Here is a 57,671-nt window from a genome sequence, read left to right on the forward strand (position 1 = left end):
CTTTTTTCGGATTTATTTTGTGAAAAATTAAAAATAAACACAAAAAAAGAGCTGTGGACAAAATGATTTCTCATTTTGTCACAGCCCCTTTTTATTTTTACGTCTTAATTTTTTTACGAATTTACTGCCAGGTAATAAATGAATGACTTTTACGCCTGTATTTTGAATACGTCGAAGCGGGGCAATGCGTACTTTGGTATGAGGTTTCATATCAGCAATAGTGCCGAAATCACCGCGGCAAAGATAAGTCATTTTTATTTTTTCGGGCTTTATGGCCTTGCGCAAAGCCTGAATAATGCTTTCAGGCGAGTTGTTTGGTTCACAAATAAATAAATCTACGGCGATGTAACGCAATGCTGTATAAGCATGAATGGTTATATGGCCTTGCTGCAGAGGGATGAAAATAACAAAATGGTTATCATCGGCAAATTTTGTTATTTTTATATCTAAGGATGTTAAATTTATGGTAGCGAGAGTATCTTGCAAAGCCAGAGATAATAAATCAGCATTTATTATTTTTTCTGTTTTGCAACTATACATATCAATGGCTAGCTGACGTGCTAGAATTTTCACATGAATACTCCTTTTATTCAAGAAAATCTTTTAGTTTTTTGCTGCGACTAGGGTGACGTAATTTGCGTAGGGCTTTAGCTTCAATTTGGCGTATGCGTTCACGAGTTACCCCAAAACTTTGACCGACTTCTTCTAAGGTTCTGGCACGGCCATCATCAAGACCAAAGCGTAAGCGTAAGACTTTTTCTTCGCGTGGAGTAAGTGTCTTTAAGACATCTTCTAATTGTTCTTTCAATAGGACAAAAGAAGCGGCTTCAGCTGGAGCGGGAGCGTCGTGATCTTCGATGAAGTCACCTAGATGCGAATCTTCTTCTTCACCAATTGGTGTTTCCAGGGAAACAGGTTCTTGAGCTATTTTCATTATTTCGCGAACACGTTCAACCGTAACATCCATTTCTTTGGCAATTTCTTCTGGAGCTGGGTCACGGCCTAAGGATTGTAAAAGCTGTCGGGAAACACGAATTAATTTGTTGATTGTTTCAACCATATGAACTGGTATACGAATGGTTCTGGCCTGATCAGCGATTGCTCGTGTAATTGCTTGGCGAATCCACCAGGTAGCATAGGTACTAAATTTATAGCCTTTGTTGTAGTCGAATTTTTCAACGGCTTTTATTAGTCCTAAATTTCCTTCTTGTATTAGATCGAGAAACAGCATGCCGCGGCCGACATATCTTTTAGCAATGCTGACAACAAGTCGCAGGTTGGCTTCAGCTAATCGCTGCTGGGCGGTTACGTCGCCTTGTTCCATGCGTTTAGCTAAGGCAATTTCTTCATCGGCACTAAGCAAAGGAACACGACCAATTTCTTTTAAATACATGCGGACAGGATCGTCAATATTAACGCCTTCCGGGATGCTTAAATCAATATCGTCGTCAGATTTATCATCTTTGGCTGAAGACTTTTTGGAACGACTTTTTTTATCGTCTTCATCGACAAAATTAATTCCTTTTTTGGTAAACTTCTCATATAACTCATCGATTTCATCGGGAGATAAATCAATGTTTTGTAAGGCTTCTAATACTTCACCATAGGTTATTGTTCCGCCCTTTTGTGTTCCTTTAGAAAGCAGCGCCTGAATTAATTCGGCACTTTGTGAGACAGCAGTAGATGCGTCTTTGGTTATTTTCTGCATTTACATGCCTCCTCTCTGATAATGTTGAGGTATAAAATATTTAGTGTAATACTCACTTAACTCCATCCATTTCTTTTCTAATTCGCTGAATCTTTATAAGTTCCTGCTGAAATCTGTCGTCACCACTGCGCTCGAGTTCATCAGCTCTTAAACTATGTTCAAGGTAGCTTTTTTCTAAATGAGCGCGGTGAATGATTTTAAGGTAATCATCGAGAAGCTTTGATTCATTGGTGTTTTTCTTTTCGACTAGGCAGCGGGATAATTCGGTATAACTATCATCACTGAGTTTTTCTGATGCTGTGATATCGTTGATAAAATTATTGTTGTGTATTTGTTCAGTTAAAAATGTTAGAATTTCGCGATGTTGTTTATTTTCAAATTCGTTAATCGGTGTAGTAGCCAAAATATAATCTAAAACATCAGGTTCCTGCCATATTCTGGTTATTATATGCCGACCTGCTTTGATAGCAGCACTGTCACCAGCAGAGTTGATTGTTTGACTGATTTGAAAATTGCTGGGGGCAGATGATTGATTGCTATGTTTACGATATTTTTGCAGTTCATTGCGTAAATCAGTTTCATCAATACCTAAGGTCTGTGATACCTTGACCGCATAGGCATTGGATTCTACTAAATTATCAATTGAAGAAAGTATTGGCAAAATAAATGAAACTGCTTTTAGCTTTCCTTCCAGAGATGTGTAGTCGATATTTTGCATTATATAATGCAGGTGGAAGTCTATAAAACTAACAGCATTATCAATTAATTTGTTAAAAGCGGCAGCATCATGCTTTTGCAAAAATTCATCAGGGTCTTTGCTGCCATCAGGCAGCAATATGACTTTTACTGCAGCGTGCTGCCCTCGGGCAATAGATAAAGCACGCAAGGTAGCATTTTGTCCAGCCGAGTCGCCGTCATAGCAAAAATAAATATTGGAGGTGTACCGCAGTATTTTTTTACATTGTTCAGCAGTAAATGCCGTTCCCAAGGAAGCAACACTATTAGCAATGTTATGACTGGCTAAGGCAATAGCATCCATATATCCTTCGACTATAATGGCATAATCGTATTGACGGATATATTTTTTGCTTTCATTAAGACCAAATAGCAAATTGCGCTTATTAAATAATAGAGTTTCGGGCGAGTTTAGATATTTGGGTTGGCCGTCTTTTATCAAACGTGCACCAAAACCCACGGTTCTGCCTTTTTCATCTTTTATTGGGATAATAATACGTTCGCGAAAACGATCGTAATAACCGCTGGTCTTTTTTTTAACAATTAATCCGACTTGTAATAATAAATTTTCATTGATACCGCGTTTTATAAATGCTGATGATAATTTATCCCAGCCGGGGGGAGCAAAACCCAAGTGAAATAAATTAATAATATCATTATTGATGCCACGCTTTTTCAAATAGAGCAATCCAGGTTTTCCATAACTTGTTTTAGTGAGACAATTGTGGAAAAATGCTTGAGCCATTTCATGAATACGATATAAATTTTTTATATTATTTTCATGTTCGATTTCACGGTCAGACTTTTTCTTTTGGGGAATGGGGATATTAAGGCGTTCAGCCTGAAGTTTGATGGCGTCACCGTAAGAAATATTTTCAACAAGTGATAAAAATTTAAAAACATTTCCGCCAGTGTGACAGCCAAAGCAATAAAAGAATCCCTCATCGGGTACAACAGAAAAAGAAGGGGTTTTTTCCTGATGGAATGGACAACACCCCCAATAATTATGACCGCGTTTTTTTAATGGAACATATGCTGAGATTACTTTTATAATGTCGGATGAAGAATGAACTTTGTTAACAAAGTCATTATAAGTAATATTATCTATCATAAGTTTCACCCGCATATTAATTTTGTTAGATAAAAAACATTTTTTAAAAATCAGTCAGACAGTCATAATTCTATATCTAAATCGAAAATCCTTCAACAATTTTATTTTTATTAAATTTTTATTAAGTTTTTTTGCCTGTTAACAATACAATTCAATAAAACTAGATGATATCCTTTTTTAGAAATAAATTCGTTGTTTTTTTACAGCGGATTTGTTAGGATATACCATATGACATTTATAGGAGGAATTGACTTGAAAGAGAATAGTATATTAGAAAATGTCTTATATGAATTTGAAAAGCTAGCACAAATACCGCGACCATCCGGTCACGAGAAAAAAGTTAGTGACTATATTGCAGAGAGATTAAAAAAACTTGGTCTTAATGTAGTGCAGGACCAATACAATAATATTATTGCCGATAAAAAAGCAGCTGAAGGTTATGAAAATGTCCCAAGAATTTTATTACAGGGACATATGGATATGGTTTGCGTTGCTGATCCTAATATTGAATACAATCCGTTGCAGGATGCTATAAAAATTAAAAATGATGGTAAATATTTAACAGCTGAAGGAACAAGCTTGGGGGCTGATGATGGAATTGGCATTGCCAGCATAATATATTTATTGACACAGAACTTTATACACGGACCATTGCGAATAATTTTTACGGTCGATGAAGAAGATGGCATGACCGGGGCACGTGGTCTTGATAAAAAATACTTGCAGGATATTAAATATGTAATAAACTGTGATTCCGAGGACTATGATGTTGTTACTGTCGGCAGTGCGGGCAGTGTACGCCTCAATTTTAATAAAGAAGCAGAATATGAAGCACCAAAAAATAATAGTGCCTGTCAAATAATTATAAAAAAATTATTGGGAGGTCATTCTGGTACAGAAATAAATCAAAATCGTGGTAATGCCATAAAAACATTAGCCTTTTTCTTGCAACGCCTTCAAGATAAAGCTGTTGATTTTGCTTTGGCCGACATTAAAGGCGGTGTAGCTGACAATGCTATAGCACCTGAAGCGCAGGCCGTAATTGTTGCTGATGATGCTGATATGGCAAAAATACAAACAATTCTGGATGAAGTTAAAGCCGAATTTGTGGAAATGCATGGACATGTGGAAAAAAATGCTGAGTTTATTTTAACAACAGCTGATATGCCGCAGCAGGTCCTTGCGGCAGGCAGTGCCAATGCCTTGATTGCTCTTTTAAATATACTGCACAGCGGTGTATTTGCTATGTCACCCAAAGCAGCAAGACTGCCGGAATTATCGGCTAATATCGGCCGTGTTCGTTTAGAAAATAAAAAAATAAAAGTATCAATATTGGCACGTAGTGCTACTAATGCCAGCTTGGAAAATCTGAAAAACAGTTATCGGGTTTTTGCAAAAGTGGCAGGTTTTGCTATTGAGTTTGCACCGACATCACCAGCTTGGAATGGTAAGCCTGACACTGATTTAGTGCAGCTGGCTGCTGAAGTATTCAAGCAGCAAAATAATAAAGAAATGAAAGTGGAATTTATTCATGGCGGTTTGGAATGCAATTATTTTGCTGATAAAAATCCAGAGTTGATAATAATATCAATTGGTCCGAATAATATTGATATCCATACACCACAGGAAAAATTGCAACTCGATACAATTGTGCCACAGGTATTATTGATGCAGGAAATTATGACAAGATTGGCTAAAGGCGGTAAATAATAATATGGCTGGGATAAAAAAGGAACGAATAAAGGCGATTGAGTATATGCGCGGTATTTCTATGCTGGGAGTTGTTGCTATTCACGTCGGGTCTCAATATATAGTAAATAATCCTACGGCCAATATGAATCTTGTGGCGGTTTATGAAATAATAACCAGATTTTCAGTGCCTATTTTTTTCTTTATTTCGGCCTTTGGCCTTTTTTATAATCTTGACATAAATAAGAAATTTGATTATAGAGCTTTTCTTAAACGGCGGTTTAAGACGGTTTTAGTCCCCTATATAACGTGGTCAATCATATATATATTATTATATGGTATAGCCTATGCTAATATACTGCTGCTGCATCCGGTCCAGCTGGTTTTTGTGCTGTTTTTTGGACTGGCGTGCTATCAGCTGTATTTTATGGTTATTTTATTATGGTTCTATTTATTTATGCCATTATGGATATTTGTTGTGAAACACAGTAATTGTAAGCTGCTTGTTATATTGTTCATACTGCAGATGATCTTTGATTATTATTCTAGTTTTATAATGAACCCATATGGGATAATGAATGCCGCAGTTCGCAATTTGTTGATATATCGCTTGAATTATTGGGTTGCTCATTATGTTTTTATTTTTGTTTTGGGTGGATATCTTGCGGTGCATTTTGATGAATTTAAAATATTTATGAGAAAAAATAGAATGGCAATAATAATGTTTTTTGCAGTTACACTGCTGGGGATGCTAGGCTATTATTATCAATGTTTATTTATAAAAAAATATACACTGCTTGAAGCCATTAATACGGCACACCAATTGTCACCAGCAGGGATTTTTTATACACTGGGTGCTACGATATTTTTATTTAGTGAGTTTTATAATGGAAAATGTCCGACATTGCTGCAAAAATTGTTTGCCGTATTGGGAAAGCATTCTTATTTTGCCTATTTATGTCATCCTGTCTTTATTTCGTTGCTGGCATTTGTTATGACACGCTTTAATATCGTGATGACAGGTGTAAATAGTATAGTATTTTATATTTTAACGATTACATTTACAGTAATTACAGCAAAAATATGCAATGATTTTTCAGAAAAATATTGTTCCTGTATAAATGAAATTACTATAGGTAAGTATCGTCGGAGGTAAATATATCTTGCATTTTATATGAAGGTATGTTATATTAGTCGTACTGTGTGTTATCTAACTTATGAATATTAAGGAGGCGTGTTATAGATGGCAAATGTTTGTGAAATTTGTGGAAAAGGTGAAATGGCAGGTATGAATGTCAGTCATTCTCATTTAAAAACAAAACGTACCTGGAAGCCTAATATCCAACGTGTACGTGCAGTTGTAAACGGTGAAGTAAAACGCATCAATGTTTGCACTCGTTGCCTGCGCACCAGCAGCAAAGTTCAGCGTGCTAACTAATACGCGCTTTTATGGTAAATGAGGCCCTTATCCTATGGATAGGGGTTTTTTCTATGTATAGATGATTTGTTGAGTAGGAGTGATTAAGGGTGTTTTCACCTAAAATAGTAGCAGCTAAGGAAAAAGCTTTAGAAAAATGTCAGGAATACTTTATTAGTCCTGATAAAGCAGCAGAACATAATACGTTAAAGATATTAAATGCCATGCGTCAGGTGAAAGTATCCGATGCTCATTTTAACACATCTACGGGTTATGCTTATGATGATATTGGCCGTGGTAAATTAGAAGAATTATATGCACAAATATTTAAAGGTGAAAAAGCCTTGGTACGTACCCAGTTTGTTTCAGGTACGCATACCTTATCCACTGTATTGTTTGGGATATTACGTCCCGGGGATGAGCTTTTATCGATTATGGGAGCACCATATGATACTATGCGCACAGTTATCGGTCAGGAACATGACAGCTGTGGTTCATTAAAGGAATTCAAAATTAATTATCAGGAAGCACCGCTTAATGCGCAGGGCAAACCTGATTTTACTGAAATAAAAAAACGTATAAATAAAAACACTAAAATGGTGCTTATTCAAAGATCACGTGGTTATAGTATGCGGCCAACCTTAACTGTTGATGAGATCGGCGAAATTTGTACCTTTGTTAAAAAGATTAAGCCGGATTGTATCTGCTTTATTGATAATTGCTATGGTGAGTTTATCGAAGAAAAAGAACCGCTTGAAGTTGGCGCTGATATAATGGGAGGTTCACTTATAAAGAATCCTGGCGGCGGAATTGCTCCGACGGGTGGGTATATTGTTGGTCGGGCTGACTTAGTTGATATGGCATCGTACCGTATGACTTCACCAGGGATGGGGGCAGAGCTTGGCGCTTCTTTGGAAAATAATCGTTTATTATTCCAGGGACTGTTTTTAGCACCGCACGTTGTAGCACAAGCCGTAAAAAGTGCTGTTTTCGCCGCCGCGTTTTTTACAGAGCTTGGCTATCTGGCACTGCCTAAGATTTCAGATAAACGCGGTGATATAATACAGGCGATAGAATTAAAGACACCAGAAAATTTAATTGCCTTTTGCCGTGGTATTCAAAAATATTCGCCGGTTGATTCTTTTGCAGCGCCAGAACCTTGGGATATGCCGGGCTATGAAGACCAAATTATAATGGCAGCGGGTACTTTTGTTCAGGGGGCATCAATAGAGCTTAGTGCCGATGGGCCAATGCGTGCACCATATAGTGTATATATGCAGGGAGCACTTACTTTTGAACATGGCGTTATTGCTGCCATGGGTGCAGCACAGGAATTAGAAAATATTGTAAAATGACAGATAAAAAGCCACTCCTTATAAGTGTTAACGAGGAGTGGTTCTTTTTTGTCTGCAGTTACTTTGACCAAATAAATAAATCTTTATGCTGGTTTATTATATCAGCCATTAACTTTTTGCCGTCGAGATTGGGATGGAGGCCATCCGAGGAATAAATATCAGCTAAATTGCCATTTTTATCATAAAAATAGGGCTCGATATCGATATGATATGGTAAGGTTAAAATGTAACCATTAACTTGAACGAGTTTGTCTTTCCATTTGGGGTCAGTATTAGTATGGAAGGAATTTTTTATGTTCTGTCGGTTAAGAGGCGGAAGGGTAATAAATACAGGGCGAATATTGTTGTCGAGACATTTTTGCCGCAGTTTTTTCAAATTATCAATAATGGTGGGAGCGGCAATTGTTTCATTGCGAATACTATTGGTACCACATAATATTAATAAGTTTTTGGGGGCAAAAGGCAGGACATCTTTATCAAAACGGTCCAAAGCCATTTTGACGGTATCACCGCTTTTAGCAAGATTAACTGTGGGAAAATCTAAATATAATTGATAATTGTATTCTTTATTGGCTGGTGAATATGATAAGTTACCGCCACCGTGAGTAATGCTGTCACCAAATGTTGCTACATCAACGTTGATATCCTTAGGTGATGGGACAATAATCTTTTGGCTGTCCGACCAAAGGCCAATAGGCTGACCAGTACTGGAAAGACCTCTTACGCGCCAGTAATATGTACCCGATTTTATGAGTGCTTCAGTATCATAACATGTGAAAAGACCGTCAACGGTTAATGTTTTTATATGAGATTTATCGATTATAGCAGGGTTGTTATTTAATGGAATATTGGATAATAATTCAATTTCATAGCGGCTGACATTGACCATAGGAAGCCAATGATAAACAGGATACAAGGGCATTGTTTCAGGAGCGATAGCATCATAATTATCAATAAGCGGACTGACTGGATAGGGCTTATTTTTATCAACATATATTGGCTGGGCATGGGAGAAAATGCCAATGGGCCGACCGTAGATATTCAGGGCCCGTACCCGCCAAAATAGTTGAGGGATTTTTTTAAAGGCAGTTAAATCAACCTGATAGCCATGCGTAAATATTTCCTGGGTAGAATAGAGATGATTTTTCTGTGATAAACTGATACCCTCTGGATCATCAGGCGGGCCGGATAATATTTCCAGTTCATAATATACGGCATTAGGAACCGTGTGCCAAATGAGAAATGGTTTATAACTGGCCGGGTTTTTACGATCATAATTAGTGATTGGATGTGGTTTTAAAGGACTGCCTGTAAAAACAGGGTCACCTTTAAATGAGGAGGCCTGGCCGATACTGCCGAATAGGCCAAAAGCTTTAATACGATAATATACGGGAATTAAGGCAGTGGGGGGGGCGAAATCATTATTAAAGGTAAAAGATCTTTTTATTAGCTTATATTGCTCCTTAACGGCAGAATTTTCAGGATTTTTTATAAAAGTATCAATTTCATAATAGCAGGGATAAGGTAATCTTTGCCAGGTTATTTCGTCTTTATTGGCAAAATGTATTTGCCAAGCTAGTTTTTGTAAGGATAAGGGATCCGTTTTTTCGGTTAAAAAAATACAAAGTAAAGTAAAATATAACATTATTATGGAAAAAACTATGATTTTTTTCATTTTGCGACCTCGCAAATTATTTGATTAAAAAAATAATCATTAAAAACATTATATATAAAAGAGCTTACCAGGTAAAGGAGAATTTATTTATAAAACAAAAAAAGCAGAATATTAATATATATAATAAATCAGCAATAAAATACACCAAGTGAGATTATCTTGACGATAAGCGGCTAAGCTTTTATAATAATATTCATGTGTGCAGGGACTATCAAGTAATTATTTCGTTGATAGTCCCCTTTTGGCTTGCTAAATAAATTATATTAATTAAGGATAGTATGCCAAATGATAGAAGAAAAATAAGACAATTATAAATTTTATATAAAAGTAGATTTATCCGCAGGTGCTAATAGGTTATATCAATTAGCTGTTGGATAAAGGAGGACTTTGATGAACGGCTTTTTGGAAAAAATATTAATGGATCCTAGTGTTCAACAATTAATACCATGTTATGACAGTGAAAAAATGCAGTCATATATATATGGTTTATCGGGAGCCCAAAAGCACGCTGTAATGGCAGCGTGTTATACTAAAAATCCCAAAACAGCAGTTATTATTTGTAATAATAATGATGCTGTCAGTGAATGGTTAGCTGATTTAAATGCGATACTGCCCGATGAGGTCTTAATTGCAGAGTTGCCGGCACTTGATATGCTGACGGTTTCAGCTACGGCTAAAAGCACAGAATTGTTGGCAAGACGCATGGAGATTTTGGGGCAGCTTACACAAAATAAACCAATGGTGGTTGTTGCCAGTACAGCAGCTGCCGTACAGAAAAATTTATCACGGACAGATTTTGATAAATTTAGTCTGACATTAAAAATAGATGAGGAGATCGACAGAGAAAAAATATTAGCTGATCTAGTGAGTTTGGGCTATGAAAGCATTGATCAGGTAGAACATGTTGGACAGTTCAGCATGCGGGGCGGCATCGTTGATATTTTCCCATTAAATGCAGTTGACCCTTTTCGTATTGAATTTTTTGATAATACGATTGAGTCAATTAGGGTTTTTGATATAAAATCGCAGCGTTCGGTAAAAAATGTCGGATTATTGACGATAATGCCATTAGCACCAATTGAAGATGGGCAGAGTAGAAGTTTGTTTTTATCATATTTACCAGCAAATGCCGTTGTAATTATCGATGAACCATTGCGGGTTAGAGATGAAATAAAAACAATGGTAAAAGAGATTCCAGAGATAAAAAATAATATTTTTTCCTGGGAAGAGGTACTTACAGCAGCAGCGGAAAAAAATGTAATATATTCCTCATTATTATTGCAGCGTTTGGAAAGTATAGAACTGGATAAAACGATAAGTGTCGTAGTAAAAACAGTGGCGCCTTTTCAGCGGCAGTTGGATTTATTATGCGAGGAATTAAAGAATTGGCTTAAAAGCAAAAAAGATATAATTATATTGATGGATGATGAGCAAAAAGCCGAATATATTCATGATATATTAAATCAGCATAAAGTTTCAGCTAATTTTTCGCGCACGGGAAAATTAACTAAGGGTTTAGTTTGCATAATGACAGGTACTTTGTCCAATGGTTTTGAACTGCCGGAATCCGATTTTGTTTTAATAACAGAAAAAGATATAATGGGCAGGCAGAAAAAACGTTCATCTACTAAGCACAAACAAAGCAATAAGGGTGAGAAAATAACGCATTTTCGCGATATAAATATAGGCGATTATGTTGTGCATATCAATCATGGTATAGGTAAATATCTAGGTGTAAAAACAATAATCGTCAATAATATACATCGTGATTATCTTACGATAAAATACGGTGGTGACGATAAACTGTTTGTGCCGACTGATCAGGTTAATTTACTGCAAAAATATATTGGCAGTGAAGGTGATGTACCGCGTCTTACCAAAATGGATGGCGTTGCTTGGACCAAGGCTAAAAATAAGGCTAAGGAAGCAGTCGAAAAGATTGCCAAGGATTTAGTAAAGCTTTATGCTGAGCGCAAAGATTGTATTGGCTATGCCTTTTCGGCAGACACACCATGGCAACAGGAGTTTGAAGAGGCATTTCCTTATGAGGAAACACCTGACCAGCTGTCAGCCATAAAGGAAATAAAAGCTGATATGGAAAAAGCTAAACCAATGGATAGGCTATTATGCGGTGACGTTGGTTTTGGTAAAACAGAAGTGGCGATACGGGCTGCGTTTAAAGCGGCAATGGATGGGAAACAGGTTGCCGTATTGGTGCCAACTACAGTCTTGGCACAGCAGCATTTCCAGACGTTTAGTAAAAGATTTGAAGGCTTTTTGCCGACAGTTGATGTAATATGCCGCTTTCGCAGTGCTAAAGAGCAAAAAGAAACTTTAACGAAGCTTGCTATTGGCCAGGTTGATATTTTAATAGGAACACACGCCATTTTAAACAACAAAAAGGTGCAGTTTAAGGATTTAGGGCTGCTGATAGTTGATGAAGAACAACGATTTGGTGTTAAGCAAAAGGAAAAAATAAAAAAGATAAGCGCTAATTTAGATGTCTTGACATTGAGCGCAACACCGATTCCCCGTACACTGCATATGTCACTGGTTGGTGCCAGAGATATGAGCATTATTGAAACACCACCGAAGGAACGTTTTTCAATACAAACATATGTCATTGAAAATAATGATGCGATTCTTTGTGATGCTGTGCGCCGGGAAATAAGACGCGGCGGGCAGGTATACTTTATTTATAATCGTGTTGATACTATCGATAAGATGTATTTAAAATTGACAGATATGCTGCCGGAGGCCCGTATAAGATCGGCGCATGGTCAGATGCCTGAAGGGTTGCTGGAAAAGGCTATGATGGATTTTTTTGAAAGCAAATATGATATATTATTGGCAACGAGTATAATTGAAAATGGTCTTGATATTGCTAATGCCAATACAATTATAATTTACGATGCTGACAAATTTGGCCTGTCACAGCTATATCAGATGCGCGGTCGGGTAGGACGCTCAAAAAACATGGCGTTTGCTTATTTTGTTTATCAGCGAGACAAGGTTCTGTCGGAAACAGCAGAAAAAAGACTTAAAGCGATAAAGGATTTTGCTGAATTAGGCTCAGGGTTTAAAATTGCTATGCGTGATTTGGAAATACGCGGTGCCGGTAATTTATTGGGTTCGCAGCAGCATGGACATATTGCCAGCGTCGGTTTTGAAATGTACTGCCGACTGCTGGAAGAAGCCGTTGAGGAATTACGTAGTGGTAAAAAAATAAGCGAGAAAATAGAACCCATAATAGAAATAAAAGTGGATGCGTATATTGATGGAGACTATATAAGTGATGCTATGCATAAAATGGAAATATACCAGAAAATAGCAGCACTGCGCAATGACGAACAGCTGGAAAATTTGCAGGAAGAATTACAGGATCGTTTTGGCAGTATGACTGAGCCGGTGCATCGTTTATTTAAAATAGCGAAAATCAAGAATTATGCTCGTAACTTAGGTATAAAGTCAATTGTAGAAAAAAAAGGACATGTCGATATTACCGTATTTGCCCAGCATAATATAAAAGCTGAAGATATGCTGGAACTACGAAAATATATGGGAAGCTTAATAAAATTTATTCAAGGGCAGGAAAATATTATCAGATTAAAATTAACGCCGAAAAATTTAGAAAATCCGATAGAAATTATTATTCGGACGATAAGGCGTTTAGCAGGAATACAAAGAGAAGAATGAAAAGAGGTAAAAAAATGGGAAGTATAAGCATTGTGGGATTAGGTCCTTCTGATGGAGGTCTAATAACAAGACAAACATGGTCACTGATGGAAGATGCACAGGTATTATATATAAGAACAGAGCATCATCCAGCAGTTGAGGCTGTAAAAAAAGCAGATATTGAATTTAAAACTTATGATGATTTTTATGATAAAGGGGAATCGTTTGACGTTGTTTATGAGCAAATAGCAAACGATATTGTAAAAAAAGCACAAGACGGAATGGATGTTGTTTATGCTGTTCCGGGCAGTCCCCTGGTAGCAGAAAAAACAGTAATGTTAATAAAAAATCTTGCTTATAAAAATAATGTGCCAATAAAAATTTATTCCGGTATGAGTTTTTTAGAATTGATTTATACACAATTAGGTATAGACCCTATAGATGGATTATGTATTCTGGACTCTTTTGATTTAGATAAGAAAAATATTGATAGTTCAGTTGATATGATAATAACGCAACTATACAGTAAACATACGGCTTCAGAGGTTAAATTGACATTGATGGAACATTTTCCTGATGAACATGAAGTAGTGCTTTTATATCATTTAGGGCTGCCTGATGAAAAGATTACACGAGTGTGTCTTTATGAATTGGACAGGCAAAATGACATTGATTATTTGACAAGTCTTTATGTCCCAAGGCATTATGACAAAAAAACAGTCTTTACAATGAAGCCATTATCAGATATAATACATACGCTGAGGTCTCCCGAAGGCTGTCCATGGGATATAATACAAACTCATAAATCATTGCGTCGAAATCTTATTGAAGAAGTTTATGAAGTTATCGAAGCAATTGACTTAAATGATTCTGCGCTTTTGTGCGAAGAATTGGGCGATTTGCTGATGCAAATAGTCTTTCATGCCAGAATGGCAGAAGAGTCAGGTGATTTTTCTATGCAGGATGTAATCAATGGCGTCAGTCAAAAGCTCGTGCATCGTCATCCGCATGTTTTTGGTGAGGTTTCAGTGGAGGATGCTGGTGAAGTACTTTTAAACTGGGAAGCTATTAAACGTCAGGAGAAAAAAGACAGAAAATCAGTACTTGACGGAGTACCGAAAGACCTGCCGGCCTTAATGAGTGCGTATAAACTGCAAAATAAGGCTGCTAAGGTTGGTTTTGATTGGGAGCAAATTGATTCAGTATGGGATAAGCTGGGTGAGGAAATAACCGAACTGAAAATGGCTGTTGCCCGAGACAATAAAACCGCTATTGAAGAAGAGCTGGGCGATGTTTTATTTACCGTGGTGAATTTGTCACGGTTTATGGATGTAGATGCAGAGGTTTCATTAATAAATTCTAATCGTAAATTTTGTCGTCGTTTTTCCTATATCGAAAAACAGCTTAAAAAACAAAATAGGGATTGGCAGGAATTTACTTTAGTACAATTAGATGAGTTATGGAATCAGGCTAAACAACAGGAGTAAATCAGCAAATAATGATGGCTGTTATTGAAAAAGAGTGTTATAATGTTTATTTATGAAAACGGCAAAATACTCTTTTTTATAAAAAAACTATAAATTTTAATAAAATTTATGGATAAAAAAGGTAATACTACAATTTACAGCGAATTGAGAGTATCGTAACAAAATGAAAAAGGAGGCTATATTCGTGAATAAATCCGAATTAGTGGCTAGCGTTGCCGAACAAGCAGGCTTAACCAAAAAAGATGCAGAAAAAGCAGTTAATGCTATTTTTGCTAGTGTGCAAGAAACTTTAGTTAAAGGTGATAAGGTACAAGTTATAGGTTTTGGTACCTTTGAAGTTAGAACTCGTGCTGCTCGTGCAGGCCGCAATCCTCAAACTGGTGAAACTATTCAGATACCAGAATCCAAAAACCCTGTATTTAAAGCAGGCAAAGCATTAAAAGATGCTGTAAACTAATATGATAATTCATTTGCAGAGCTTGTTAATTCAAGCTCTGCATTTTTTTTAGGAGAAATATATGAAAATAGCAGTTATAACGGGAGGAACATCGGGCATAGGGTTGGCTGCAGCTGAGATATTGTTAAAAAACAATTATAAAGTTATAGCTATTGCTCGTGCTGCTGATAAATATAAACAAGCTAGAGCAAAACTCGCTGTTAATAATAAAGAATATATTTTTATACAGGCTGATATAAGCAAATATGCAGACTGTAAAGCAGCTGCTCAAACAATAGAACAAAGGTATGGAAAAATTGATGTACTAATTAATAGTGCCGGGCTGTATCAGGAAAATGCCATTGAAAATGTAAGTGAGCAGGTTTTTGACTACATGATGGCAGTTAATGTTAAAGGAACATATTTTATGTGTCAGCAGATGATACCTTTGCTGAAAAAAAGCACAGCTTCGCCAGCAATAGTTAATATATCGTCGGATGCCGGTATAAACGGCAATTATTTTTGTACATTATATTGTGCCGCTAAAGGGGCTGTTACAGTCTTTAGTAAAGCATTGGCGCTGGAATTGGCAGTGTTTAATATAAGAGTTAATTGTGTTTGCCCTGGTGATGTAGATACACCTTTAACACAGCAGCAATTTGCAGGTAGTGATGATATAAAAAAAGCAACGGAGGAATTATATCCTTTGGGACGTATAGCTGCGGCTGAAGAAGTTGCTGAAGTGATATGTTTTTTAGCATCACCTAAGGCAAGTTTTGTTACGGGAGCTGTTTGGACCGTTGATGGTGGGTTGACATCAAGTTAAGAATTTGCATATAAATACATTCAGTTTTCTTTATTATTTTATTGATTTTATTTACAGACTCAGGTATAATCAAGCTAAAGAGAAGAAAGGCTGGGATTTGAATATATGGAAAAAAATCAAGGCTTGGATAAAGAACAGGCATTGGAAAATGCTTTGAAACAAATAGAACGGGATTTCGGCAAAGGCTCAATAATGAAATTGGGCGAAGCGGCTGCTGATATGAACATTGAAGTCATTCATACAGGCAATCTAGCCCTTGATATCGCTTTGGGGGTAGGCGGACTGCCACGGGGACGTATTATAGAAATTTACGGACCGGAATCTTCGGGGAAAACAACGGTAGCGCTGCATGCAGTGGCAGAGGCACAAAAAATAGGCGGTGTAGCAGCTTTTATTGATGCTGAACATGCACTTGATCCGGTATATGCCAAAAAATTAGGTGTAGATATTGATAATTTATTAATTTCTCAACCAGATAATGGTGAGCAGGCTTTAGATATTGCTGATGCATTAGTGCGCAGCGGTGCTATTGATGTAGTGGTTGTCGATTCAGTAGCAGCTTTAGTGCCAAAAGCTGAAATTGAAGGTGAAATGGGCGATTCACATGTTGGTTTGCAGGCACGGCTTATGTCACAAGCTATGCGTAAATTAACAGGTTATATCAGCCGTTCCAAGACAACAGCTATTTTTATTAATCAAATTCGTGAAAAAGTGGGTGTTATGTTTGGCAGCCCTGAAACTACGACTGGCGGTCGTGCTTTAAAATTTTATTCCACTATTCGGCTTGATGTTCGCAAGATTGATACAATAAAACAAGCTAATGAAGTTGTTGGTAATCGCACTAGGATAAAAGTTGTGAAAAATAAAGTGGCTCCACCGTTTAAACAGGCTGAATTTGATATTATGTATGGTGAAGGCATTTCCCGGGAAGGTAATGTCATTGATTTAGGCGTTAATTTTGAAATTGTTGACAAAAGTGGTACATGGTATTCGTATGAAGGAACACGGCTGGGCCAAGGAAAAGAAAATGCTAAGGTGTTCCTGAAAGAAAATGCAGCACTTTGCCAGGAAATTGAAGATAAAATTCGTATAAAAGTTATGCCGCCAAATGAAACAATAGAAAAAGACAATAAAAAAAACCAGGAAAAAGCAAAAACAGTTGAGGCAAATACTAAGGTAAATGCAAATGATCCTAAAAAGTAACAAATCAGCATTAGAAAAAGCTGTTGATTATTTGTCAATTCGTGATTATTCAGTAAAACAGCTGCGTGATAAATTATATCGCTGTTCTTATGATGAGCAGGAAATAAATGAGGCACTTGAAAAATTAAAGGCAAGACATTATTTAGATGATGCTCAATTATGTGCCAGACAGGCACAAGTGTACTTGCGGGAAGAACGTTATAGTATTAAAGCATTGCAATTTAAATTGCTGGCGAAGGGATTTTCCAGTGAGATTGTTAATAATTGTCTCACTGCTGATTTTACCGAGTACGAAAAAAGAGCAGTTATAAAAATTCTACCCAGTCGTTTAAGAAAAACGACAGACAGGGAAAAAAATATGCAGTATCTTTATCGCAAGGGATTTTCTGTTGCCAGTATTCGATATGGGATAGATAAACTACTGAAAGAGGAATAAAAAGCACAAAGGCAGAAATAATATGCATATTGTTTCTGCCTTTACTTTACCCAAATACTGAACCTGAAAGCAAAGTGTACAGATGTAAATGAAATAAAGCTATGCTGTGATGCGCAGGATAATTATTTAGTAGTTTTTTGAGAGAAAATGTTGACAAATATTAAATAAAAGTACTATTATTTATACAAATCAAATTTACAGAAAAGGAGAATGTAACGTGGCATATTATTTTGAAGAACCAGCGCATACGTTTGGTGAATATCTATTGGTTCCTGGTTATTCATCTGACAAATGTATTCCTGCTAATGTTTCTCTTCAAACCCCGTTGGTAAAATTTAAAAAAGGGGAAGAGCCCAAAATCAAATTAAATGTCCCTATGACATCAGCAATAATGCAGGCTGTATCAAATGATACTATGGCGATAGCTTTGGCTAAAGAGGGCGGCGTATCATTTATATTTGGTTCGCAGTCAATTGAAAGTCAAGCTGAAATGGTTACTAGGGTTAAAAATTATAAATCTGGTTTTGTAAATAGTGATTCCAATATTAAACCAACCACTACTTTAGGGGAGATTTTGGAATTAAAAGATAAAACGGGACATTCTACTATGGCTGTTACTGACGATGGTACTGCTACCGGTAAATTAGTGGGTATTGTCACCAGCCGTGATTATCGTATTACACGCATGACTTTGGATGCGCAGGCTAAGGATTTTATGACGCCTTTTGCCAAATTAATTTATGCTGATGCTGAAACGACAAATTTATCACAGGCAAATGATATGATTTGGGATAATAAACTCAATATGCTGCCATTAATTGATAAAAACCAGCGTCTTCGTTATATGGTATTTCGCAAGGATTATACTGATAACAAAGAAAATAAATTAGAATTAATCGATTGCAAGAAACGTTATGTGGTAGGGGCTGGCATAAATACACGTGATTATGCCCAACGTGTACCGGCGCTGCTTAAGGCTGGCGCTGATGTACTTTGTATTGATTCATCAGAAGGATTTAGTGAATGGCAGAGCATTACATTAAAATACATTCATGAAAACTTTGGCGAAGATATAAAAGTTGGTGCGGGAAATGTTGTTGATGCTGAGGGTTTTCGTTTTTTAGCCGAAGCAGGTGCTGATTTTATTAAGGTTGGTATTGGCGGCGGTTCTATTTGTATTACTCGCGAAACTAAGGGTATTGGACGTGGACAGGCTACTGCAGTAATTGATGTGGCTAGAGCGCGTGACGAATATTTCCGTGAAACGGGAATTTATATTCCTATTTGTTCAGATGGCGGTATCGTACATGATTATCATATGACACTGGCTTTGGCTATGGGATCTGATTTTATGATGCTAGGTCGTTATTTCTCACGTTTTGATGAAAGTCCGACTAATAAAGTGCGCATAAATGGAACATACTATAAAGAATATTGGGGCGAAGGTTCCAATAGAGCACGTAATTGGCAGCGTTATGATATGGGCGGCGATAAGAAATTATCCTTTGAAGAAGGTGTAGACTCTTATGTTCCGTATGCTGGTCCATTGAAAGATAATGTGGGCCTGGCTTTGAGTAAGATGCGCTCGACAATGTGTAACTGCGGTGCTTTATCAATAAAAGAATTTCAGGAAAAGGCTAAATTAACCTTGGTTTCTTCAACGAGTATTGTTGAAGGCGGCTCACATGATGTTATTCTAAAAGATCAATTTTCCCATGAATAATATAATGTAATTATGGTATAATGAAAACAGTCATTGCGGTTAGGCAATGGCTGTTTTTAGTAAACGGGGGATTATTATGAAAATAAATTTAATAAAATATACTAAAGAACCGGAACGAACCGTGGCAATGGCGGCACGGTTATGTTATTCTCCAGTAGGCGCGGCAGAATTAGAAGAAAAAATGACTGACGAACAGGTTGAAAAACTTGTAAAGAAAATTGTCAGCATGGGGCATGCGTCAACGCTGGAACATGTAAGCTTTACTTTTGCCATTGAAGGTATATCAAGAGTGCTTACACATCAATTGGTTCGACATCGCATAGCTTCTTATTCACAGCAGTCACAGCGGTATGTCGCAGAACATGATTTTGAATATATTATGCCAGCCTCAATAGCTAAAAATGAACAGGCTAAAGAAAAATTTACAGCATTGATGGATAGTATAAGAAAAACCTATGATGAATTTTCCGAGATGGGAATTCCTAAAGAGGATGCCCGCTATGTTTTGTCCAATGCCACTGAGACAAAGATAGTAGCTACGTTTAATGCTCGCTCGTTACTGCACTTTTTCTCTTTGCGCTGCTGCAATAGGGCCCAATGGGAAATAAGAGCGATGGCTAATATGATGCTGAAGGAAGTAAAAAAAGTTGCTCCGCTATTATTTAAAAATGCTGGACCGTCCTGTGTCGAAACAGGTGTATGCCACGAAGGGGATATGACCTGTGGTTTGTTTGAACAAATGATAAAATTACGTGAGGAATAAGCAATGAGAAAAACAAATTTTTCCAACAATAAAAATAATAGAAATAACGATAAAATGGGTAAAGTAAGTAATAAATCTGCAAGAAATGGTGCAAGGACAGGCAGATCAAATGAAGAAGAAGTACGTTTCACTGGGAAAAAAAGCAGTACCAGCCGCGGTGAAAATAAATTCCAGGGGAAATCATCTCGCGATAGGGATTATAATAAAAAAGACAAAAATTATAATAAGGACAGAGAATATAAAAAGAAAAATGATTTTGTAATAAAAGAAGCGGCAGAAGAACCAGCTGAGATTTCGCCGGACATATTAATCGGTCGTAATGCTGTACGGGAGGCACTTAAAAATGACCGCACCATAAATAAATTATTGGTGGCAGAAAATGCGCATGGTGGTTCTTTGCAGGAAATAATCGGCATGGCCAGAAAAAATAAAATTATTGTTCAGACAGTAAGTCAAAACAAATTGGATTTATTATCAGCAGGTGGACGCAATCAAGGAATACTCGCATATACTCCGCCAGTTGATTATGCTGAACTTGAGGACGTTTTGGAAAAAGTAAAACAAAGTGGAGAGGTTCCATTTTTTGTTCTGCTTGATGAACTGGAAGATCCGCACAATTTAGGTGCAATTTTACGAACGGCTGATGCTGCTGGTGTTCATGGTATTATAATTTCTAAACGGCGCAGCTGCCCTTTATCTTCAACTGTGGCTAAAACTTCTGCTGGTGCTGTTGAATATGTACCGGTTATGCGCGTTAATAATGTTAATCAGACACTTACTCGTTTGCAAGAGGAAGGATTTTGGGCAGTAGGCGCCGAGGCTGCTGGAGAAACTTTTTATTATGAAGCTGACTTAACAGGTCCATTAGTATTGGTTATAGGCAGTGAAGGTAAGGGAATAAGCAATTTAGTCAGCAAAAATTGTGACTTTTTAGTAAAGATACCGATGCATGGTCGTGTAAATTCGCTTAATGCTTCCAATGCAGCTGCTATTATGATGTATGAGGCTGTAAAGCAGCGTACTAAATAAGGAGAGTATGATGTATGCGAAAAGCTCCGTGGGCACATCTTATTGTTGATGGATATAATGTAATAAATTGTTGGACGGAATTAGCACGAATGGCATTTGATTTGGAACATGCCCGTGATCATTTGGTGCAGCTGTTATTAGAATATGGTTCATATGAACATTATGATGTAACGGTGGTTTTTGATGCACTATATACATCCTCCAAACAATCCAGTGACGAAATAAATAAGCATTTTACTATTGTTTATACGAAGAAAAAGGAAACGGCAGACAGCTATATTGAAAGATTGGCTTATGAATCGGTACGCGATGGCAGGGATGTTTTTGTAGTTACTTCTGATGGTGCGGAACAAAATGCTATATTGGGTGCCGGCGCCTATCGTATGACTGTAAAGGAACTACGCAGGGCTGTATATAAAAATAAAAAACATTTACGAAAAAATTATGATGCTAAGACTGATGTTTCTTTACATCGAAATGAAGTGGCAGATAGAATTGATCCATTGGTGCTGGATAAGCTAAATTTATTGCGCAAGAAAAATGACAATGATTTATGATTTTATAGCAAAAATGTGGCTTCCATGTTTGCTTTTGCTTATTTTTAAAGTATACAGTAGCAGCTGAAATAGTCTTATCTAGTAGTTTTTTTTCGATATATTTGTTTGGTAGTTTAGTTTACATTTATTTAATCTAGTGATATAATAGTAATATCAACTTAAGCATGTATTTAAAGAGTGGGTGGCAAACCCACTCTTTAGTATTATAAGGATTTTTAGGAGGAAGCAATGGCTGGACAAATAGAAACAAAAGCGGAAAAGCTGGTACAGGATTTGCTTTTGAATACAGAATATGAATTAGTCGATATTGAATATATAAAAGAAAAAAATTGGTATTTGCGTATTTATATCGATAAAGATGGCGGTATTGATTTAGATGATTGCCAAAAACTCAGTCATGAAATTGACGATGAGATTGAAAAGCAAAATATCATCAAAGATAGTTATATTTTGGAAATATCATCGCCAGGACTTGACCGCCAGTTGAAAAAAGACCGTGATTTTGAGCGGGAATTGGGAAAAGATATTGATATAGTTACTTATACACGCATTGATGGCAAAAAGAAATTCACCGGGAAATTAACTGCTTTTAATGCTGAATCAGTAACAATTGATGAAGATTTTATTATTTTGCGTTCGCAGATATCATCAGTGCGTTTGCATATTGATTTTTGAGTTATTAGGAGGATATAGAGTTGGCTACTAAAAATAAGGGCTTTTTAGAAGCTTTTGAAGAAGTTGGCAAAGAAAAGGGCATTGCACTGGAAGTATTGTTTGATGCTATTGAAGCAGCACTAATTTCTGCTTATAAGAGAAATTTTAATTCTGCACAAAATGTGCGTGTAGCACTTGATCGTACAACCGGGGAATTTCATGTATATTCGGTTAAAAATGTTGTTGAAGAATTGGAAAATGATATAACTGAAATTTCTTTAGCAGATGCTAAGCGTATTCACAATGACTATGCTGTTGGTGATGTTATAGAAACCGAAATTACACCGGCTAATTTTGGCCGTATTGCTGCTCAAACAGCTAAACAGGTTGTTGTTCAAAGAATACGTGAAGCTGAGCGCGGAAATATTTATGATGAATATTCCAGTCGGGCTAACGATATTTTGACAGGTATAATACAGCGTATTGAAGGCAAAAATGTTATCATTGATTTGGGAAAAACAGAAGCTATATTGACACCTGCTGAACAAATTTCTTTGGAAAAATATGAACCAAATGAAAGACTTAAACTCTACATTGTTGAGGTTAAGAAAACTACTAAGGGACCGCAGATTTTATTATCACGCACGCATCCAGGTTTATTGAAACGGTTATTTGAATTAGAAGTACCGGAAATAAGCGATGGTATGGTTGAAATTAAATCTGTAGCCAGAGAACCAGGCATGCGCTCGAAAATTGCTGTTTATTCTAAGGATGAAGCTATTGATGCTGTAGGTTCCTGTGTAGGACAAAAAGGTCTGCGTGTGCAGGCAATTGTCGATGAGCTGCGTGGTGAAAAAATTGATATCGTAAAATGGAATCAAGACCCAGCTACATATATAGCAAATGCTTTAAGCCCGGCTAAAGTTGTTTCTGTTGCCATAAAAGAGGATGAAAAAATTTCTAAGGTAGTTGTGCCTGATTATCAATTGTCTTTGGCAATAGGCAAAGAGGGACAAAATGCTCGTTTGGCAGCAAAGCTTACTGGTTGGAAAATAGATATAAAAAGCGAATCACAAGCGGCTGAATCTGGGATGGATGAAGGTATGGAAGTTATAAACGTAATAGGTGAAGAATCTTTTTCCGTTGATTAATATCTAAGGAGAACAAAATGGCTGTAAAAAAAATTCCAGAACGAATGTGTGTTGGCTGTCATCAAAATCATAGCAAAAAAGAACTTATACGAATAGTCAGAACCCCGGAAGGTGAGTTTCAGATTGATACAACTGGTAAAAAATCTGGTAGGGGTGCATATATTTGTCCTAAGATGGAATGCTTAGAGGCAGCTATTAAGGGACATAAATTAGAAAAATCTTTTAAGAGTAAAATAGATAATAGTATATATGAAAAATTGAAAGCGGGATTTTCAGATATAGATGGATAATGTGCAGCAAAAATTAATGAATCTGCTTAGCATGGCGGCACGGGCCAATAAACTTATGGCCGGTGATTTTGCTGTCAGTAAAGCTATAGAAAATAATAAGATACAATTATTATTGATTGCTTGTGATACAGCAGAAAAAAGCAAAAAAGAATATGAGAAAATAGCACTAAGTGCGGGTGTTGCTTTAAAGATTATACCAATAGAAAAGCAGCTTTTGGGTAATAATATAGGTAAAACAGAACGTGCGGCAATTGCCATATGTGACAGGGGTTTTGCTAAAGCAATAACTAAAATATTAGATGACATCAGCTAAATGGGGGTGGATCGATGTCAAAATATAGAGTATATGAACTTGCTAGAGAATTTGCAACCGACAGTAAAAATATTTTGAATATATTAAAGTCAAATAACATTGAGGTAAAAAGTCATGCCAGTACGGTAGGTGACAATGAACGTAATATTGTAGAAAAAAGTATAAAAAAAATAGCGACACCAATTGAAAAAAAGGTGCCGGTAAAGCAGCAAACTATGCATTCAGATAGTTCACATAAAACACAGCAGCATGAAAAAAAACAAATGAATCGAGGCGGTGACAAAATAAATACTTCAGTATCAAAACAATCAAATAACAGATCTGCAAATAATAGCAGCAGACCTAATAATCATAATACAAATAATACCAATAACAACAATAGACACAATGATAAACCTAATGCTAATGGACAGCAGTCCAGAACACAGCAGGCGGTGCAGCATAATAATCAAAAAAATGTGACCCATAAAAAACCAGCAGAAGCAAATGCTAATGTAAAGCAGCAAAGTGACAATAATCGCAGCCGTAATAATAATACGCGTAATAGCAATACCAGCAATAATAACCACACTTCTAATAATAGACGAAATAACAATAACAATAACAATAACAACAATAACAATAGTAATAATAATCGCAATAATAACAATAGAAAAAGCTGGAAAAATAACCGCAACAATAGAAATCATCAGCCAGTGCAGAAACAGGAAATTATTCGTCCTAAAGTAATAAAAGTTGGCGAAAGCATTTCTATTAAAGAATTAGCCAGCAAAATGACATATACTATTTCTGATGTCATAAAGAAACTTATGATGCTGGGCATAATGGCAACAATCAATCAGGATATCGATTTTGATACGGCTGTACTAGTCGCTGCAGAATTTAATATAAACGTAGAAGAATTACCACCAGAAGTTGATTTAACAGAAATACCGGAAATTATAGATGCGGAAAAAGATTTATTGCCTCGTCCACCGGTTGTTACTGTTATGGGGCATGTTGACCATGGTAAGACATCCTTGCTTGATGTAATAAGAAAATCTTCCGTAACGGCTAATGAAGCTGGTGGAATAACTCAGCATATCGGTGCCTATCAGGTAATGTGCAAAGACAGAAAAATTGTATTTCTTGATACACCGGGGCATGAGGCCTTTACAGCAATGCGTGCTCGTGGAGCTCAGGTAACAGATGTTGCTGTACTTGTAGTTGCTGCCGATGATGGTGTTATGCCACAGACACTTGAAGCTATCAATCATGCTAAAGCAGCTAAGGTGCCAATTGTTGTAGCAATCAATAAAATAGATAAACCTGGTGCTAATCCAGAAAAAGTAAAACAGGAACTGTCTGAGCATGAGCTTATTCCCGAAGACTGGGGCGGCGATACCATTATGGTACCTGTATCGGCCAAACAGAAAATGGGAATAAACGATTTATTGGAAATGATATTATTAGTAGCTGAAATGGGCGAACTTAAAGCTAATCCAAATCGTGATGCCCGTGGTATAATCATTGAAGCTGAGCTTGATAAAGGCCGTGGGCCGGTAGCAACAGTTTTAGTACAAAATGGTACGCTCCATGTTGGTGACTCAATAATTGCTGGAACGACTTTTGGTAAAGTAAGAGCTATGATTAATGATCGTGGCGAAAAAGTTAAAAAAGCAGGTCCATCTGTACCAGTTGAAGTTTTAGGTTTATCTGATGTACCAGCTGCTGGTGATGAAATGGCAGCCTTAGATGAACATTTAGCTCGTACAATTTCGGAAAAACGTATTGAAAAACAACGTACAGAGCTTATCAATAATAAAAAAGTATCATTGGATGATTTATTCCAGCAGATAAGTGAAGGTCAGATAAAAGATCTTAATATCCTGATAAAAGCAGATGTACAGGGTTCACTAGAAGCACTGAAAACATCTTTACTAGGACTCAATAAAAGTGATGAAGTGCGCGTAAGCATAATTCATACTGGAGTTGGCGGCGTAAATGAATCTGATGTTATGCTGGCTTCTGCGGCTAATGCCTTAATCTTGGCATTTAATGTACGTCCTGATGCCAATGCTAGAAAATTAGCTGATACTGAAAGCATAGATATTCGTACTTATCGTGTTATTTATGAAGCAATAAATGATATTGAAGCAGCAATGAAAGGGATGCTTGCACCTAAATATAAGGAAGTAATTCAAGGTAAGGTTGAAATTCGTCAGGTAATGAAATTCTCCAAAGCCCTAGTTGCTGGCTCATATGTATTAGAAGGTAAGATAACCAATTCCTCACAGATTCGCATTATTCGTGATAATGTTGTTGTATTTGAAGGAAATATTGATTCGCTGCGCCGCTTTAAAGATGATGTTAAAGAAGTGGCTGCTGGTTATGAATGTGGTATAACTCTTGAAAATTATCGTGACTTTAGAGAAAAAGATATTATCGAAGCTTATACCATGGAAGAGATAGCTCCGCAGAGCTTGTAAGATAAAGGTTGTGAAACAATGGGTGTTCGTGTTGAAAAAATCCAGGAACAAATAAAGCATGAGGTCAGCCAAATCATTTTGCGTGGATTAAAAGATCCACGCATAGGCTTTGTAACTATTACTAGTGTGGATGTATCCAGTGATTTACGTAATGCGCGTATTTATGTAAGTATATTAGGCAATGACAAGCAATTTGAAGATACATGGCAGGGGCTAAAAAACTCCGTAGGGTACATTCGGCAGGAATTAGCTAAGCATATGCGTTTAAGATATGTGCCGCAGCTGTCTTTTTATCCTGATACAACCATGGAATATAGTGCACATATTCAAAAACTTATCAATAAAATACATCAGTCGGATCAAGAGGGGATAACTGACGATGGAAATAACGATAAATGATGCTGCAAAAAAAATATCGCAAAATAAAAATATAGCAATTGCCCCGCATGTAAATCCTGATGGTGATGGCCTTGGTTCAACACTAGGTCTTTACCATGCTTTGGTAAAATCCGGGCATAATGTAAAAATATTTGTTGATGACGATATTCCTAATGCTTTTCGTTTTTTACCGGGCTGGGAAAATTTTATAAGGCCTGAGGAACAGGTAGATGGTATTGACCTGTTAATTGTTCTTGATGCTGAACCAGAACGTATTGGTCGTGTAACAGAAGTTATAAAAGCGCCAATATTAAATTTAGATCATCATCGATCTAATACAAAAACGGCAAATTTTTTATATTTGGCACCAGAAAGAGCTGCTACCGGTGAAATTATTTATTTGCTGCTCGACAATATGCAGATTGAACTTGATACGAATATAGCCATTTGTCTGTATACAGCTATTGCAACTGACTGTGGCTTTTTTAAGTATTCCAATACCAGCAGCTTTACGATGCAGACAGCAGCTAAAATGCTTGATTATGGTGTAGAACCAAATCGTATATCAGAGGCATTAGAGCAAAAGAAATTTACTGATGTAAAAATACTTCCAGCAGTTATTGATACTTTAACATTATATAATGATGGGAAAATTGCCATTATCAGTGTAACTAAGGATATCAAAGAAAATTGTGACAGTACAGCTGATTTTGTTGAATATGCCCGTATCATCGAAGGCGTTGATGTTGCTATTGTTGTAAAATATTCTGATGATAAAGTTACGCGTATCAGTATGCGCTCTAAGTATACTGATGTGGCGTCAATTGCTGAGAAATTGGGCGGCGGTGGTCATATAAGAGCTGCCGGCTGTACAATAAATGACGATTTGGTAAATGCTCGTAAGTGTATTTTGGCTGTAGTGGAAGCAGAAATGGCGGCGAAATAACATGGGAATTAATGGCTTTATAAATGTGCTTAAACCGCCGGGAATGACATCACATGATGTAGTTGGTTGTATGCGACGTGTCTATAAAACTAAAAAAGTCGGTCATGCTGGTACACTTGATCCAGCGGCAGCGGGTGTACTTATAATAGCAATTGGTTATGCTACGCGTGTTTTAGAATATATTACTGATGTTGATAAAGGTTATCGTGCTGAGGTTTTATTGGGAATAAAAACTGACAGCGGTGATGATACTGGTAAAATTTTAGAACAAAGTGATGTAGTTATGCCAGATGAGGCTAAGATACATGAGGTCCTAGAACAATTTCAGGGTGAAATAGAGCAGGTGCCGCCTGTATATTCAGCCATAAAAATTAATGGGCAAAAAGCTTATGATTTAGCGCGAAAAAATATAGCTGTTGAAATGCCTAAGCGCCAGGTGATGATTCATGATATTTCACTGCAGAATATTTATGAAAAAAGTTTTTGCATTGATGTAAACTGTTCTAAAGGAACCTACATACGTTCATTATGCAGTGATATTGGTGATGCTTTGGGAATTCCAGCTACAATGGCTTTTTTAGTGCGTACAGGTATTGGACGTTTTAAGTTAACAGAGGCCTTTACGCTCGAAGAAATAGCCAATGCGCCTTTAGCTGTTTTACAGGGAATGGACAGTCTATTAGGACAAATGGATGATTATGAAATAAATGATGCAGCTATGGCTGACTTTCGTCAGGGTAAACGCATTGCTTATACTGGCATAAAAGACGAGGGAACGGTATTGCTCGTTCATAACAAAGATGATTTTGCCGGTATCGGCAAAATTACTGCTGATAAAAATATAGCACCGCATAAGGTTTTTGCTGATAAATAAAAATAGCAGCGTCCAATTAAGGATGCTGCTATTTTTATATTTAATTTTTTTGATGATCAAATATTTAGAAGGCGGGAAACTTTGGTTTTGATTTTATTATAGGAATACTGTAAATACCAATAAATTCCTTGTGTATATTTCCTATATAAAATATGGGAATAGCCCATTCGTTTCATAGTCTTATAGGATGTAGCCTTACTTAATGGAGAGCCATTCCATAAAGAGGATTTTTCTATGGAGAAAAATTTTTCTTTTAATGGATTAAGACACCATTCATCCCAAGGTTTATAACGACCGACATAATGTACAAACACAGTATCAGCAGGAATTGATATATTTTTATATTTTAAATCAAGTAAATAATCATATTTTTTATCCAAGTAAATACATTTTTCATCAAGAACAAGATTTAGGGCATCTTGATCCTGCCAATTAAATCGATCACGATTTTTAAAGGCAATATCCATAGTTTTGGAAGAAATATCCTCGTTATTCCAATTGGGAACATTGATAAACATAAACCCAGCATTAAAATAAGAAGAACCCTTTAAGTTTAGGAAGGCAGATTGTCGTTGCCGTACTATTGTAATATCATTTACTACAGCAGCAATTTTATTATCAAAATGGATGTTGGAGAATTCCTTTAATGAACCAAAACATTGAATATCAGCATCTATATAGATAATTTTACTGACTAGTCCATTTAGAATTTTTGGCATAAGCAGTCTATTATATGTAGCCTTAGCAAAATGATTAGTATAGGAGAAGTCCTCAAATATAGCAGGATTAATTAAATATATGATGACAGTTGCATTATTATTTAATGCAAATAGCTTAAGTTTATTTTTATTTTCTTCATCAATAAAATCAATGAAAACATGAAATATTATTTTTTCATGAGGGTTATTATTAATGATTGAAGTCATCGATACGCCCATCGGTCTGACAAAATTATTATCAATACCATAGCCAATATTAATAGAATTATCATATTCAAATTTAGTTAGTGGCACCTTGCTATAAATAAATTTTTGTAGCACGAATTGTTTTGATTGCATAAAATCTCCAATTTCTGTAATCGTAATATATATTTTAGTGATATTTTATTAGATAACGACTTATTATTCGTAATAAAATAATAAATACGATAAAAATATAGAAATATAATAAATAAGTTTTTTTAAAAATTTTTATTGTTGTTACATTAGTAGTTTGATAATTGTATTTTATATATAGACCCCATATAAAGAAATATGCAGCTATAGTATTTAGATTTGAAAAATTATAATCAACTAATCCATGCAGGAGATAATTAATTGTTATTAAAAAGAAGCCTAAATCTAGAGGATCCTTTTTCTTTTTCCAATTTTTGATAGTAAAAAATATTATATTACCATAATATAATATGTATAATAAGGCGCCAATAATTCCAAACTGCGCTAAAAACATTACTAGTTCATTATGTGCATGGGGAATTACTAAAGTATTATTAATATTGGCGGATAAATCATGTTTGAGATTTTCTTTTGATTCATCAGATATTAGATTTTGTTTAAGTATAGCATTTGGAAAGTTATCTAAGCCTACACCAAAATAAAAATTATGTAGGAATAATCGATATCCATCTCTCATATAGAAATAATGTCCACGGGTAGATACATTATTAGTGTTAAAAATGTTATTCACACGATTATTTATTTTTCCATTAAAAGAATAAAGACTAGTAAGCAAAGTGATAAAGATTAGTATAAAAATAAATTTTATATACCATTTTTTAATTAAAACAAAAAACAGAAAAAAACAGTCAATAATGAAGATAATCCAAATAGCTCTAGTATTATTGGTGAATAAACTTATTAATACAATAGATGTTATTATTAAAATGAGGATTCTTTGATAAAATTTAAGATGTTTTCTTAAACAGAAGATAAAAAAAACGGGTATTTGTATCAATAATAAATTGGCAAAACTCATAATATTATTATCAAAACCACCAACTCGATTTAAGCCATGAGTAAAATAGATATAAATACTATAAACATCATTGCAAATAAAGCTAAATAGGAGGGAAAAAAATAATAAATATAATGTATTTTTCCTAACATCAAAGAATATAAGGGATAAAAAAGGAATCATCATTTTTATCCAGGCTTCATATGTTAAAATTGATCGAGAAAAATTTGTGCTAAAAAATGAGATAAAAAATACTATTAAAAAAAATATTATAAGTGGTGATAGATATGGTTTATAATATTCCCAATTAAAATATTTTGAGGATTGTTTTAAATTAAATATAAGTATTAATAAAAAGGCAGTACGAATAAATGTGTCGGCAACTTTTCCCTCAATAAAAAAGGTTAAGGAGAATATTAACATACAAAAAATTATTATTTTTTCTAAAAAACTGTGATATGGTTTAAATATCATTACTATTTAAACCTCCTGAATAAATAGTTTAGATAATAATTAAAAGCTTGGTTGTATTTTTTTTCTTTTAGAGATATTTTACATAATTTTTTATACTGTTGGTAATTTTTTTTCTTGAAAGGTCTTATCGTTAAATGTTCTGCACCTAATTCCTTAAACCAACTAAGCCATGTATCGGTTTTATACAATTTAAAGATATCAGGGTTTTTCCTATAAGCCATTAAAGCTATTGTCTGATCATCATCAGCAAATCCGCAATCGGTAAGGCTTATCATGCTTTCACGGCAAAGATTGTGATAGACAGGCCATAAGAATTGTGGACCTATGATACCAGTGCCGGTTATTATGGAATCCATATCTTTAACAATATCAAAAATAGGTTTATCAATTCCCACATCTTCTATTACGAAAAGGTGCATCTTATCAACAAAATCATACTGCCAGAGAAAATCAAATTCTTTGGTATGAGGATAATCGTCAGTGCCGTTTTTGTTAAAACCAAAATCAAGCCAGGCGATAAATCCTTTGGCTAAATCACGTTTTATAGCATCATCTACAAAATAAGATTTTAGATAAGTAATATAATTATATTTGACATTCCAAGATTCAGGGTTATTAGGGGCTTTTCGGAAATAGCGGAAAATTTTTGATTGCATTGCTAAAGATATTTTTTCATAAATTTCTTTATCACAGTTGAGAAAATTATCAATTACTATCACTGTTGTGCGATTTTCTAAACCATAAGATTTTCTTATATTAAAAATTTCTTCGGCAAAATCTTTTTCGGTATATATTATAAGATTGTTTTTAATTCTGGCCCAGAATTTAAAATAATCAATATATTTGTTGCTGCTTCGTTGGGAGTTTGACCAGTTATTACGGCCTATATCGAAAAATGCGGTAACAATTGTTAGTTCGCTCATGATAGCACGTCCTTTTTATATACGTTTAGATAAGATTTTGAATTAAGACTAAATAACTCTGTAACATTTGTGACTCGGCAAATTTTTGGCAAACAGTATTATAGCCATTATTGATCAAGAAATCTACGTCAATTTTTTTATGTTTTATTTGTAATAGGCAGTGGGCTAAGCTTTTATAATCTTCCGGTGGGAATAGTAAACCATTGTAATTATCGGTTATTAATTCTCTAGCGACGGAGATATCGGTAAAAAGAACAGGGCATTTAGAGGCCATAGCCTCACATGCTACTAAGCCTTGTCCTTCATAATGGGTAGAGAGAACAAATGTATCTATTTGAGGAATAAGGTCAGTAAATTTGCCTGTTGTGAAAAATACATTATTGTTTAAATCATGTTTGTTTACATAGTTTTCACATTTACTTTTAGTTTTTCCAGTGCCCATCAATATTAAATTTACTGTTTCATTATGGTTCTTTATTAAATATTCTACAGCCTTGATTAATGTAAGATGGTCTTTTTGTTTAGCAAATCTAGCCACCATCCCGATTGTGAAAATGTCATGCGTTTTTTTGGGAACTTCAGAAAATTTTTTTATCTCGATACCATTATATATAACGCTGACTTTATTTTTATTAATATATTGTTTTTTTAGATGCTCAGCTACAGTTTGGGAAACGCATATATATTTGGTAGTATACTTATCTAAGTATTTTGTCAGATAACGGCGTAAAATAGTATATTTTTCTGTATTATGCTCAATATGAATTAATTTTACATCCATTTTACTATGAGCTAAAGCAAATTTAGTCCAAATGTGAGTACTGTAGCCATGAACCATAATTAAATCAGGCTGAAAAGCTCGGATTAGTTTACTTAATGATAAAATATAATCTAATATAAATTTATCTTTAATTACAGTAATGTTTTCTAAAGAAGTATTATTGTATTTACGAAAAATATTTATTACATTGTACCCATTGTTTTTAAGAAAATTACTAATAGTCATGGAAACATTTAATGCTCCTGAAGGATTACCGGATACGATATTGAAAATTTTTTTAGCGGTCATTATTATACTGCCCCCAATATATGGATTTGTTATAAAAGATGGTTTTCCAGCAGAATCGTTTTTATTCGTTCAAATTTTATTTCGTCCATACAGGTTTGTCCGGCAGGTTTAGGACATTTATCCCAATTAAGGCAAGGAACACAAGGTAATTTACTTTGTACTACAATGGCATTTTTGGGAGCCCAGCGCAATGGGTCACTAGGACCGTAAAGTGCGATAATTGGCAGCTTTTTAACTGTACCTAAAATATGGAGCGGACCAGTACACATAGATAAAGCCCAAGAAGCGTATTTTGCTAATTCTGGTAAATCACGTAAAGTAAGTTTACCAGAGAGATCTATTTTATTGCCAGTTATGCTTTTTATGTAGTTGCTGTCATTGCCAGAACCAATGTATATAGGAATAATACCGTTGTCATTCAAATAGCAGTTAAGCTTGCCTAATTCTTTGAGATTCCAATTTTTAATGTCAGCTGCTGTTCTTGGGACTATGAGAACTATTTGTTTAGTGGTATCATGGATAGTTTTTATCCAGTCAGCTATTTCTAATTGACGCTCATGTGTACAGTTACCAATTCGGGGAGTTAAGTTATTTTTGTCAAAATTAATATTTAATAGAGTTTTTGCATATAAAGAAAAATCCTCTACAGCTTTTGCAGTCATTTCTTTTCTTGGGAAAAAATGGTGCCGGTTTATGGAAACACAATAACCCTTGTTAAGTAAGCGGCAACCAGCTTGCCAAGCGAATATTGTTGAACTTAATCGGCCATCAACAATTATGGCATCAGTATAACCTTTTTGTTTTATTTGGGCGATGATATTTTTTTTTGCTTGCTTATGTTTATAAGAAAAAACATCATCGATATATATATGGTTTTGTAAAATATCAGTTGCTTTATCGGCTGCTAAAAAACCAATCATGACATTTTTAATATTTTCTTTTATAAGTTGTGCAAGTGGTGTTGTTAAAATAACATCACCAATGCCCAGACGGTTTATAATTAATATTTTTTGCATTATATTTCCTTATCAGTGCGCATGTTTTTTATCATTTTTGTGAATATATTTAGGTAGATCTCAGTCATTTTATCAATATTCAATTCTTTCTTTATGTATTGAGCAATAAATTCACTGTCACTAGAAGGTAAACTAAAAGCGTTATTAATTTCATCAGACAGACTGTACATGGTAGCAGGTTTGTCATGACCATCAAAATTGACATCGCAGGCATAACCTATATTTTGTTTTGTTATTAACCCAATAAAAGATTGAATATTGCGTATAGCGATAACGGGTTTTTGGCAGGCCAAACACTCAATGGCTACACGCCCCTCACCAATTAATATATCAGAGGCATTATACCATGTACTAATATCCGTAACAAAATTTTTGACACTTAGCCATTGTCCATATTGGGCGTTAAATTCATTAACTTTATTTTCTATTTGGCTGCGGAGAGGACCTTCGCCAATCAGTACAGTATTATAGAATTGTCCTTTTTTTGCCAAATAATGCATCGTGTCAATTATAAGTAATGATACGGCACCTTTTACATTACTCATGCGGCTGACATGAAGAATTAATTTTTTTTGCAGTGGTAGTCCAAGCTGTTGTCTTGCAGATGATTGTTCGTGGGGATAAAAAGAAGAAAAATCAATGCCATTATTAATTACTTCAATATGTTCTTGTTTAAAATGATATTCTTTTTCTAAAATCAATGCTAGATTTTTACTGACAGCTATCATTTGCGGAAAGATGCGTGGATATAATTTTTTCAATTTGGCTCTGTGCCATGGGTCATGCATAGTAATTGTATATTGTATATTACTGTTTTTAGATAGCAAATAGGCCCAAATGCCAGCAGTTCTTTGCTGACAGGCAATAATATCTATTTTTTGTGTGTTTAATAAATTTTTTAAATATATGAAACTGCGATACCAGCTAAAGAAATTTATGCCGCGTGACTGGATTGTAACAATACGTATATTAGGATGATGTTTTGATAATGCTTGTAGTTTTTTTGTGTCACTATTGGTGTTGACAGCCAAGATTATATTATGTTTTGCTAAACCCTTTATCAAAGCCTCAACATGTGTTTCGGCACCACCTGTTCGCCATGGTTGTGTGAACAATATTAAAATATTCATTTTTTCCTGCCATAAATTTATTTAATTAAAAAGAGCTATATATATCAATAATCGAAGTAAGCATTTTTTCAGTGGAGAAACGATATTTAACATCATTTCTGGCACTTATCCCCATTTTTTCCCTTAATAACTTATCTTTAGACAGATCATTAAGTTTTCGAGAAAGAGAGGCAGTATCTCCATAAGAAACTAAAAAACCTGTAGTATTAGTATTAATAATTTCGTTAATACCACCAACATCATAAGCAATGGCGGGCAGCTGTGCTGCCATTCCTTCAGCTAATACTAATCCAAACGTTTCAAAGTAAGATGGTAAAACTACAGCATCAGCAGCAGATAAATAATTTTCTACATCTGGTTTATGCCCTAGAAAATGAACTCTATTAGACAGACCATTTTTAAATATTTGCCAGCGAAGCTGCCATTTACCTTTTCCCGTACCTATTATTAATAAATGCCAATCTTTGGCACTAGCATAGTTGGCAAAGATATCGATCAGATGCTGATGTCCTTTGTTATGAAGATTTTTTATACGCGAAATAATAATTGGACAAAAGACGTTTTGGGGAATAGCATATTTATTTCTGATAGTGGATCTATTATTGTTGGAAATAAATTTTTTTGTGTCAATGCCATTATAGATAGTAGTAATTTTATCAGAGCTAACACCGTTTTTTATAGCTGCCTGACGGACAAAATTACTTACAGCAATTATTTTATCACATTTTAATAGTAATTTTTCCTTAATGTTACCAAAAATTCCATGTGCAGTATAAACTACGGGTAAAGATGGATAATATTTGATTTTGCATTTCATTGCACTGATACCGGCAGCAGCAGAATGCGCATGAATCAGATTTATATGATATTTTTTTATTATAAATTTCAGGCAAAAAGCAGCAAAATCTGTACTAAGGCGTAGAGGCAGAAATACTTGTTTAATTCCCTTTGTAGATAATGACTGGGCAAGTTTTCCTCCACCAGAAACAACAATGACATTATAGCCTTTTTGGACTAATAAAGGTGCAAGCATTGCTACATGGCTTTCTGCACCACCAATATTCATGCGGGGAACAAGAAGCATTATATTTTTTATCGAATTATTATTTATCATAAATTTATTTCTCAAAACTTGATTTTTCTGGTAAAATTTTGTTAAAAGAAGTAATTATGCGTTCTTTTATGCCATTAAAATCAATGTTATCATTATCGTTTATACAAATCATGGGGACTTTTTGATTAATAATAGTTTGGTAGAGTTCGGTATTATCAGGTATATTTCCATATACTTCAAAAACACGTCCCTTGGAGTGTCGGGCAATAGGCTCAAAGTTTCCATTAACAAGTTGCCAACAGCGTATTAGCCATTGATTAACGTCATTGCGGTTACGGAATTTATGAGTGCTGGATTCATTGAGCATATCAAATTCTTTATTCCAAATGTCTTTATAGGTACTTTTTAAGTAAGAATAGGGAAGATGATTATTAGAAAATCCACGAAAATGATGCTCACCAGAAAGGATAAGATTGCGAAGTGCATCCCAGCCATAATGTGGAGACATCCATTTCCAAAAATATTTATGCACCTGTGTTTTTTTGTCAAAGTGTGTATTTAGCACGGCAACATTATTAAATTTTGTAAACGGTAATGTGTCCACTTTTATTGGGGGACTAATAGCTGTAGCAATACAAAAATCTGTAGGCAGACCGTTTTTAAAGAAAAATGTCCTATCAAGTGGTTTGATAATAAACATATCATCATTAAACGCAACAAAATGTTCAGCAAGGCCCTTGATGCGATGTAAATTAAGTTCTAGGGGTCTTGAACTGAATGTTGGGAGATATTCAGTTGGGAGATAATCTGTATGTTTAACAATATTTAATTTAGGATTTTTGGTATTGAGCCATTTAGGTAGATGTCCCCAAGTTACAAAGTGAATTTTATTGACCCACGGAGTAAATTTTTCAACACTGCGAAACCAATATTGTAGATTATCCCAATCGCGATAACGACTAACGCGTTTATCGCCATCTATACTAGTATCATATTGGGATTTTTCGTTTTGCCAATTAGGATCATTGCCATCAACCCAATATATAACAAAGTCAATAGGATGGTTATCAATAGGCATATTTGTTACTTCCTTTTGAGATGATTTTTTGTTGTTTGGTTTTGATTGATTGATTTCCAACGATTGTGCAGCCAAAACCATTCATTTGGATATTTTTTTATATGTTCTTCAATTTTTTGTGTCAACAACATGGTGGCTTTTCTGATATCTTCATGCTTATCAGCTGTTTTTTCCACAAAAACAGCTTTATCAATAATAATATTATGAGTGCGCCCAGGACCTTTAGCAATAAAGATAGGAATTATAGGAGCTTCAGTGCGGCGGGCAATTGTAGCAGCACCATGGGCACAGGAGGCATCACGACCTAAAAATGGCATAACAATACCATCCTCGGCAGCATCCTGGTCCATTATAAGACCAATAAGATAGCCCTTAGCAATCATCTTAAACATGCCGCGAACATCGTATTTATACATTATATACATGCCAACCATAGCACGGTATTCATTCATAAAGCGGTCAGCACCACGATTGGACTGTTTTTGTGAAACTCCTACTAGTTTATAGCCGTTTTGCGCTAAAGCTCCACCCAATAGTTCCCAATTATCGCTATGCGCAGCAGCGATGATACCACCGCGTCCTAATTTTAAGGCGGCATCAAGATTTTCCTGTCCCAATAAATTGATATAATCATTCATATTATCGCGCATAATTGGAAAGCGTAATACTTCAATGATCATGGGACCAAAGCGCGTCCAGCTGTTTTTTACGATTTTTTTTGCTTCTTGCTTGGATATATTTAAACCGTGTATGGCATTGTTTAATGCCATATTTTTTCTTTTTTGCGGGACAAAAACCCAGGTTAATTGTCCAATGATATCACCAATTAAATAAGCAATTTTTTCTGGCAGCAGGCAAAATATTTTACTTATTATTTTCAAGATATAATAAAGGGTGATAATAACACCTTCTAACTATTTAGATAAATTTATTATTGTTTGTAATTTTTGTATAACCATATCAGGCTTAATGATGCTTAGGCAGTCACGATTGAATTTACATTTCCTTTTCCAGCAATGTTTGCATTCATAAGGAACTTCTAAAACATTTTGAGTTTGCTGATAAAGGCCATTGCGATTAGCGTCAGTTGGCCCCATAATCATTATAGCAGGAGTTTTTAAAGCAGCAGCTATATGCAAATTGCCAGTATCACCGCCGATTACAGCAACGGAATTTTTTATTATATAGGCTAATTCCTTTAAGGAGGTAGAATTTACAAGATTAACAGCTTTAGTTTGCGCTGTATCTTGAATTAGTTTAGCTAAATTTTTATCGATACTGCCGGCGCCAGTTAAAATAGGCACAATATCATTAGTATTGCACCAGTCCACAATTTGGGAAAAATATTTGGTTGGCCAGCGTTTATTGGACCAATTGGCACCAATGACTAAAGTCAAATACTTATTTGTTGGTAAAATATTGTTGGCAAATAGAATTTGCTGGGCATTATGCGTGTCAGTATTTGTTATGCCCAAAGGAAAATCAATATTTTGTGGCGCACAGCCTAAATAGCGAACAGTATCAAGATAGCGCTCGACAATATGGCCATTATAATTAGGTCCCTTGACGGCTTTACTGATAAAGCCGCTGCCCTCACGCATATTTACATAGCCAATTTTTTTATCAGCATGGCTTAAAAACGCGATTACAGCAGACTTTAACAAGCCCTGCAAATCTATGCAAATGTCGTAATGACGTTTGTTTAATTGTGCGGAAAAAGGCTTGATATATTTTAAAAATGATGATAAAGAATTGAGTTTTTTGCGCTCAAAAACAATAATATCATCAATAGCCGGGCTGTTTCTTACAATATCAAGAGCGACTGGTGAGACAACCCAGGTAATATGGCTGTTAGGCCAGGTTTCTTTTATGGCGGCAGCTGTTGGTAAGGCATGAATGACATCACCAATAGCGCTTAGTTTTATAATTAGAATATTTTTTGTCATGGTATTATTTTATGTTTTTAATTTTATTTATAATATTAGTAGTGGAGCAGCCGGCTACTACATCAATGAATTTAGCCTCACCATTACAGCTAAGAAGGGCTGCTGCTTCAGGCAGTGTTTCTAATGTATAGTCACCGCCTTTTACATAAACAGCCGGTCTGACTTTTTGTACAAGCTTTTCAGCGGTAGTTTCATCAAATAGTACGACATAATCAACACATTTTAAGGCATCAATTACGATGGCACGTTCATTTTCAGTAATAATTGGACGGTTTTTGTCTTTCCAGCGCTTTACCGAGTCATCGGTATTAAGACCGACAATTAGACAATCACCATAGGTAGCAGCTTGCTGCAGATATGTTACATGACCGGCATGAAGAATATCAAAACAACCATTGGTTAGGACAATTTTTTTGCCGGAATTATGTAAAATAGTACAAAATTGTTCAATATCAGTATTTTTTATAATCATAATATCACTTTTCCAAAACTGTAATCAATTCTTGAGCTGATACGGTAGCTGTCCCCATTTTGCGAACAGCAATACCCGCGGCATAATTAGATAATTTTGCGGCATGTACAGGTTCTGCACCTGTGGCAATAGCAGTTATAAAAGCAGCAACACAGGTATCGCCAGCGCCAGAAACATCATATACTTCACTTTTATCAGAAACTGGAATAGAACTGATTTTGCCGTTAGATTCAAATAGTACCATGCCTTTTTCACCGCAGGTGACTAAAATACCGGCAGCTTTCATCTGTGTAAGTAAAAGTTTACCAGCTGTATATAAATCATTAGTATTTTTTATGTCCATATTTACAGCGGCCGCAAGTTCTGCATCGTTTTGTTTGACATAAGTTACTCCTTTAAAGTCGTGGATGGAATAACGGGAGTCAACCATACAAGGAATATTATGCTGCTTAGAATACGCGATAACCATCGTACGTACGGCTGGTGTAATAGTGCCGCTGCCATAATCGCTTAAAACAATGCCCTGAGTTTGTGGCAATATAGCAGCCAGCTTATCAAGTAAAAGTTTTTCCTCAGCATTAGGTAAGGGGCTGTTATTGTCATTATCAATGCGAACTATTTGCTGGCTGACAGTGGCACGACCACCAGCTACAATGCGTGTTTTAGTTATGGTAGAACGGTTTGGAGATATAGCAAGACCGCTAGTATCAGCAGCATTTTTCTCTAGAATGTTTTTTAAGCCATAAGCGGCATTATCATCACCTAAAATGCCAATTGCTGAAACTTTTCCGCCAATAGTTGCAATATTATTTACAACATTGGCCGCGCCACCGGCTACAATTTTTTCTTCAGATTGCTGTAAAACAAGCACCGGCGCTTCACGGGAGATACGGTCTATTATGCCATGCAAATAAATATCAGCAACTATATCACCAATTACTGTAATATGTTGTTTATTAAAATATTTAATGGTATCTAGTAAAATTTTATTGTCCATTATATCACCAGTGTACTAAATCAAAGTGTACATGCCAAGACTGTCTTTTTTCACGGTATTCCAGAGCCATGTCAAAGCAGTGAAAATCATGATACCAATAGTAGTCACGGTCTTCTAATTCCATATTATTACCAGCATCAAATTCATTGGCAATTACTATACGATCTTTATTGGTTAGTTCATAACTAAATCCAGCAGTAACTTTTTGGGAATAATCATCAAATCCATAATCAAATAGAGCATTTTGTGTAGTTGATTGGGAATAATGGTAAGCGGTATAAGCAATTAATCTAGGACTTATATCAGCCATGATGGTAGCATTATAAAAAAGACTATTATAACTGCTATTATCATATGATTCATTTACCCAAGAGTATCCAATATTAGGATACAATCTAATTTTAGATGAACCAAGGTTAATAGGTTTATGTGACAGGCTGATAGTATTGCTTCGATGCCAGCTTGTTATACCATCTTCTGTCCATTTACCATATTCAGAGGTAAAGCCAAAGTTAAGTGGGGTATTGCCGATAGGTGTGTTATAAGTAAAGATTGTTGTTGGTTCTTTTTTCAGCCATCTGTCGTTACTATCTTCATAGTAACCATCTTCTACCCTCAGTGAGGCTTTCCCATCAGCCCATCTTATGCCATAAATATTACGTAAATCATGCTTACTATAGTAGTTAAAATCAATGTAAGCATTTATTTTATCATTAAGCTGCTTATCATAATAATATTGGATATGTACACCGTCATCACTATCATATTTTACGTGTACAGGGATAAAAAAATCATTATTTGTAGCATTTTTTCCGATTTTAGTAATATAACGATCTTTTTTATAAACGACCTGTCCCTTTATCCAAAATTTGGCATTATAAGCAACCATATGATCATCCGGCCAGATTTCGATTTTATCAGCAGACATATGATAATCAGGTTTTTTAGCGGGACATTTAGTTATGGTACCATTATAGATAATCATCTCTTCGGGATAAAATTCTATTTTTTCGCCAGAAATATATTTTAAATTTATGGACCCCTTAGCATTTTCCATCTTGCCTTTTTGAGAATTGTAGTTATATTGGGTATTATATCCGTCTAATAATACGGAAGGTCCTTCATATTGAGCTATATGTGCTTTATCTTTAATAGTTACATTGCCAGTTACAGAATTCCCCGTCATTAAGTCAGTGGTTAAACGAGAATACTTATTGGTAACTTTTACATCACCTTTAGCATAGACATCTCCAGTTTTACTGTCATAAGAGATGTCTTTTCCTTCAAAAATAATTGGTGCTGGTTTATTAGGATCAATGGGGCGAATAAATTTTTCTTTATTGATTTCATCACGTAATTCGCGTAATTCTTTAGTAGCTAACAACTGTCGCTGATAATCTTTTTGATCTTGAATATAATTTAATAATTGAACATCAGTATCAGTATCATCAGCATGAACATAGGGCTGACCAATGCTAAAAGCAGTAGCAAAAACAGCCATAATTGACAAAAAGTGGATTCTTTTTTGCATATATTTAAATTCTCCTAAAAATAATATATCAATTATATATTATCAGCTAAAATAAAAAAGACACGATTTTTAATTAACATAATATATATTTTGTTTTATACTTAAGTATAACAAAAAAGTTGCATAATTTACAGTGTATTGGATCAATAAAATATAAGGAGCTGGTATTTTGCCGGAAAAAATTTTTGCCATAAAGGGAGATATAATCTTTACAGAAACGAATAAGCAGTTTTCAACTTATTTACAGAGCTTTCTTGTAATAAAGGATGGTATTGTAGAAGGCATATATAAAATACTGCCGGAAAAATTCAATGGGATTTCTGTAAGCGATAAGGGGCATGCACTTATATTACCGGGATTTATTGATTTGCATACGCATGCGGCACAATTTAATCAGCTTGGTATGGGCATGGATTATAAATTAATTGATTGGCTGTCATCATATACCTTTAAAGAAGAAGAAAGATTCAGCAGCGAAAAGTATGCAGAGAAAATTTATCGGGCATTTGCTGAAGAATTAATTAATTGCGGTACTACAAGCGCGGTTATATTTTCAACAATTCATAAGAATAGCTGTGATATATTATGCCGCATACTACAGGAGAAAAAAATACCAGCATACGTTGGTAAGGTTAATATGGATGTAAATTGTCCGTCTTTTCTTTGTGAAAATACGGCTGAATCATTGCAGGAAACAGAAGAGTTTATTAATAAGTGGAAAGATAATTTATTGATAAAGCCGATTATTACGCCGCGCTTTGCACCAACAAGTTCAAGAGAACAATTAAAGGGTTTAGGTGATTTAGCAGTAAAATATAATTTGCCGGTGCAATCACATTTGGCAGAAAATAAGGCTGAAATTGCCTGGGTAAATGAACTTTTTCCTGAATGCGGAGCATATTATAAAGTATATGAGCAGTATAATTTATATGGGCAGACGAAAACATTGATGGCACATTGTATTCATTTGACTGATGCAGAAATTAAGCATTTAGCAAAAATTGATGTAATGCCAGTGCATTGTCCTGATTCCAACATGAATTTAACAAGCGGGATTATGCCAGCAAGAAAAATGCTTAATGAGGGGATAAATATAGGTTTGGGCAGCGATATTGGTGCGGGACATGAGCTATTCATGCCTAATGTTATGGTGCGGGCTATACAGTCTTCTAAAATATATAATATGCAGCATAATGAATATAAACCATTATCACTGGCAGAAGTATTTTATATGGCGACAAAGGGCTGCGGAAAATTCTTTGATAATCGCGGCAGCTTGGAAAATGGTTATCAGGCTGATTTTTTAGTTATTGATCTGCCGGAATATAAACAAAATGCTTCTTTAGAGGAACGACTGGCATATTTTGTATATAGCGGAGAGAAAAAATATATAAAAGAATGTTATGCTAATGGCAAGAAAATTTCATGAGTATAATAAATAAAGACTGTATGCCATAAATCAGCATACAGTCTTTATTTATTACCGATTATATTTTTCTACGAGCTTAGCTAAATATTCAGCCTGATTATTATCAGGCTGCTGCAGTAACTGCCATTGCCAGTTAGTTCCTACTGTACCTGGCAAATTCATACGGGCAGAAGCATCAAGCCGCAGAACATCCTGTAAGGGCAGTATAGCAATACGACCATTGCTGGCATAAGCGTATTTTATGAGCTTATTGCAAAGTTTAACATTAATATCGTTATCAGAATCAGTTACATCTATATTCAGGTGAGCCGATAAAATTGCCTTGGTTTCAGCATCAAGGTCATTTTTCAGCCAGCCGATAGTTGTATTATTATCATGTGTTCCTGTATAAACGATATTATTATTGGAGCAGACAAAACCAATATTTTTAAACTCACTGGGATATAATTCAAATTGCAGAACTTTCATGCCGGGAAAATCACAGTCATTCTTTAATTTTTCTACATCAGCAGTAATCAGGCCAAGATCTTCGGCAATAATGGGAAGATGGCCTAGCTGTTGTTTTATAGAAGTAAAAAATTCGTTGCCTGGGCCATCCTGCCAAAAACCATCACGAGCAGTTTTAGCATTGCCGTCAACAACCCAGTAAGCAGCAAAACCACGAAAATGATCAATGCGGATTACATCGACAATTTTATGCAGTGTAGAAAAACGTTCTATCCACCAGCTGTAATTGTCTTTTTTCATTACATCCCACAAATAATGAGGGTTGCCCCACAACTGGCCATCAGCACTAAAATAGTCGGGTGGCACGCCGGCAATTGTCTTGGGCGAACCATCAGCATCGAGATTAAAAAATTCCTGATGCGCCCAAACATCAGCACTGTCATGTGATGGAAAAATAGGCAGGTCACCAATTATGCGTATGTTTTTGGAATTAGCATATTTTTTTAGTTTTATCCATTGTTTGAAAAAAATATATTGCACAAATTTTATATAATTCATTTTATTTTGCTGTTCTTTTTGAGCATTAGACAGAGCTGTTTTATCACGAAATTTTAATTCTTTTGGCCAGCTAGTCCAGGCAGAATTATTATAATGTTCTTTTAGCGCAATAAATAAAGCATAATCATCAAGCCAATATTTTTGCTGTGCACAAAAATCATTATAATTAGTATCAGGGGAAAATTTATTAAAGGCTTTTTGTAATAATAATTTTTTTTGTTTTTCTACAGCAGGAAAATCAATGTACTTAGTATTGGTGATTTTATAAGCGTCTGCTGAATCTAATAAGCCAATTTTTACTAATTCATCTGGAGAAATAAGTAAATAATTACCAGCAAATACTGAAGATGACTGATACGGTGAAGCTCCATAGCCTACTGGTGTTAATGGCAATACCTGCCAGTATTTCTGCTTGGCTGTTTGCAGCCAGTCAATGAAATTAAAAGCAGTCATGCCAAGGTCACCAATGCCATAAGGTGATGGCAGACAGGTTGGATGCAGTAATATGCCGCAGGAACGATTGTTAACATTGGATTTATCAACCTGATGTAAAATTTCAGCTGATAGAGCACTGACAGTAATTTTTAAGATATTATTTTGCAAATGAATATTATCTTTGTTGGAAAGTATAAATTCCAACTCATCATAACAAAGTCCATGTAAATCAATTTCTACTGGAATATTTTCATTTCTACTGCGATTTATTATTATCAAAAAAGCATCGTTCTTAGCCTTATGACCAAAGATGTCCTTATTATTTCTTATGCAGCGTAAATAAGCAATAATAGTATTGGATTCATAGACAAATAATAATTCACCTGTTTGCAGAGCAATATTTTCATTGCGCAGCTTAATTAATTTTTTAAACCAATCCCTCAGATATAGATTAGGGGAATCTTGTTTATCTGGTGTATCGTCCCATTTATAAGGTGCACGGTTATAGGGATCACGAAATCCCTGCATGCCAATTTCATCGCCGTAATATATTGAAGGAACGCCAGGGAAGGTCAACTGCCATAAAGCAGCTATTTTGCTGCGATTCATGCCAAGCTGGTAGTGGTTTTCGTCAAGATGGTAGCGTGATTGGATGATGGCCGGCATGCCGTCATAAAAGGAGGCTTCTCCCAAAAGTGTTATAATACGTTCTACATCATGGCTGCCAACAAGATTCATCATAGCATAGTAGTTTTGGGCAGGATAGTTTTCCTTTTGACTTGATAAGCGTTTAATAGTATCAAATCCGGAAATATAGCCTAATAGAAAGTCAAGTACAATACGGCGGAAGGGATAATTCATGGCTGAATCCATTTCATAACCGCATAAATATTCACGGGCAACCCCATAACTTACTTTATTAGAGGCATCTTCCCAAACTTCGCCAATCATTATGGCATCTGGATCAATATCCTTTAGTGTTCTATAAAAATTACGAGAAAATTTTTGCGGCAATTCATCAATTACATCAAGTCGCCATCCACTGATACCGCTTTTAGACCAATGTTTTATGACACTGTTTTCACCATTTATGATGAAATTCATATAAGAGTCAGTGGTTTCGTTTACATTGGGAAGAGTATGAAATCCCCACCAGCTGTCATATTCATGAGGATAATTATGAAAGGAATACCAGGAATAATAAGGAGAGGCTTGTGATTGATAGGCACCAATGGAAGGGTAATTATTATCACGGTTGAAATAAATACTATCACTGCCAGTATGGCTGAACACACCATCGATAATTATATTTATTCCTATATCTTTAGCCGTTTGACAAAGATCAATGAATTCGTCATTAGTACCCAAAATGGGATCAATGTTATTATAATTACCAGTATCATAGCGATGATTACTGGCTGCTTCAAAAATAGGATTTAAGTAAATTACCGATATACCCAGTTCTTTTAAATAGCTGAGTTTTTCTTTGATGCCGGCAATGTTACCACCGAAGAAATCATAGGTGATAATTTCTTTGGTATCAGGGTCTTTGTAATAACAGGGTTGATCATTCCAATCGGCATGGTATACAGCATTCTTCTTAGGTATAATACTATTTCCCTGACGATAAAATCGATCGGGAAATATTTGATACATTATAGTATGTTTAAACCAATCAGGTGTTACTGCGTCAAACCGATAAACAGTTATTTGAAATGAAGGTGGAACCTGTTCGTAAATATTACCTTTTCCACCCGAGTGTTCAGGTGTATTACCATAAAACAATGTTTGTTTTTCACTTTCAATGATAAAATAGTACCATAGTAAACAGCCCCGCTTGGGAGTGGCTATTTGGGCAAAATAATGTTGAGGATTTGTCGGTGAGTGTGTTAAAACGATCATTTTTTCACCGGCGATATCCTGCCAAAGCCGCAGTGAAACAGATTTTATTGGTTCGGTGATATTAATATCAATACCCAAATATAAAGAGGTATCTGTAGCTACCGCTCCAGTGGGGTAACGATAATAAGGATTGTGGGAATTATGAAATAATAAATTTGCTTCCGACAAAAAATCACCTCCTTAATTCTAGAAAAGATGCATATAAATTTAAATGCACCTTTTCTAAAGCATAATGTTTTAACTTACTTGCTGGCTAATTTGCTATATATTTCTTTATATTGTTTAGCAGAGCTAGACCAGCTGTAGTCTGATTTCATGGCATTTTCTAAAATACGGCGGCGTAAAATAATATCACTGCCTTTTTCTAGTGAGCGTTTTATGGAATAGAGGAGTTCATGGGCATTATAATTATTGAAGGTGAAGCCATTACCAGTATTTACATAGCTGTCATAAGGCTCAATAGTATCACGCAATCCTCCTACAGCATGAACGATTGGAAGTGCTCCATAGCGCAGTGCTACCATTTGACCAATACCACACGGTTCATAGCGCGATGGCATTAAAAATAAACTTGAAGCAGCATAGATTTGATGAGCCAGCTTGTTATCAAAAGTTGTTGTTACGGAAACTTTTTTTGGGAAGCGCCACTGCAATCCATGAAACCAGTCTTCATATTTTTGGTCACCAGTGCCTAGTAAGACGAACTGAACATTCTCATATTGTAAAAGTTCGTCCAATATGCGTATTAATAAATCAAGTCCTTTGGCTTCTACTAAGCGGGAAACAAATGAGATTATAGGAGTTTTTCTTTCTATAGGCAGTCCTAGTCTTTTTTGCAGGGCAACCTTATTTTCTATTTTTTTCTCTAAAGCATTAGAAATATCGTAATTAGCAGTTAAGTAAGGGTCTGTTTTGGGATCATATTCGGTATAATCTATACCGTTAACAATGCCTGTTAAATCGTTTTTACGTGTACGTAAGATACCATCTAATTGTTCACCAAAATATGGCGTTTGTATTTCCTGGGCATAAGTATTACTGACAGTAGTAACAGCGTCAGCATAAATGATACCAGCCTTCATAAAATTAATATTATTATAAAATTCAAAATCACCATTAATAAAATAATTATCGTCAAGACCTAAAACATCAGTAAGCATATATCTAGGGAATATTCCCTGATATTTTAAATTATGGATGGTATAAACAGTTTTTATTTTACTGTAATGACTATTATCACTGTAATTTAATTTTAGATATACACTTACAAGACTGGTATGCCAATCGTTTAAATTTATTACATCGGGATAAAATTTAATGACAGGCAGCATTTCTAAAATAGCACGGCTGAAAAAAGAAAATCGTTCTGCATCATCATCATAGCCATAGTAACCATGATAGTCATCACGTTTAAAATAATCTTCGTTATCAATAAAATAGAAAGTGATGCCATTATATTCCAATGTGTCAATACCAAGATATTTTTCCCGCCAAGCAATTTTTATCGTACCAGAATAGATATGTTTCATTTGTTTACGGTATTTTTCAGCGATTAAGCTGTATTTAGGCAGTACCACGCGGACATCAATGCCCTGTTGTTTTAATTCTTTGGGCAAAGAACCGGCAACATCGCCTAAACCGCCAGTTTTAACGAATGGAGCTGCTTCTGAAGCTGCATAGAGAAGTTTCAACATAAGAATGATCCCCCTTTAATTTTTATGTTGATATTTATTATTGTGTTTTCTTTTATGTTTATGATGTTTATTGGTTTTATATTCAGTAACATTACTTATTGGCAAATCAACCACTGGGTGATTTAATTCAGCAGTTATTTGAGGAGTTTTTTTTATCCGTAAATAGACAGCACCCAGCGGCGGAATACTTAATGAAATTGATTGCGGTTGATTATTCCAAGGATGGGCAGTGCTTTCAATGAGCGTATTATTTATTACATTGGATCCGCCAAATTCGGCAGCATCGCTATTGAAAATTTCCTGATATGTGCCAGCGATTGGAATGCCAATACGATAGCTATGGTGAACTTCTGGCGTGAAATTGCAAATAACAATAATACAATCATCAGTATTTTTGGCTTTGCGCATAAAGGAAATTACACTATTGTCAGAATCATTACAATTAAGCCAGGCAAAACCATGCCAGTCAAAATCAATTTCCCATAAAGCTGGCGAATCTAAATATAACTTATTAAGACATTGGGAGTAATTGCTCATTTTAGTATGCATAGGATAATTTTTTACTAAATGCCAATCAAGACTGTCATCGTAATTCCATTCAATAAATTGCCCAAATTCACTGCCCATGAATAAAATTTTTTTGCCGGGATGACTCATCCAATAGGCAAAAAACAAGCGCAAGCCAGCAAATTTTTGCCAATAATCTCCTGGCATTTTTTCAATAAGTGAGCATTTACCATGGACTACTTCATCATGGGATAAGGGCAGAACAAAATTTTCTGAAAAGGCATACATTAAGGAAAAGGTTATTTTGTCATGATGCCATTTACGATGAATAGGATCCAAGCTGATATATTTTAGCATATCATTCATCCAGCCCATATTCCATTTATAATTGAAGCCTAAGCCACCCATGTAAACAGGTTTACTAATTAATGGCCATGAAGTTGATTCTTCAGCAATCATCAGAGCTTGTGGGAAATATTTGAAAACAGCTTCATTTAATTTGTGGATAAAATCAACGGCTTCAAGATTGCCATTGCCGCCATATTTATTGGGACACCATTCGCCATCATTTCTTTGATAATCAAGATACAGCATATTAGCAACAGCATCGATTCTCAGGCCGTCAATATGAAACTCTTTAAGCCAGAATATAGCATTGGAAATTAAAAAACTATGCACTTCAGTGCGTCCATAATCGAAATTGGTAGTGCCCCATTGCTTGTTTTCACGTCGTTGTTTGTTGTCAGATTCGTATAATGTTTCTCCGTCAAATCGACGTAATCCTTGTGCATCATTGCAAAAATGACCAGGCGCCCAATCCATTATTATGCCTATGTTATTTTGATGGGCGGTGTCGACAAGGTAACGAAAATCATCAGGTGTACCATAGCGGCTGGTTACAGCATAATAACCAGTGGCCTGATAGCCCCAGGATCCATCAAAGGGATGTTCATATAATGGCATAAATTCAATGTGGGTATAATGCATTTCTTTTACATATTTGATTAGCGTATCGGCAGCATCACGATACGAAATATAGTTATTTTCCAGTGTTCTGCGCCATGAACCTAAATGTACTTCATATATCAGCATGGGCGAAGTATAGGAATTATGCAATTTTTTTTGTTCGAACCATTCACTGTCATGCCAGGAATAATTTGCTAAATTATAAGTACGTGAAGCAGTAGCAGGTTTTTTTTCGGAAAAAAAAGCATAAGGGTCGGCTTTATAAATAAATTCATCGCTATTTTGCGGCAAAATAGCATATTTATATAAAGCCCCTTCTTTAATATGCGGAATAAATATTTCCCATATTTCACTGTCAGCATTTTTGTGCATAGGATGACAATCAATCTGCCAATCATTAAAATCGCCAACGACACTTATTTTTCTGGCATGAGGGGCCCAAACAACAAACCGAACACCATCAATATTATTTTCTTTGATAAAATGAGCACCAAACAGTCCATAAGAATGAAAGTTAGTACCTTGATGATATAAATAAGTATCATATGGTTTTAAACTTGATGTTATCATTTGGTAGGTTCTCCATTTCCTATTATAGAATTGTGCTGTATTTATAATTTTATAGGATGTATATTCCAAATATTTTTCGCATATTCTGAAATAGTGCGATCACTGGAGAATATGCCGGAATGAGCAATATTTATAAGACTTGATTTTTGCCAATTGTTTTTATCCTGATATTTTTTTTCAATTATTTTATGGGCTTGGCAATATGCCGGGAAATCTTTGAATACAAAATATTCGTCATTGCTGCCAAATAGATAATTGTATAAATCCTGGAAGTCACCGTTTTTAGTAAATGGACCTGTTAATAATTGGTCGACGACACAGTGAATTGCTGAATTATTATTGTATTCATTCCAAGCAGAGTAATGACCATTTTGGTAATATGATAATATTTCATTAGCATTAAGGCCGAAGATTACACAATTATCAGAACCAACAGCATCATGTATTTCGACGTTGGCACCGTCTAGTGTACCAAGCGTTATAGCTCCATTCATCATGAATTTCATATTGCTGGTGCCGGAAGCCTCTTTACCAGCAGTGGAAATTTGTTCACTGACATTAGCTGCTGGAAATAATTTTTCCGCTAGAGAAGTACCATAATTTTCCAAAAACACAATTTTCATTTTTTTATTAGCACGTTTATCATTATTGACAATAGAGGCAACAGTGTTTATCAGGCGTATGGTTTCTTTGGCGATATGATAACTGGGAGCAGCTTTGCCGCCAAAAATAAAGGTGCGCGGGGTCATTTCTAAATTAGGATTTTCACATAAAGCATTATAAAGATGCATTAGATGAAAAATATTCATTATTTGTCGCTTATAAGAGTGAATGCGTTTTATTTGTATATCAAATATGGATTCAGGGTCAATGGTGATATTATTTCTAATTTTTATAAGCTTAGACAGATTATTTTTATGCAGCTGTTTTACTTGGTATAATTTTTCAAAAACATTAGTATCATCTTTATAGTCGAGCAGTTTTATAAGTTGACTGGGATGAGTGCGCCATTTATCAGTGATTAAATCGTCAATTACTTCTGATAGCTGCGGATTTGATACCATTAACCAACGTCGATGGGTTATACCATTGGTTTTATTGTTGAATTTATGAGGATAGTATTCATGAAAGGCTTTCATACTGTAATCTTTCAAAATATCAGAATGGATTTTAGCAACGCCATTAACACTATGACTGCCAATAACAGCCAGTCTGGCCATATGAACGAGCCCATCCTGTAAGATGGAAAGATTATGAACTATTTCTTCGTTATCTGGATAGCGGTCGCGGACATTTATCAAGAAACGTCGATTTATTTCATCAATAATCATATAAATACGTGGCACAAGTGCTTTAAACATATCAATAGACCATGTTTCTAATGCTTCCGGCAAAATAGTGTGATTGGTATAAGCCATGGTTTTTATGGTGATATCCCAAGCTTCATCCCAGTTCATATGCTCAATGTCAACAAGGATACGCATTAATTCAGGAATGGCCATAGCAGGATGGGTATCGTTGATATGGATGGCTATTTTGTCAGGGAGCTTTATTAAGGGTAAATTTAATTTTTTATAGTGGCGAACAATACTTTGAATACCAGCTGATACAAAGAAATATTCCTGAGTAAGGCGCAAAATTTTGCCTTTTTTTGAACTATCATCCGGATATAAGCAATTGGTAATAGCTTTTAGGCGATATTGAAAATTTAATTTTTCCTGCAGCTGCTCATGGCTTAAATTGCCGCTTTCAGCAAAGTTTTCACTGACCTCAGCATTCCATAAACGCAGGGTATTTACAATGCCGTTATGATAGCCAACTATTGGCACATCATAAGGAACGGCAGATACGGTGGTATAATTTTCATGAACAGGCAATAATGAACCATCAGGTAGTTTTTTCATATAGGCATTACCGGCAAATTTTACACTTATTTCTTTTTCGGCTTTGCGGTATTCCCAGGAAAAACCATTTTTAAGCCAATTATCAGGAATTTCAACTTGATTGTTATCAATGATTTTTTGTTCGAATAGACCATATTGATAACGAATACTGCAGCCATGTCCAGCAATTCCCAATGATGCCATGGAATCAATAAAACAGGCAGCAAGTCTGCCAAGCCCGCCGTTGCCTAAACCAGCATCGGGTTCCTGCTCAAATAATTCATCTAAATCAATACCTAAATGCTGCATTGCCAAGTTGCAAACTTCACCAATATCAAGATTCATTATATTGCAATTGAGCAAGCGCCCTAATAGGAATTCAATAGAAAAGTAATATATTTGCTTTTCTTCATGGTCACTATAATATTTATTGGTTTGTATCCAATTATTGCTTATATATTGCCGCAATGTGTGAACTAGTGCCTGATAAAGATTTTCTTTGCTAAGTTCTTCCATGTCTTGTCCAAACATAACACTGGCAGTTTCCAAAAATAGTCGTTCAAACTGATTTTTTTCCTCCAATGCTTTATATGTCAGCATATTGATAACACCCCTCATTGTTTTATAATGAATTTTATTAAAGGCTATAGTCTTATATAGAAGTATTCTATAAAAACATAACCTTGCTAATTTAAATTACGGTATTTTTTTCCACAATAAATGGATAATTTATGGCACCTTTTAACCATTTTTGTGGTGAAATAGTAACACTTTTATCACAGATCACATTTTCAACAAGGGCATCTTCATTGATCGTGCATCCTTGCATAATTATGCTGTTTTTTATTTCAGCACCTTTAGCTATTTTTACATCGCGGAATAAAATACTATTGCTGACGGTGCCTTCAATGATACAGCCGTTAGCGATAAGTGAATTTTGTACCTTAGCTTTTGATTTGTATTGGGCAGGAATATCATTTTTTGTTCTTGTATATATTAAGGAATTATCCATAAATAATTCCTGCCAAATTTGGGGATTGAGCAGATCCATATTGGTTTTATAATAGTCGTGTATAGAGTTTATTGTCGATACATAGCCAGAATAATTATAGCCATAGACATTATATTTATTATGAAGGCGCATAATGCCATCAAGCAGAAAATCACAACCGCCGCGTTCATAAGCATATTCGACAATATCGATAAAAGTTTTGCGGGACATCAAATATATACCCATAGAGATGTTAGCATCATTATAACTGGCAGAATGATTGGCAATATCGGTAATTAAGCCATTTTCTTTACACTGCAGTACAGTACAAGGTGCAGAACTCTCATGTGTGGCTTTATGATAAATTATAGTTATATCAGAATTGGTGTTTTGATGAAAACGCAAGGCATTGTTAAAATTCATGTTAAATACAGTATGTCCGCCAGATAATAAGACGTAATCCTGAGTACTTTTTTTCATGAAGTCAATATTTTTATAAAATGTTGATAATTCACAGGAGGCAGAATCATTTTTAGCGCAAACAGGCGGCAGATAAAACAAGCCTTCATGGCGCCTGGCTAAATCCCAGTCTTTACCGGAGCGGATATGGTCAAGCACTGAGCCGAATTTTTGCGGCAGTAAAATGCCTACATTTATAATGCCAGAGTTAACCATGTTGGATAAAATAAAATCGATTAAACGATAGCGCCCTGCAAATGGAACAGTTGCAATAGGGCGATCTGTGGTAATTTCTTTTATTAATTGGCGATCTTCTTCTAAATTTATTAAGCCTATAACCCGGTTCATCTATTTACCTCCTATGATTTATCCTACTTGTTTTTTACCATTATTGATTGGTGTAATAATTTCGTTTTCAGCAATTACGATAACAGAACCGTCGTTAGACATTATTTTAGAGTTAGTCATTATTTCACAATTTTGCGCGATAATAGCTTTATCAATCAGTACATTTTCAGCAATACGGCTAAAGGGCATTATGACGGAATTTATTATTTTACTGTTGGCACCAACTTTAACACCGGAAAATATGACAGAATTTTCCACAGTTCCCTCGATAACTGCACCGGAGCTTATTAGAGAGTTTTTTATTTTAGCATGGGGTCCAATAAAATGCGGCGGTAGTGAAGGTGTGGCTGAATATACGCGCCAAGCACTTCCTAGGTCAAATGACGGAGTATCTTTTAACAAATCCATATTAGCCTCCCAGAGACTTTCAATGGTGCCAACATCCTTCCAGTATCCATCAAATGAATAAGAATATAGACGAACCTTATTATCAAGCATTTTGGGAATAATATTTTTGCCGAAATCGTGACTAGAACTACTATCGATAGAATCCTCTTCTAAATAATGTTTTAAAAGCTTCCAATTAAAAATATAAATACCCATTGAAGCTAAATCGCTTTTGGGCTGCTTAGGTTTTTCATCAAAGGCAAGAATTTTTCCCCGCTCATCAGTTGTCATAATGCCAAAGCGTGAGGCCTCTTTTTGGGGAACACGAATAACACCGATGGTTGCATCGGCTTTGTTCATTTTATGCTCTTCAAGCATCCAGGAGTAGTCCATGGTATAAATATGATCCCCGGATAAAATAAGAACATATTCAGGATCGTAGTTTTCAACAAAATTGATATTTTGATAAATGGCATCAGCGGTTCCTTTATACCAATCTGCGCCTTTTTCACGGGCATATGGCGGTAATATAAACATGCCCCCGTTTTTTCTGTCCAAATTCCAAGTTTCACCAGTGCCGAGATATGTATGCAATTCTAAAGGTCGATATTGAGTTAAAACGCCTACTGTTTCAATTCCGGAATTGGCACAATTACTTAAGGGGAAATCGATTATACGATATTTACCACCGAATGGTACAGCTGGTTTGGCTATTTTTTTCGTTAGACAACCCAAGCGGCTTCCTTGTCCTCCAGCTAAGATCATTGCTAAACATTCTATTTTTTTCACAAAAAATCCCTCCTCAACACAAGTAAAAGAAAAATTCAAAAAATATATTCTCTAATAAAAATTAATTAATATCGATATATTTAAAATATTAATCATATCAAGATTATTGATTTTTAAATACATTAAAGTATGAATGGAGATAACCGTTCATAAAAGAGGAAATCTCTAATCATACTATATAGAGAATATTGCAAAAATATAAATTCAACGAATAAGAAGTATGGGATATACTCAATTATATTAATTGTAATTACACTTTTTCACTATATATCAGTTCTGTGTGGAGGATTACAAATCCTGCTTATAAATAAGGATTATTTTAAATAATTTATTAAATTTAAACCACGGGAAAATTTACTGGACAGGGATGGCTTTAGAGAAAATTTTTTTTGCAAAGTAGTGGCTAGCAGCAATAGATCATCGGCCTGACCAGTTTTTAATTCTAATTCCAGTTCACATATAGGTGCTTTATAAATACCAGCATAAATAAAACCAGTGTCAATTACAAGCTCTATTTTAGAGTTATTAATAAATAATACATACTGTTGTCGTTTAAAATTATTAGTTACAAGCGGCGTAAGAGTATTATCCTTTACAATATCAGCTAAGGCGGGAATTAGCTCAATATCAGAAAATACATTAATATCTGCTTTGATGGAATTTACCGGACGGTTTATTTCCAGACGATTTGTTATGAAATTAATAGTTTGCGGCTTACCTTTTATGGTAGCAATATAGCGGCTGTTTTCTTTGCGTACACGATAGGTGAGCATATTGTGGGATAATGAATGATCTGCCGTGTCATAATAATAAGCTGTCATATGAATGATCTGTTTGTTATTGAGCAAGTATAAAGATTTTATAAAATTTTTTATAGGGGCAATGTCTCCAGGCAGGAGCATCATTTTTATTTCTAATTCGCGGTTTTTAATCATATAAAATACCAACTTTCTGTTTAAAATATAAATGAATGCAGCATATAATACACTGCATTCATTTCGAATGAAATTAAAGAAGTAATAGTATAAGAGAACCAATAAATAACGTGATACTGAAAGAGGTCAATAAAGAACGAAGACTTTTTTGATGAAGAGAACTTATTTTGTCGGCAAAATTTCGCAGCATCCATAAAAAAAATGACAGACTGAATAAAAATGCGGGAACATCACTAGTGAAAATGCTGTATATAAGGATCAAGAAAGCTATAAATAAAGCTGTTGTTTGTCCTTTGCTCAGCTTTTTCCTTTGGGGGACAGCCGGCGTATGTTTTTTTGCACATTCATTATATGATTTTTCAGCTTCGTCAAAATCTTTTTGGGAAAAATTTTTATAAATCATAATATATTCCTCACTGTATGGACTGAATCATCGATAAATTATATTTGTCTGATCCGTATAAAGTTAATTTATATTTATGATGCTTAAGCAAAGTGGAACGATGTCCTACACTTATAATTGTAATCTCAGGCAGCTCACTTTTCAACATTGTATATATATATTCTTCTGTAGGTTCATCAAGGGCAGAGGTAGATTCATCTAAAAATAACCATTGTGGTGCGTTAAGCAATATGCGGGCAAATGCCAATCGCTGCTGTTCACCTAATGAGAGAATCTGACTCCAGTCTTTGATGGTTTCTAGCTGATTAATAAATTTATCTAATTTGCAAAGATATAAAACTTTTTCCAGTGCAGCATCATTGTCCTGTATGTCGTGCTGTGGATAATAGAGGGCATTGCGCAGGCTGCCCAGAGGAAGATAAGGTT

At 35.2% G+C, this 57,671-nt stretch carries 49 protein-coding genes (1 of these 49 running past the window's edge); 23 read left to right on the top strand and 26 right to left on the bottom strand.

Going from position 1 to position 57,671, the window contains the following annotated elements; genetic code table 11:
- Nucleotides 1-78 precede the first annotated feature (78 nt).
- From HNR32_RS05075 to dnaG, 3 genes are read right to left on the bottom strand one after another with little or no spacing between them, the layout of a single operon-like run.
- Nucleotides 79-573 (bottom strand): S-adenosylmethionine decarboxylase family protein, encoded by a 495-nt coding sequence (locus HNR32_RS05075; RefSeq protein WP_183860325.1) that lies wholly within the window; start codon nucleotides 571-573, stop codon nucleotides 79-81.
- A gap of 13 nt (nucleotides 574-586) precedes the next feature.
- Nucleotides 587-1,708: an RNA polymerase sigma factor RpoD gene (gene rpoD, locus HNR32_RS05080; protein WP_183860327.1), complete on the bottom strand. Its 1,122-nt coding sequence runs from the start codon at nucleotides 1,706-1,708 to the stop codon at nucleotides 587-589.
- Between the two features lie 52 nt (nucleotides 1,709-1,760).
- On the bottom strand, nucleotides 1,761-3,554 hold the full coding sequence (gene dnaG / locus HNR32_RS05085) for a DNA primase (RefSeq protein WP_183860329.1): 1,794 nt from the start codon (nucleotides 3,552-3,554) through the stop codon (nucleotides 1,761-1,763).
- 252 nt (nucleotides 3,555-3,806) lie between these two features.
- Here dnaG and pepD point away from each other — a divergent pair, with 252 nt between their 5' ends.
- The 4 genes from pepD to HNR32_RS05105 all read left to right on the top strand — a co-directional run bounded on the left by pepD (nucleotide 3,807) and on the right by HNR32_RS05105 (nucleotide 8,015).
- Nucleotides 3,807-5,264, top strand: coding sequence for a beta-Ala-His dipeptidase (gene pepD / locus HNR32_RS05090; RefSeq protein ID WP_183860331.1), 1,458 nt, complete (start codon nucleotides 3,807-3,809; stop codon nucleotides 5,262-5,264).
- Nucleotides 5,265-5,268: 4 nt separating this feature from the next.
- Nucleotides 5,269-6,399, top strand: coding sequence for an acyltransferase (locus HNR32_RS05095; RefSeq protein ID WP_183860333.1), 1,131 nt, complete (start codon nucleotides 5,269-5,271; stop codon nucleotides 6,397-6,399).
- A gap of 87 nt (nucleotides 6,400-6,486) precedes the next feature.
- On the top strand, nucleotides 6,487-6,681 hold the full coding sequence (gene rpmB, locus HNR32_RS05100) for a 50S ribosomal protein L28 (RefSeq protein ID WP_183860335.1): 195 nt from the start codon (nucleotides 6,487-6,489) through the stop codon (nucleotides 6,679-6,681).
- 89 nt (nucleotides 6,682-6,770) lie between these two features.
- Nucleotides 6,771-8,015, top strand: a complete 1,245-nt coding sequence (locus HNR32_RS05105) for a methionine gamma-lyase family protein (RefSeq protein ID WP_183860337.1) — start codon at nucleotides 6,771-6,773, stop codon at nucleotides 8,013-8,015.
- Between the two features lie 58 nt (nucleotides 8,016-8,073).
- Here HNR32_RS05105 and HNR32_RS05110 read toward each other — a convergent pair whose 3' ends face one another.
- On the bottom strand, nucleotides 8,074-9,690 hold the full coding sequence (locus HNR32_RS05110) for an SGNH/GDSL hydrolase family protein (protein ID WP_183860339.1): 1,617 nt from the start codon (nucleotides 9,688-9,690) through the stop codon (nucleotides 8,074-8,076).
- 390 nt (nucleotides 9,691-10,080) lie between these two features.
- On the opposite strand from HNR32_RS05110, the gene mfd reads away from it, so the two are divergent.
- From mfd to truB, 18 genes are all read left to right on the top strand, one after another.
- Nucleotides 10,081-13,386 (top strand): transcription-repair coupling factor, encoded by a 3,306-nt coding sequence (gene mfd / locus HNR32_RS05115; RefSeq protein WP_183860341.1) that lies wholly within the window; start codon nucleotides 10,081-10,083, stop codon nucleotides 13,384-13,386.
- On the top strand, nucleotides 13,383-14,852 hold the full coding sequence (gene yabN / locus HNR32_RS05120; RefSeq protein WP_311636469.1) for a bifunctional methyltransferase/pyrophosphohydrolase YabN: 1,470 nt from the start codon (nucleotides 13,383-13,385) through the stop codon (nucleotides 14,850-14,852). The genes mfd and yabN overlap by 4 nt, the downstream gene beginning before the upstream one ends.
- A 184-nt stretch (nucleotides 14,853-15,036) precedes the next feature.
- Complete coding sequence (gene hbs / locus HNR32_RS05125) at nucleotides 15,037-15,309, top strand: non-specific DNA-binding protein Hbs (RefSeq protein ID WP_183860343.1); 273 nt, start codon at nucleotides 15,037-15,039, stop codon at nucleotides 15,307-15,309.
- A gap of 61 nt (nucleotides 15,310-15,370) precedes the next feature.
- The gene (locus tag HNR32_RS05130; RefSeq protein ID WP_183860345.1) at nucleotides 15,371-16,114 is read left to right on the top strand and encodes an SDR family NAD(P)-dependent oxidoreductase; all 744 of its coding nucleotides are present in this window, start codon (nucleotides 15,371-15,373) and stop codon (nucleotides 16,112-16,114) included.
- Between the two features lie 105 nt (nucleotides 16,115-16,219).
- Nucleotides 16,220-17,317 carry a recombinase RecA gene (recA, locus tag HNR32_RS05135; RefSeq protein ID WP_183860347.1) on the top strand — a complete coding sequence of 366 codons (1,098 nt, stop codon included), beginning with the start codon at nucleotides 16,220-16,222 and terminating at the stop codon, nucleotides 17,315-17,317.
- Complete coding sequence (locus tag HNR32_RS05140) at nucleotides 17,295-17,753, top strand: regulatory protein RecX (protein ID WP_183860349.1); 459 nt, start codon at nucleotides 17,295-17,297, stop codon at nucleotides 17,751-17,753. Before recA ends, HNR32_RS05140 begins: the two co-directional genes overlap by 23 nt.
- A 217-nt stretch (nucleotides 17,754-17,970) precedes the next feature.
- Nucleotides 17,971-19,476, top strand: a complete 1,506-nt coding sequence (locus HNR32_RS05145) for an IMP dehydrogenase (protein ID WP_183860351.1) — start codon at nucleotides 17,971-17,973, stop codon at nucleotides 19,474-19,476.
- A 76-nt stretch (nucleotides 19,477-19,552) separates the two neighbouring features.
- Nucleotides 19,553-20,239 (top strand): FAD-dependent thymidylate synthase, encoded by a 687-nt coding sequence (gene thyX, locus HNR32_RS05150; protein ID WP_183860353.1) that lies wholly within the window; start codon nucleotides 19,553-19,555, stop codon nucleotides 20,237-20,239.
- Between the two features lie 261 nt (nucleotides 20,240-20,500).
- Entirely contained in the window at nucleotides 20,501-21,268 is a 768-nt protein-coding gene (gene rlmB, locus HNR32_RS05155; RefSeq protein WP_311636487.1) for a 23S rRNA (guanosine(2251)-2'-O)-methyltransferase RlmB, read from the top strand.
- A gap of 14 nt (nucleotides 21,269-21,282) precedes the next feature.
- Nucleotides 21,283-21,825 carry an NYN domain-containing protein gene (locus tag HNR32_RS05160; protein WP_183860355.1) on the top strand — a complete coding sequence of 181 codons (543 nt, stop codon included), beginning with the start codon at nucleotides 21,283-21,285 and terminating at the stop codon, nucleotides 21,823-21,825.
- Nucleotides 21,826-22,053: 228 nt separating this feature from the next.
- Entirely contained in the window at nucleotides 22,054-22,500 is a 447-nt protein-coding gene (gene rimP / locus HNR32_RS05165; protein ID WP_183860357.1) for a ribosome maturation factor RimP, read from the top strand.
- A 20-nt stretch (nucleotides 22,501-22,520) separates the two neighbouring features.
- Complete coding sequence (gene nusA, locus HNR32_RS05170; RefSeq protein ID WP_183860359.1) at nucleotides 22,521-23,630, top strand: transcription termination factor NusA; 1,110 nt, start codon at nucleotides 22,521-22,523, stop codon at nucleotides 23,628-23,630.
- Nucleotides 23,631-23,647: 17 nt separating this feature from the next.
- On the top strand, nucleotides 23,648-23,920 hold the full coding sequence (rnpM, locus tag HNR32_RS05175; RefSeq protein ID WP_183860361.1) for an RNase P modulator RnpM: 273 nt from the start codon (nucleotides 23,648-23,650) through the stop codon (nucleotides 23,918-23,920).
- Nucleotides 23,913-24,233: a L7Ae/L30e/S12e/Gadd45 family ribosomal protein gene (locus HNR32_RS05180; protein ID WP_183860363.1), complete on the top strand. Its 321-nt coding sequence runs from the start codon at nucleotides 23,913-23,915 to the stop codon at nucleotides 24,231-24,233. Before rnpM ends, HNR32_RS05180 begins: the two co-directional genes overlap by 8 nt.
- Before the next feature lie 14 nt (nucleotides 24,234-24,247).
- Complete coding sequence (gene infB / locus HNR32_RS05185; protein ID WP_183860365.1) at nucleotides 24,248-26,701, top strand: translation initiation factor IF-2; 2,454 nt, start codon at nucleotides 24,248-24,250, stop codon at nucleotides 26,699-26,701.
- A gap of 18 nt (nucleotides 26,702-26,719) precedes the next feature.
- Entirely contained in the window at nucleotides 26,720-27,100 is a 381-nt protein-coding gene (gene rbfA / locus HNR32_RS05190; RefSeq protein WP_183860367.1) for a 30S ribosome-binding factor RbfA, read from the top strand.
- Nucleotides 27,081-28,025: a DHH family phosphoesterase gene (locus tag HNR32_RS05195; protein ID WP_183860369.1), complete on the top strand. Its 945-nt coding sequence runs from the start codon at nucleotides 27,081-27,083 to the stop codon at nucleotides 28,023-28,025. Before rbfA ends, HNR32_RS05195 begins: the two co-directional genes overlap by 20 nt.
- Nucleotide 28,026: 1 nt before the next feature.
- A complete protein-coding gene (gene truB, locus HNR32_RS05200) occupies nucleotides 28,027-28,899 on the top strand; it encodes a tRNA pseudouridine(55) synthase TruB (RefSeq protein WP_183860371.1) in 873 nt (290 codons plus the stop codon).
- 56 nt (nucleotides 28,900-28,955) lie between these two features.
- On the opposite strand, the gene HNR32_RS05205 is transcribed toward truB, so the two are convergent.
- The 13 genes from HNR32_RS05205 to HNR32_RS05265 are packed head-to-tail and all read right to left on the bottom strand — an operon-like array spanning nucleotide 28,956 to nucleotide 42,542.
- Nucleotides 28,956-29,957: a glycosyltransferase family 8 protein gene (locus HNR32_RS05205; RefSeq protein ID WP_183860373.1), complete on the bottom strand. Its 1,002-nt coding sequence runs from the start codon at nucleotides 29,955-29,957 to the stop codon at nucleotides 28,956-28,958.
- Between the two features lie 34 nt (nucleotides 29,958-29,991).
- Nucleotides 29,992-31,326 carry an O-antigen ligase family protein gene (locus HNR32_RS05210; protein WP_183860376.1) on the bottom strand — a complete coding sequence of 445 codons (1,335 nt, stop codon included), beginning with the start codon at nucleotides 31,324-31,326 and terminating at the stop codon, nucleotides 29,992-29,994.
- A 2-nt stretch (nucleotides 31,327-31,328) separates the two neighbouring features.
- Nucleotides 31,329-32,249 carry a WlaTC/HtrL family glycosyltransferase gene (locus tag HNR32_RS05215; protein ID WP_183860378.1) on the bottom strand — a complete coding sequence of 307 codons (921 nt, stop codon included), beginning with the start codon at nucleotides 32,247-32,249 and terminating at the stop codon, nucleotides 31,329-31,331.
- Nucleotides 32,250-32,274: 25 nt separating this feature from the next.
- Nucleotides 32,275-33,318, bottom strand: a complete 1,044-nt coding sequence (locus HNR32_RS05220; RefSeq protein ID WP_183860380.1) for a glycosyltransferase family 4 protein — start codon at nucleotides 33,316-33,318, stop codon at nucleotides 32,275-32,277.
- A gap of 29 nt (nucleotides 33,319-33,347) precedes the next feature.
- Nucleotides 33,348-34,334: a glycosyltransferase family 9 protein gene (locus HNR32_RS05225; protein WP_183860382.1), complete on the bottom strand. Its 987-nt coding sequence runs from the start codon at nucleotides 34,332-34,334 to the stop codon at nucleotides 33,348-33,350.
- Nucleotides 34,334-35,464, bottom strand: a complete 1,131-nt coding sequence (locus HNR32_RS05230) for a glycosyltransferase (protein ID WP_183860384.1) — start codon at nucleotides 35,462-35,464, stop codon at nucleotides 34,334-34,336. Before HNR32_RS05230 ends, HNR32_RS05225 begins: the two co-directional genes overlap by 1 nt.
- A gap of 25 nt (nucleotides 35,465-35,489) precedes the next feature.
- Nucleotides 35,490-36,578: a glycosyltransferase family 4 protein gene (locus HNR32_RS05235; RefSeq protein ID WP_221300562.1), complete on the bottom strand. Its 1,089-nt coding sequence runs from the start codon at nucleotides 36,576-36,578 to the stop codon at nucleotides 35,490-35,492.
- 4 nt (nucleotides 36,579-36,582) lie between these two features.
- Nucleotides 36,583-37,596, bottom strand: a complete 1,014-nt coding sequence (locus tag HNR32_RS05240; RefSeq protein ID WP_183860386.1) for a stealth family protein — start codon at nucleotides 37,594-37,596, stop codon at nucleotides 36,583-36,585.
- Nucleotides 37,597-37,601: 5 nt separating this feature from the next.
- Nucleotides 37,602-38,477 (bottom strand): lysophospholipid acyltransferase family protein, encoded by an 876-nt coding sequence (locus tag HNR32_RS05245; protein WP_221300563.1) that lies wholly within the window; start codon nucleotides 38,475-38,477, stop codon nucleotides 37,602-37,604.
- A gap of 33 nt (nucleotides 38,478-38,510) precedes the next feature.
- Nucleotides 38,511-39,542 (bottom strand): lipopolysaccharide heptosyltransferase I, encoded by a 1,032-nt coding sequence (waaC, locus tag HNR32_RS05250; protein ID WP_183860388.1) that lies wholly within the window; start codon nucleotides 39,540-39,542, stop codon nucleotides 38,511-38,513.
- Between the two features lie 4 nt (nucleotides 39,543-39,546).
- Complete coding sequence (gene rfaE2 / locus HNR32_RS05255) at nucleotides 39,547-40,014, bottom strand: D-glycero-beta-D-manno-heptose 1-phosphate adenylyltransferase (RefSeq protein WP_183860390.1); 468 nt, start codon at nucleotides 40,012-40,014, stop codon at nucleotides 39,547-39,549.
- A gap of 4 nt (nucleotides 40,015-40,018) precedes the next feature.
- Nucleotides 40,019-41,011, bottom strand: a complete 993-nt coding sequence (locus tag HNR32_RS05260; RefSeq protein ID WP_183860393.1) for a bifunctional heptose 7-phosphate kinase/heptose 1-phosphate adenyltransferase — start codon at nucleotides 41,009-41,011, stop codon at nucleotides 40,019-40,021.
- Nucleotides 41,012-41,015: 4 nt separating this feature from the next.
- Nucleotides 41,016-42,542 carry an LPS-assembly protein LptD gene (locus HNR32_RS05265; protein ID WP_183860395.1) on the bottom strand — a complete coding sequence of 509 codons (1,527 nt, stop codon included), beginning with the start codon at nucleotides 42,540-42,542 and terminating at the stop codon, nucleotides 41,016-41,018.
- A gap of 169 nt (nucleotides 42,543-42,711) precedes the next feature.
- On the opposite strand from HNR32_RS05265, the gene guaD reads away from it, so the two are divergent.
- Nucleotides 42,712-43,971, top strand: a complete 1,260-nt coding sequence (gene guaD, locus HNR32_RS05270; RefSeq protein ID WP_183860397.1) for a guanine deaminase — start codon at nucleotides 42,712-42,714, stop codon at nucleotides 43,969-43,971.
- A 51-nt stretch (nucleotides 43,972-44,022) separates the two neighbouring features.
- On the opposite strand, the gene malQ is transcribed toward guaD, so the two are convergent.
- The 9 genes from malQ to HNR32_RS05315 all read right to left on the bottom strand — a co-directional run.
- Complete coding sequence (gene malQ, locus HNR32_RS05275) at nucleotides 44,023-47,481, bottom strand: 4-alpha-glucanotransferase (protein ID WP_183860400.1); 3,459 nt, start codon at nucleotides 47,479-47,481, stop codon at nucleotides 44,023-44,025.
- Nucleotides 47,482-47,555: 74 nt separating this feature from the next.
- Nucleotides 47,556-49,004, bottom strand: a complete 1,449-nt coding sequence (gene glgA / locus HNR32_RS05280) for a glycogen synthase GlgA (protein ID WP_183860471.1) — start codon at nucleotides 49,002-49,004, stop codon at nucleotides 47,556-47,558.
- An 18-nt stretch (nucleotides 49,005-49,022) separates the two neighbouring features.
- The gene (glgB, locus tag HNR32_RS05285) at nucleotides 49,023-51,050 is read right to left on the bottom strand and encodes a 1,4-alpha-glucan branching protein GlgB (RefSeq protein ID WP_183860402.1); all 2,028 of its coding nucleotides are present in this window, start codon (nucleotides 51,048-51,050) and stop codon (nucleotides 49,023-49,025) included.
- Nucleotides 51,051-51,091: 41 nt separating this feature from the next.
- A complete protein-coding gene (locus HNR32_RS05290) occupies nucleotides 51,092-53,533 on the bottom strand; it encodes a glycogen/starch/alpha-glucan phosphorylase (protein WP_183860404.1) in 2,442 nt (813 codons plus the stop codon).
- A gap of 91 nt (nucleotides 53,534-53,624) precedes the next feature.
- A complete protein-coding gene (gene glgD, locus HNR32_RS05295) occupies nucleotides 53,625-54,731 on the bottom strand; it encodes a glucose-1-phosphate adenylyltransferase subunit GlgD (RefSeq protein ID WP_183860406.1) in 1,107 nt (368 codons plus the stop codon).
- 18 nt (nucleotides 54,732-54,749) lie between these two features.
- Nucleotides 54,750-55,907, bottom strand: coding sequence for a glucose-1-phosphate adenylyltransferase (locus HNR32_RS05300; RefSeq protein WP_183860408.1), 1,158 nt, complete (start codon nucleotides 55,905-55,907; stop codon nucleotides 54,750-54,752).
- 314 nt (nucleotides 55,908-56,221) lie between these two features.
- Nucleotides 56,222-56,842 (bottom strand): CYTH domain-containing protein, encoded by a 621-nt coding sequence (locus HNR32_RS05305; RefSeq protein ID WP_183860410.1) that lies wholly within the window; start codon nucleotides 56,840-56,842, stop codon nucleotides 56,222-56,224.
- A gap of 73 nt (nucleotides 56,843-56,915) precedes the next feature.
- Nucleotides 56,916-57,245 carry a hypothetical protein gene (locus HNR32_RS05310; RefSeq protein ID WP_183860412.1) on the bottom strand — a complete coding sequence of 110 codons (330 nt, stop codon included), beginning with the start codon at nucleotides 57,243-57,245 and terminating at the stop codon, nucleotides 56,916-56,918.
- 10 nt (nucleotides 57,246-57,255) lie between these two features.
- Nucleotides 57,256-57,671: the 3' end of an ABC transporter ATP-binding protein/permease gene (locus HNR32_RS05315; RefSeq protein WP_183860414.1), read on the bottom strand. It continues 1,306 nt past the right edge of the window; only the last 416 of its 1,722 coding nucleotides appear in the window; the start codon falls outside the window, past its right edge; the stop codon is at nucleotides 57,256-57,258.

It is taken from the genome of Pectinatus brassicae (genome assembly GCF_014201835.1).
Lineage (GTDB): Bacteria > Bacillota > Negativicutes > Selenomonadales > Selenomonadaceae > Pectinatus > Pectinatus brassicae.

Excerpts from the sequence above, each read along its gene's own strand:
- HNR32_RS05225 (WP_183860382.1), bottom strand. The coding sequence starts at position 34,334 with ATGCAAAAAATATTAATTATAAACCGTCTGGGCATTGGTGATGTTATT.
- HNR32_RS05305 (WP_183860410.1), bottom strand. The coding sequence starts at position 56,842 with ATGATTAAAAACCGCGAATTAGAAATAAAAATGATGCTCCTGCCTGGA.
- rfaE2 (WP_183860390.1), bottom strand. The coding sequence starts at position 40,014 with ATGATTATAAAAAATACTGATATTGAACAATTTTGTACTATTTTACAT.
- HNR32_RS05180 (WP_183860363.1), top strand. The coding sequence starts at position 23,913 with ATGGATAATGTGCAGCAAAAATTAATGAATCTGCTTAGCATGGCGGCA.
- yabN (WP_311636469.1), top strand. The coding sequence starts at position 13,383 with ATGAAAAGAGGTAAAAAAATGGGAAGTATAAGCATTGTGGGATTAGGT.
- HNR32_RS05140 (WP_183860349.1), top strand. The coding sequence starts at position 17,295 with ATGCAAATGATCCTAAAAAGTAACAAATCAGCATTAGAAAAAGCTGTT.
- HNR32_RS05230 (WP_183860384.1), bottom strand. The coding sequence starts at position 35,464 with ATGAATATTTTAATATTGTTCACACAACCATGGCGAACAGGTGGTGCC.
- waaC (WP_183860388.1), bottom strand. The coding sequence starts at position 39,542 with ATGACAAAAAATATTCTAATTATAAAACTAAGCGCTATTGGTGATGTC.
- HNR32_RS05290 (WP_183860404.1), bottom strand. The coding sequence starts at position 53,533 with ATGCTGACATATAAAGCATTGGAGGAAAAAAATCAGTTTGAACGACTA.
- HNR32_RS05220 (WP_183860380.1), bottom strand. The coding sequence starts at position 33,318 with ATGACCGCTAAAAAAATTTTCAATATCGTATCCGGTAATCCTTCAGGA.
- HNR32_RS05265 (WP_183860395.1), bottom strand. The coding sequence starts at position 42,542 with ATGCAAAAAAGAATCCACTTTTTGTCAATTATGGCTGTTTTTGCTACT.
- infB (WP_183860365.1), top strand. The coding sequence starts at position 24,248 with ATGTCAAAATATAGAGTATATGAACTTGCTAGAGAATTTGCAACCGAC.
- HNR32_RS05215 (WP_183860378.1), bottom strand. The coding sequence starts at position 32,249 with ATGAGCGAACTAACAATTGTTACCGCATTTTTCGATATAGGCCGTAAT.
- HNR32_RS05240 (WP_183860386.1), bottom strand. The coding sequence starts at position 37,596 with ATGCCTATTGATAACCATCCTATTGACTTTGTTATATATTGGGTTGAT.
- truB (WP_183860371.1), top strand. The coding sequence starts at position 28,027 with ATGGGAATTAATGGCTTTATAAATGTGCTTAAACCGCCGGGAATGACA.
- HNR32_RS05095 (WP_183860333.1), top strand. The coding sequence starts at position 5,269 with ATGGCTGGGATAAAAAAGGAACGAATAAAGGCGATTGAGTATATGCGC.
- rbfA (WP_183860367.1), top strand. The coding sequence starts at position 26,720 with ATGGGTGTTCGTGTTGAAAAAATCCAGGAACAAATAAAGCATGAGGTC.
- rimP (WP_183860357.1), top strand. The coding sequence starts at position 22,054 with ATGGCTGGACAAATAGAAACAAAAGCGGAAAAGCTGGTACAGGATTTG.
- HNR32_RS05195 (WP_183860369.1), top strand. The coding sequence starts at position 27,081 with ATGGAAATAACGATAAATGATGCTGCAAAAAAAATATCGCAAAATAAA.
- HNR32_RS05130 (WP_183860345.1), top strand. The coding sequence starts at position 15,371 with ATGAAAATAGCAGTTATAACGGGAGGAACATCGGGCATAGGGTTGGCT.
- recA (WP_183860347.1), top strand. The coding sequence starts at position 16,220 with ATGGAAAAAAATCAAGGCTTGGATAAAGAACAGGCATTGGAAAATGCT.
- mfd (WP_183860341.1), top strand. The coding sequence starts at position 10,081 with ATGAACGGCTTTTTGGAAAAAATATTAATGGATCCTAGTGTTCAACAA.
- HNR32_RS05260 (WP_183860393.1), bottom strand. The coding sequence starts at position 41,011 with ATGGACAATAAAATTTTACTAGATACCATTAAATATTTTAATAAACAA.
- HNR32_RS05205 (WP_183860373.1), bottom strand. The coding sequence starts at position 29,957 with ATGCAATCAAAACAATTCGTGCTACAAAAATTTATTTATAGCAAGGTG.
- HNR32_RS05110 (WP_183860339.1), bottom strand. The coding sequence starts at position 9,690 with ATGAAAAAAATCATAGTTTTTTCCATAATAATGTTATATTTTACTTTA.
- HNR32_RS05235 (WP_221300562.1), bottom strand. The coding sequence starts at position 36,578 with ATGATAAATAATAATTCGATAAAAAATATAATGCTTCTTGTTCCCCGC.
- glgB (WP_183860402.1), bottom strand. The coding sequence starts at position 51,050 with ATGATAACATCAAGTTTAAAACCATATGATACTTATTTATATCATCAA.
- HNR32_RS05210 (WP_183860376.1), bottom strand. The coding sequence starts at position 31,326 with ATGATATTTAAACCATATCACAGTTTTTTAGAAAAAATAATAATTTTT.
- thyX (WP_183860353.1), top strand. The coding sequence starts at position 19,553 with ATGAAAATAAATTTAATAAAATATACTAAAGAACCGGAACGAACCGTG.
- dnaG (WP_183860329.1), bottom strand. The coding sequence starts at position 3,554 with ATGATAGATAATATTACTTATAATGACTTTGTTAACAAAGTTCATTCT.
- rpoD (WP_183860327.1), bottom strand. The coding sequence starts at position 1,708 with ATGCAGAAAATAACCAAAGACGCATCTACTGCTGTCTCACAAAGTGCC.
- HNR32_RS05310 (WP_183860412.1), bottom strand. The coding sequence starts at position 57,245 with ATGATTTATAAAAATTTTTCCCAAAAAGATTTTGACGAAGCTGAAAAA.
- HNR32_RS05160 (WP_183860355.1), top strand. The coding sequence starts at position 21,283 with ATGCGAAAAGCTCCGTGGGCACATCTTATTGTTGATGGATATAATGTA.
- rnpM (WP_183860361.1), top strand. The coding sequence starts at position 23,648 with ATGGCTGTAAAAAAAATTCCAGAACGAATGTGTGTTGGCTGTCATCAA.
- glgD (WP_183860406.1), bottom strand. The coding sequence starts at position 54,731 with ATGAACCGGGTTATAGGCTTAATAAATTTAGAAGAAGATCGCCAATTA.
- rpmB (WP_183860335.1), top strand. The coding sequence starts at position 6,487 with ATGGCAAATGTTTGTGAAATTTGTGGAAAAGGTGAAATGGCAGGTATG.